The organism is Pelagibius sp. 7325 (genome assembly GCF_037652055.1).
Classification (GTDB): Bacteria; Pseudomonadota; Alphaproteobacteria; order Kiloniellales; family Kiloniellaceae; genus Pelagibius.
Window position 1 is genome coordinate 1 of record NZ_JBBKAH010000013.1, and the last position, 56,143, is coordinate 56,143.

56 protein-coding genes and 1 pseudogene (1 of these 57 cut by a window edge) are annotated in these 56,143 nt (G+C 65.9%); 39 read left to right on the forward strand and 18 right to left on the reverse strand.

Features of this window, described 5'->3' with window-relative positions; all coding sequences use genetic code 11:
- Positions 1–385: pseudogene (locus WDC82_RS22715) on the forward strand (hypothetical protein); the annotation flags it as partial.
- A gap of 3 nt (positions 386–388) precedes the next feature.
- Here WDC82_RS22715 and WDC82_RS22720 read toward each other — a convergent pair.
- A complete protein-coding gene (locus WDC82_RS22720; protein WP_340119706.1) occupies positions 389–919 on the reverse strand; it encodes a GNAT family N-acetyltransferase in 531 nt (176 codons plus the stop codon).
- A gap of 84 nt (positions 920–1,003) precedes the next feature.
- Here WDC82_RS22720 and WDC82_RS22725 point away from each other — a divergent pair, with 84 nt between their 5' ends.
- Positions 1,004–1,246 (forward strand): Lrp/AsnC ligand binding domain-containing protein, encoded by a 243-nt coding sequence (locus tag WDC82_RS22725; RefSeq protein WP_340119707.1) that lies wholly within the window; start codon positions 1,004–1,006, stop codon positions 1,244–1,246.
- On the opposite strand, the gene WDC82_RS22730 is transcribed toward WDC82_RS22725, so the two are convergent.
- On the reverse strand, positions 1,243–1,662 hold the full coding sequence (locus tag WDC82_RS22730; protein ID WP_340119708.1) for a hypothetical protein: 420 nt from the start codon (positions 1,660–1,662) through the stop codon (positions 1,243–1,245). The genes WDC82_RS22725 and WDC82_RS22730 overlap by 4 nt on opposite strands.
- Positions 1,663–1,785: 123 nt before the next feature.
- Between WDC82_RS22730 and WDC82_RS22735 the strand changes: the two genes are divergently transcribed.
- Entirely contained in the window at positions 1,786–2,958 is a 1,173-nt protein-coding gene (locus tag WDC82_RS22735) for a 3-phenylpropionate MFS transporter (protein WP_340119709.1), read from the forward strand.
- Positions 2,959–2,962: 4 nt separating this feature from the next.
- On the opposite strand, the gene upp is transcribed toward WDC82_RS22735, so the two are convergent.
- Positions 2,963–3,607 carry a uracil phosphoribosyltransferase gene (gene upp / locus WDC82_RS22740; protein ID WP_340119710.1) on the reverse strand — a complete coding sequence of 215 codons (645 nt, stop codon included), beginning with the start codon at positions 3,605–3,607 and terminating at the stop codon, positions 2,963–2,965.
- 279 nt (positions 3,608–3,886) lie between these two features.
- Here upp and secF point away from each other — a divergent pair, with 279 nt between their 5' ends.
- Both secF and WDC82_RS22750 read left to right on the forward strand, forming a co-directional pair.
- Positions 3,887–4,855: a protein translocase subunit SecF gene (gene secF / locus WDC82_RS22745; RefSeq protein WP_340119711.1), complete on the forward strand. Its 969-nt coding sequence runs from the start codon at positions 3,887–3,889 to the stop codon at positions 4,853–4,855.
- Entirely contained in the window at positions 4,852–5,832 is a 981-nt protein-coding gene (locus WDC82_RS22750) for a calcium/sodium antiporter (protein ID WP_340119712.1), read from the forward strand. The genes secF and WDC82_RS22750 overlap by 4 nt, the downstream gene beginning before the upstream one ends.
- Before the next feature lie 57 nt (positions 5,833–5,889).
- On the opposite strand, the gene WDC82_RS22755 is transcribed toward WDC82_RS22750, so the two are convergent.
- Positions 5,890–6,276: a cytochrome c family protein gene (locus WDC82_RS22755; protein ID WP_340119713.1), complete on the reverse strand. Its 387-nt coding sequence runs from the start codon at positions 6,274–6,276 to the stop codon at positions 5,890–5,892.
- Between the two features lie 354 nt (positions 6,277–6,630).
- Between WDC82_RS22755 and WDC82_RS22760 the strand changes: the two genes are divergently transcribed.
- From WDC82_RS22760 to WDC82_RS22855, 20 genes are all read left to right on the forward strand, one after another.
- Complete coding sequence (locus WDC82_RS22760) at positions 6,631–7,116, forward strand: SUF system Fe-S cluster assembly regulator (protein WP_340119714.1); 486 nt, start codon at positions 6,631–6,633, stop codon at positions 7,114–7,116.
- Between the two features lie 52 nt (positions 7,117–7,168).
- Positions 7,169–8,620 (forward strand): Fe-S cluster assembly protein SufB, encoded by a 1,452-nt coding sequence (gene sufB / locus WDC82_RS22765; protein WP_340119715.1) that lies wholly within the window; start codon positions 7,169–7,171, stop codon positions 8,618–8,620.
- A 41-nt stretch (positions 8,621–8,661) separates the two neighbouring features.
- Positions 8,662–9,414 (forward strand): Fe-S cluster assembly ATPase SufC, encoded by a 753-nt coding sequence (gene sufC, locus WDC82_RS22770; protein ID WP_340119716.1) that lies wholly within the window; start codon positions 8,662–8,664, stop codon positions 9,412–9,414.
- Positions 9,415–9,425: 11 nt separating this feature from the next.
- Positions 9,426–10,757 carry a Fe-S cluster assembly protein SufD gene (gene sufD, locus WDC82_RS22775; protein WP_340119717.1) on the forward strand — a complete coding sequence of 444 codons (1,332 nt, stop codon included), beginning with the start codon at positions 9,426–9,428 and terminating at the stop codon, positions 10,755–10,757.
- Position 10,758: 1 nt separating this feature from the next.
- Entirely contained in the window at positions 10,759–12,027 is a 1,269-nt protein-coding gene (locus WDC82_RS22780) for a cysteine desulfurase (protein ID WP_340119718.1), read from the forward strand.
- Between the two features lie 3 nt (positions 12,028–12,030).
- Positions 12,031–12,501 carry a Fe-S cluster assembly sulfur transfer protein SufU gene (gene sufU, locus WDC82_RS22785; RefSeq protein WP_340119719.1) on the forward strand — a complete coding sequence of 157 codons (471 nt, stop codon included), beginning with the start codon at positions 12,031–12,033 and terminating at the stop codon, positions 12,499–12,501.
- A 13-nt stretch (positions 12,502–12,514) separates the two neighbouring features.
- On the forward strand, positions 12,515–12,931 hold the full coding sequence (locus WDC82_RS22790; RefSeq protein WP_370661575.1) for a DUF59 domain-containing protein: 417 nt from the start codon (positions 12,515–12,517) through the stop codon (positions 12,929–12,931).
- 78 nt (positions 12,932–13,009) lie between these two features.
- A complete protein-coding gene (locus WDC82_RS22795; protein ID WP_340119720.1) occupies positions 13,010–13,348 on the forward strand; it encodes an iron-sulfur cluster assembly accessory protein in 339 nt (112 codons plus the stop codon).
- Between the two features lie 148 nt (positions 13,349–13,496).
- On the forward strand, positions 13,497–14,582 hold the full coding sequence (locus WDC82_RS22800; protein ID WP_340119721.1) for a phosphatase PAP2 family protein: 1,086 nt from the start codon (positions 13,497–13,499) through the stop codon (positions 14,580–14,582).
- Between the two features lie 105 nt (positions 14,583–14,687).
- Positions 14,688–16,508, forward strand: coding sequence for an STT3 domain-containing protein (locus WDC82_RS22805; RefSeq protein ID WP_340119722.1), 1,821 nt, complete (start codon positions 14,688–14,690; stop codon positions 16,506–16,508).
- Positions 16,509–16,601: 93 nt separating this feature from the next.
- A complete protein-coding gene (locus WDC82_RS22810) occupies positions 16,602–17,651 on the forward strand; it encodes a glycosyltransferase family 2 protein (protein ID WP_340119723.1) in 1,050 nt (349 codons plus the stop codon).
- A gap of 219 nt (positions 17,652–17,870) precedes the next feature.
- Positions 17,871–18,065 carry a Flp family type IVb pilin gene (locus WDC82_RS22815; RefSeq protein ID WP_340119724.1) on the forward strand — a complete coding sequence of 65 codons (195 nt, stop codon included), beginning with the start codon at positions 17,871–17,873 and terminating at the stop codon, positions 18,063–18,065.
- Positions 18,066–18,221: 156 nt separating this feature from the next.
- Entirely contained in the window at positions 18,222–18,731 is a 510-nt protein-coding gene (locus tag WDC82_RS22820; protein WP_340119725.1) for a prepilin peptidase, read from the forward strand.
- 111 nt (positions 18,732–18,842) lie between these two features.
- On the forward strand, positions 18,843–19,748 hold the full coding sequence (cpaB, locus tag WDC82_RS22825) for a Flp pilus assembly protein CpaB (protein WP_340119726.1): 906 nt from the start codon (positions 18,843–18,845) through the stop codon (positions 19,746–19,748).
- Positions 19,749–21,119: a type II and III secretion system protein family protein gene (locus WDC82_RS22830; protein ID WP_340119727.1), complete on the forward strand. Its 1,371-nt coding sequence runs from the start codon at positions 19,749–19,751 to the stop codon at positions 21,117–21,119. It abuts the gene before it with no gap.
- 12 nt (positions 21,120–21,131) lie between these two features.
- Positions 21,132–21,860, forward strand: coding sequence for a CpaD family pilus assembly lipoprotein (locus tag WDC82_RS22835; protein ID WP_340119728.1), 729 nt, complete (start codon positions 21,132–21,134; stop codon positions 21,858–21,860).
- Positions 21,857–23,134, forward strand: coding sequence for an AAA family ATPase (locus WDC82_RS22840; RefSeq protein ID WP_340119729.1), 1,278 nt, complete (start codon positions 21,857–21,859; stop codon positions 23,132–23,134). Before WDC82_RS22835 ends, WDC82_RS22840 begins: the two co-directional genes overlap by 4 nt.
- Positions 23,135–23,139: 5 nt before the next feature.
- Positions 23,140–24,783: a CpaF family protein gene (locus tag WDC82_RS22845; protein ID WP_340119730.1), complete on the forward strand. Its 1,644-nt coding sequence runs from the start codon at positions 23,140–23,142 to the stop codon at positions 24,781–24,783.
- Entirely contained in the window at positions 24,780–25,790 is a 1,011-nt protein-coding gene (locus WDC82_RS22850) for a type II secretion system F family protein (protein ID WP_340119731.1), read from the forward strand. Before WDC82_RS22845 ends, WDC82_RS22850 begins: the two co-directional genes overlap by 4 nt.
- Positions 25,787–26,761: a type II secretion system F family protein gene (locus WDC82_RS22855; RefSeq protein ID WP_340119732.1), complete on the forward strand. Its 975-nt coding sequence runs from the start codon at positions 25,787–25,789 to the stop codon at positions 26,759–26,761. Before WDC82_RS22850 ends, WDC82_RS22855 begins: the two co-directional genes overlap by 4 nt.
- A 4-nt stretch (positions 26,762–26,765) precedes the next feature.
- Here WDC82_RS22855 and cls read toward each other — a convergent pair whose 3' ends face one another.
- Together cls and WDC82_RS22865 are read right to left on the reverse strand one after the other, a co-directional pair.
- Positions 26,766–28,205: a cardiolipin synthase gene (cls, locus tag WDC82_RS22860; protein ID WP_340119733.1), complete on the reverse strand. Its 1,440-nt coding sequence runs from the start codon at positions 28,203–28,205 to the stop codon at positions 26,766–26,768.
- 30 nt (positions 28,206–28,235) lie between these two features.
- Positions 28,236–31,388 carry a PAS-domain containing protein gene (locus tag WDC82_RS22865; RefSeq protein WP_340119734.1) on the reverse strand — a complete coding sequence of 1,051 codons (3,153 nt, stop codon included), beginning with the start codon at positions 31,386–31,388 and terminating at the stop codon, positions 28,236–28,238.
- Between the two features lie 230 nt (positions 31,389–31,618).
- On the opposite strand from WDC82_RS22865, the gene WDC82_RS22870 reads away from it, so the two are divergent.
- On the forward strand, positions 31,619–31,849 hold the full coding sequence (locus WDC82_RS22870; RefSeq protein WP_340119735.1) for a hypothetical protein: 231 nt from the start codon (positions 31,619–31,621) through the stop codon (positions 31,847–31,849).
- Between the two features lie 34 nt (positions 31,850–31,883).
- On the opposite strand, the gene WDC82_RS22875 is transcribed toward WDC82_RS22870, so the two are convergent.
- The 6 genes from WDC82_RS22875 to WDC82_RS22900 all read right to left on the reverse strand — a co-directional run bounded on the left by WDC82_RS22875 (position 31,884) and on the right by WDC82_RS22900 (position 40,471).
- A complete protein-coding gene (locus WDC82_RS22875) occupies positions 31,884–32,810 on the reverse strand; it encodes an SPOR domain-containing protein (protein WP_340119736.1) in 927 nt (308 codons plus the stop codon).
- A gap of 140 nt (positions 32,811–32,950) precedes the next feature.
- On the reverse strand, positions 32,951–35,062 hold the full coding sequence (locus WDC82_RS22880; RefSeq protein ID WP_340119737.1) for an ABC transporter ATP-binding protein: 2,112 nt from the start codon (positions 35,060–35,062) through the stop codon (positions 32,951–32,953).
- Between the two features lie 9 nt (positions 35,063–35,071).
- Positions 35,072–35,962, reverse strand: coding sequence for an ABC transporter permease (locus WDC82_RS22885; protein WP_340119738.1), 891 nt, complete (start codon positions 35,960–35,962; stop codon positions 35,072–35,074).
- Between the two features lie 11 nt (positions 35,963–35,973).
- The gene (locus WDC82_RS22890) at positions 35,974–36,873 is read right to left on the reverse strand and encodes an ABC transporter permease (protein ID WP_340119739.1); all 900 of its coding nucleotides are present in this window, start codon (positions 36,871–36,873) and stop codon (positions 35,974–35,976) included.
- A 183-nt stretch (positions 36,874–37,056) separates the two neighbouring features.
- Positions 37,057–38,772: an ABC transporter substrate-binding protein gene (locus tag WDC82_RS22895; RefSeq protein WP_340119740.1), complete on the reverse strand. Its 1,716-nt coding sequence runs from the start codon at positions 38,770–38,772 to the stop codon at positions 37,057–37,059.
- Positions 38,773–39,250: 478 nt separating this feature from the next.
- A complete protein-coding gene (locus WDC82_RS22900; RefSeq protein WP_340119741.1) occupies positions 39,251–40,471 on the reverse strand; it encodes an alpha/beta fold hydrolase in 1,221 nt (406 codons plus the stop codon).
- Between the two features lie 177 nt (positions 40,472–40,648).
- Between WDC82_RS22900 and WDC82_RS22905 the strand changes: the two genes are divergently transcribed.
- The 5 genes from WDC82_RS22905 (at position 40,649) to WDC82_RS22925 (ending at position 45,155) form a co-directional block, all read left to right on the forward strand.
- Positions 40,649–41,278: an NUDIX domain-containing protein gene (locus WDC82_RS22905; RefSeq protein WP_340119742.1), complete on the forward strand. Its 630-nt coding sequence runs from the start codon at positions 40,649–40,651 to the stop codon at positions 41,276–41,278.
- A 128-nt stretch (positions 41,279–41,406) separates the two neighbouring features.
- Entirely contained in the window at positions 41,407–42,417 is a 1,011-nt protein-coding gene (locus tag WDC82_RS22910) for a cysteine synthase A (RefSeq protein WP_340119743.1), read from the forward strand.
- A 33-nt stretch (positions 42,418–42,450) separates the two neighbouring features.
- Positions 42,451–43,158 carry an alanyl-tRNA editing protein gene (locus WDC82_RS22915; protein WP_340119744.1) on the forward strand — a complete coding sequence of 236 codons (708 nt, stop codon included), beginning with the start codon at positions 42,451–42,453 and terminating at the stop codon, positions 43,156–43,158.
- A gap of 73 nt (positions 43,159–43,231) precedes the next feature.
- Entirely contained in the window at positions 43,232–44,137 is a 906-nt protein-coding gene (gene sseA, locus WDC82_RS22920; RefSeq protein WP_340119745.1) for a 3-mercaptopyruvate sulfurtransferase, read from the forward strand.
- A gap of 4 nt (positions 44,138–44,141) precedes the next feature.
- Positions 44,142–45,155 carry a GNAT family acetyltransferase gene (locus tag WDC82_RS22925; RefSeq protein ID WP_340119746.1) on the forward strand — a complete coding sequence of 338 codons (1,014 nt, stop codon included), beginning with the start codon at positions 44,142–44,144 and terminating at the stop codon, positions 45,153–45,155.
- 221 nt (positions 45,156–45,376) lie between these two features.
- On the opposite strand, the gene WDC82_RS22930 is transcribed toward WDC82_RS22925, so the two are convergent.
- The 4 genes from WDC82_RS22930 to WDC82_RS22945 form a co-directional block, all read right to left on the reverse strand.
- On the reverse strand, positions 45,377–46,147 hold the full coding sequence (locus WDC82_RS22930; RefSeq protein ID WP_340119747.1) for an amino acid ABC transporter ATP-binding protein: 771 nt from the start codon (positions 46,145–46,147) through the stop codon (positions 45,377–45,379).
- A gap of 35 nt (positions 46,148–46,182) precedes the next feature.
- Positions 46,183–47,298 carry an amino acid ABC transporter permease gene (locus tag WDC82_RS22935; protein ID WP_340119748.1) on the reverse strand — a complete coding sequence of 372 codons (1,116 nt, stop codon included), beginning with the start codon at positions 47,296–47,298 and terminating at the stop codon, positions 46,183–46,185.
- 15 nt (positions 47,299–47,313) lie between these two features.
- The gene (locus WDC82_RS22940; RefSeq protein ID WP_340119749.1) at positions 47,314–48,459 is read right to left on the reverse strand and encodes an amino acid ABC transporter permease; all 1,146 of its coding nucleotides are present in this window, start codon (positions 48,457–48,459) and stop codon (positions 47,314–47,316) included.
- A gap of 167 nt (positions 48,460–48,626) precedes the next feature.
- Positions 48,627–49,646: an amino acid ABC transporter substrate-binding protein gene (locus WDC82_RS22945; protein WP_340119750.1), complete on the reverse strand. Its 1,020-nt coding sequence runs from the start codon at positions 49,644–49,646 to the stop codon at positions 48,627–48,629.
- A gap of 407 nt (positions 49,647–50,053) precedes the next feature.
- Between WDC82_RS22945 and metC the strand changes: the two genes are divergently transcribed.
- The 8 genes from metC to WDC82_RS22985 all read left to right on the forward strand — a co-directional run bounded on the left by metC (position 50,054) and on the right by WDC82_RS22985 (position 55,516).
- Positions 50,054–51,268: a cystathionine beta-lyase gene (metC, locus tag WDC82_RS22950; RefSeq protein ID WP_340119751.1), complete on the forward strand. Its 1,215-nt coding sequence runs from the start codon at positions 50,054–50,056 to the stop codon at positions 51,266–51,268.
- A 40-nt stretch (positions 51,269–51,308) separates the two neighbouring features.
- Complete coding sequence (gene hisI, locus WDC82_RS22955) at positions 51,309–51,719, forward strand: phosphoribosyl-AMP cyclohydrolase (RefSeq protein WP_340119752.1); 411 nt, start codon at positions 51,309–51,311, stop codon at positions 51,717–51,719.
- Positions 51,720–51,723: 4 nt separating this feature from the next.
- Positions 51,724–52,536 (forward strand): molybdate ABC transporter substrate-binding protein, encoded by an 813-nt coding sequence (modA, locus tag WDC82_RS22960; protein WP_340119753.1) that lies wholly within the window; start codon positions 51,724–51,726, stop codon positions 52,534–52,536.
- Positions 52,537–52,558: 22 nt separating this feature from the next.
- Complete coding sequence (gene modB, locus WDC82_RS22965) at positions 52,559–53,251, forward strand: molybdate ABC transporter permease subunit (RefSeq protein WP_340119754.1); 693 nt, start codon at positions 52,559–52,561, stop codon at positions 53,249–53,251.
- Positions 53,252–53,269: 18 nt separating this feature from the next.
- A complete protein-coding gene (gene modC, locus WDC82_RS22970; RefSeq protein ID WP_340119880.1) occupies positions 53,270–54,406 on the forward strand; it encodes a molybdenum ABC transporter ATP-binding protein in 1,137 nt (378 codons plus the stop codon).
- A 99-nt stretch (positions 54,407–54,505) separates the two neighbouring features.
- Entirely contained in the window at positions 54,506–54,754 is a 249-nt protein-coding gene (locus WDC82_RS22975) for a hypothetical protein (protein ID WP_340119755.1), read from the forward strand.
- A gap of 148 nt (positions 54,755–54,902) precedes the next feature.
- The gene (locus tag WDC82_RS22980; protein ID WP_340119756.1) at positions 54,903–55,175 is read left to right on the forward strand and encodes a hypothetical protein; all 273 of its coding nucleotides are present in this window, start codon (positions 54,903–54,905) and stop codon (positions 55,173–55,175) included.
- Positions 55,176–55,375: 200 nt separating this feature from the next.
- Positions 55,376–55,516 carry a hypothetical protein gene (locus WDC82_RS22985; protein ID WP_340119757.1) on the forward strand — a complete coding sequence of 47 codons (141 nt, stop codon included), beginning with the start codon at positions 55,376–55,378 and terminating at the stop codon, positions 55,514–55,516.
- Positions 55,517–55,562: 46 nt separating this feature from the next.
- Here WDC82_RS22985 and WDC82_RS22990 read toward each other — a convergent pair whose 3' ends face one another.
- A complete protein-coding gene (locus WDC82_RS22990; protein ID WP_340119758.1) occupies positions 55,563–55,856 on the reverse strand; it encodes a ferritin in 294 nt (97 codons plus the stop codon).
- A 213-nt stretch (positions 55,857–56,069) separates the two neighbouring features.
- On the reverse strand, positions 56,070–56,143 hold the 3' portion of the coding sequence (locus WDC82_RS22995; protein ID WP_340119759.1) for a PLDc N-terminal domain-containing protein. It continues 121 nt past the right edge of the window; only the last 74 of its 195 coding nucleotides appear in the window; its start codon lies off the right edge, out of view; the stop codon is at positions 56,070–56,072.

Consider the following 56,143-nt stretch of genomic DNA (forward strand, 5'->3'; position numbering starts at 1 on the left):
CCGTGAGGGCGCGCGCGACGGGGGCCGCGAGCGTGGCCGCGGCGGAAGCCGCGATGGCGAGAGCCGGCGGCGGGGCCGCGGCGGCGAACGCCGCAGCGCCAAGCCCGCCGAGGTGGCAGCGCCGATCGAGGCCGAAGCCGAGGCTGAAGCCGACGAGGAGTCGGTGGACGAGGTGATCGAGGCCCAGGAAGTCGTTCCCTTCGAGCGCCAGGCCGAGGAAGAGAAAAAGCCGGCGGCGGCCCGCGGCGACAGGCAGGAGCGGCGTCCCGCACGCCGCTCGCGATCACGCGGCAAGGACGATGACGATGATGAGCCGGGGCCCGGCGAGACCGCCTTCGGCGATCACGTTCCCGCCTTCATGCTGCGGTCCGCACAGGTCGCCTAAGCTCTAACGCCCGATCTTTCTGGCCATGCAGACGCGCGGGCCGTGGCTGTCGACGCCGCGCGCCCGCTCCCTTTCCCGCACGGATCGCAGCTGCGGACCTGCCTCCGCTTCATCCAACACGACGAACCCCAGGCGCTCGTAGTAGGGCCGGTTCCACGGGACGTCAGTGAAGGTGGTCAGGCGCAGGCTGGCGCAGCCTTGCGCCGCCGCCCAGGCCGCGACCGCGTCGATCATGTGCGTGGCCAGACGACGGCCGCCGTGTTCCGGTCGCACCGAGATCTCGGCCAGGAAGCCTTCGCCATCCAGAATGTCCGCGATGGCGAGCCCGGCGATCGCACCGCCCGCCTCTTCCACCACCCAAAGCCGCCCTCCGCCGATCGCCTCAAGGTATTCGGGCTCGCTGGTCGGCCGCCCCTGGGCGATGCGCTCCAGGCCGATGGCGGCAAAGCGCGCGGCGGCCGCGCGCTCGATCGCGCCCAGCGCCGGGGCCTCTTCCGGGCGGGCCAGGCGCACGCGGTAACCGCCCTCGCTCATGGTTGGGCCCTCGCCCCCGAGCGGCTATGATGGCTGGGACGGAATCGGCCTCCCCCGGCGGCGGGCGAAAGGGTACAGGGTGCCATGCAAACCATCTTCATCATGATCAAGTGCGACCTCGGCAAGGCCTACAAGGTGGCCGACGAACTGGTGCAGGACGTCGAGCAGGTTTCCGAGGTGCATTCCACCTCCGGCCAGTACGACCTGCTGGTGAAGTGCTACCTGGAGGATGGTGCCGACATCGGCCACTTCGTCAACGAGAAGATCCAAACCCTGGCCGGGATCAAGGACACCTTCACCCTCATCGCCTTCAAGGCTTTTGCTTAGATTCCGAGGATGGTGACGGGCTGCTTGCGCTCCTTCACCTCGCGCATCCACTGGGCGAGCTGGCGCAGCATGGTGCTGAAGGATTCGCGCCCGGCCTGCCAGTCCCGGATCGAGTTGAACTGCGTGTAGCCGAAGCTGCTTGTGTAGGGCCAGATGTCTTTCGGGCTCTCGGTCGCAGCGATGCGCTCGGCGGCTTCTTCCAGTTCGCGGATGAAGCGGTCGAGACGGGCGCCTGAAAGCGTGACCGGTCCAAAGAGATGGAAGCGGTCGACGATGTAGTGCAGCGCCTCGAAAGCGTCGCCGTCCATGTAGACGGACTTCTCCGACCAGTGACGGGCGTCGTAGTGCGGGCCGGGAAAGAACTCCGCCAGGTAGCCGTGGATCCCCGGCTTGTAAGGGATGAGGTCGAGCTGCATGGCCCATCTTGGCGCAGCCTCCACGCACCCCGCAACGCCGACGGTTTCGGCTTGCGCAAAACCGGGGCGGGCGATAGCTGCTGAGGTGCCCATAGACCGGTACCCATTTTCATGACTCCGCCAATGTCTCCTGGGGCGATCAGCCTCCGCTACGCCCTCTTCTATGCCACGCTCTTCCTGGCGATCGGGGCCCACCTGCCGTTCTGGCCGCTGTGGCTGGAGGGGCGCGGCCTCAGCGCCGCCGAGATCGGCCTGCTGCTGGCGCTCGGCTCCTGGATCAAGCTGGTCGCCAACCCGGGCCTCGCCCATCTCTCCGACCGCGCCGGCTGGAACAAGGGCAGCGTGGTGCTGCTGACGGCGGTCAGTGTCGCCGTCTTCATCGCCTTCATTCCCGCCCGGGGCTTCGCCTGGATCCTGGCGCTGCACCTGCTGGCGGCGGCCAGCTTCCCGCTGCTGGTGCCGCTGGCCGAGAGCCAGACCCTGGCCGCCGTCTACCGCCATTCCCTCGACTACGGACGTATCCGCCTGTGGGGCAGCCTTGCCTTCATCGCCGGCAGCCTCGCCACCGGCGGGCTGATCGCGGCCTACGATGCCGAGTGGGTGCTGTGGCTGGTGCTGGGGCCGCTGGCGCTGACCTTCTTCGTCGCCGTCGCCCTGCCCGGCCGTGCCGTCACCGGCACGCCGGGCGATGCGGCGGAGGATGTCTCCCTGCGCCGGGTACTCCGGCTCTTCACTGAGCGCGGCACCGTGACCCTGCTGTGCGCCTCGGCGCTGATCCAGGCCAGCCACGCCGCCTACTACGGCTTCTCCAGCCTCGCCTGGCGTGCCGCCGGCATCGGCGAGACCACCATCGCGGTGCTGTGGACCGAGGGCGTGGTGGCCGAGATCCTGTTCTTTGCCTTCAGCCGCCGCCTGGCCGACCGCCTGGCGCCGGGCACCTTGATGATGGCGGCCGGCCTGCTGGGATGCCTGCGCTGGACGGTGACCGGCCTCTCCAGCGATATCGCCGCCCTGGCGGCGGTGCAGATCCTGCATGCCGCGACCTTCGCGGCGACCCACCTGGCGGCGATGCACTACATCACCCGCACGACGCCGCCGCGCCTCGCCGCTTCGATGCAGAGTCTCTATTCGGCGCTTTCGGGCGGCCTGGTCATGGGCGGCACCATGCTGCTGGCCGGCAGCCTTTACGAGAGCGGCCCCGGCCTGCCCTTCCTCGCGATGGCGGGGCTCAGCCTCGCCGCCGCCGTGCTGGCCTGCGTCGCCGGCCTGCTGCCCCGGCCGCGGCCGGCGCTCTAGAAGTCTACTTGGTGCCGAAGATGCGGTCGCCGGCGTCGCCCAGGCCGGGCACGATGTAGCCCTTGTCGTTCAGCTTCTCGTCGACCGCCGCGGTGAAAATCGGCACGTCGGGATGCGCGGCGCGCAGTTCCCTGATGCCCTCCGGCGCGGCCACCAGGCAGACGAAGCTGATGTCCTTGGCGCCGTCCTTCTTCAGCAGGTTCAGGGCCGCGACGGCGGTGTGGCCGGTCGCCAGCATGGGATCGACCACGATGGTAAGACGCCGGCCCATGTCCTTGGGAACCTTGTAGTAGTACTCGACGGCTTCCAGCGTCTTGGGATCGCGGTAGAGGCCGACGTGGCCGACCGAGGCCGAGGGGATCAGGTCCAGCATGCCGTCCAGCAGGCCGTTGCCGGCGCGCAGAATGGTGATCAGGCAGGGTTCCGGGCGGGCCAGCAGCGGCGCCGAGGTGGTCGCCACCGGGGTTTCCACCTCGACCTGCTTCAGCGCCAGGTTCCGCGTCACCTCATAGCCGAGCAGCAGGCTGATTTCCCTCAGCAGGCGCCGGAACTCCGGCAGCGCGGTGTCCTTGTCGCGCATGATCGTCAGCTTGTGCTGCACCAGGGGGTGGTCGACGACGGTTACCTCTGGGATCGCGTCTGGCTGCATGTCCCTGCCTTTTCCTTGGAGTCTGCTTCTTGGTTCGTGAGGCGCGCGTGGGCGCGTCCGGAGTGTTAAAAGACCCGGGAGAGTCTGTCGAGCCTCTTGCGGGACGCGCGTCCTGCCCGGTCCCATAAAGGTTTCGATGCGAGGGCCTTCACAAAGCCGGGATGTCTTCCTACCTACCAGCGGATCTTGTTCAGGCCCCGTGGCCTGGTGCGGCGGCGGATTTCGCGCGCCGCCTCGCCGCCGCGGCTTTCAAGGCTGTCTCTTCAAGGTATTAAGGGCATGCGCCTACTGCGGCTTGTCCCCGACGATACCCGCCTCGGCTTCATGCAATGGCGCCGGGCGGCATTCACCTTCACGCTTCTCCTTACCCTGGTTTCGCTGGCCGCGCTCTGGGCCTTCGGGCTCAATCTCGGGGTCGACTATGCCGGCGGCCTGCTGGTCGAGGCCCGCGCCCAGGCGCCCTTCGATCTGGCCACCCTGCGCGGCCAGCTGGACGCCCTCGACCTCGGCGACGTCACTCTGCAGGCCTTCGGCGGCGGCCAGGACCTGCTGATCCGCCTTCAGGAACAGCCCGGCGGCGCGGTGGGCCAGGAACACGCCATCGCCTCGGTAAAAGCGCTGCTGACGCCCGGCTTCGAGATCCGCCGCACCGAGGCCATCGGCCCGCAGGTCAGCCGCGAGCTGCTGCAGGACGGTCTGCTCGCCGCCCTGCTGGCGGTGCTGCTGATCGGCGTCTACGTGTGGTTCCGCTTCGAGTGGCAATTCGGCCTCGCCGCGGTGCTGACCACCTTCCACGACGTCATCGCCACCTTCGGACTCTTCGCCGTGTTCCAGCTGGAGTTCAATCTCACCATCCTGGCGGCGCTGCTGACCATCGCCGGCTATTCGATCAACGACACCGTCGTGGTGTTCGACCGCATCCGCGAGAACCTGCGCGGCTACAAGACCATGCCGATGGAGCGGCTGATCGATCTCAGCGTGAACCAGACCCTGCGGCGTACGTTGCTGACCAGCGGCACCACGCTGCTGGCCGTGCTGGCGCTGCTGGTCTTCGGCGGTCCCGTGCTGCGCAACTTTTCGCTGGCGCTGCTCTGGGGCCTCGTCGTCGGCACCTACTCCAGCATCTTCGTCGCCTCGGCGCTGTTGCTGCACCTGCCCTCGCTGCGCCGCGAGGAACGCCAGCAGGCCCAGGCACCGGCGCAGACCGAATCACCGCTGACAAGCGGCCAGGACATCCAGATTCCATGACCTACCTGCAACTCGTCGCCGGGCTAGCCTTGCTGCTGGTCTGTGGCGACCTCTTCGTGCGCGGCGCCGTCGGCGTTGCCGAGCGCCTCAAGATCTCGCCGCTGGTGATCGGCCTCACGCTGGTCGGTTTCGGCACCTCCCTGCCCGAGCTCGTCGCCAGCCTGGAAGCCGCGCGCCTGGGCTCGCCGGGCATCGCGGTCGGCAACGTCGTCGGCTCCAACATCGCCAACATCCTGCTGATTCTCGGCATTGCGGCGCTGATCACGCCCATCGCCGTCGCCCCCGGCACGTTCCGTCTCAACGGGCCGGTCCTGGTCGGCGCCAGCCTGCTGTCGGTCCTGCTGTTTTCGTTGGGCGAGATCGGACGCTGGGCCGGCTTCGTGTTCGTCGTGCTGCTGCTGGGCTATACCCTGACGGCCTACTGGAGCGAGCGGCGCGGCCTCAAGGACGAGGCGATCAGCCGTCTCGCGGAAGAGGTCGAGGCGCTGCCGCCGCGCCATGGGTCCTGGGCGCTCTACCTGGGCCTCACCGTCGGTGGTCTGCTGGGCATCGTCGTCGGCGCCAACCTGCTGATCGACGGTGCCGTGAGCCTGGCGCGCAGCCTCGGCATTTCGGAAACCATCATCGGCCTGACCATCGTCGCGGTCGGCACTTCGCTGCCCGAGCTCGCGACCTCGGTCATCGCGGCCTTCAAGCGTCACGGCGACGTCGCCCTGGGCAACGTCGTCGGCAGCAACATCTTCAACCTGCTGGGCATCCTCGGCGTCACCGCGCTGTACCGCCCGATCGCGGTGCCGGATGAGATCCTCGACTTCGACTGCTGGGTGATGCTGGCCGCGACCGCCCTGGTGATCGTCTTCGCGCTGACGCGGGCGAAGATCGAACGCTGGGAGGGTGCCGCCCTGCTGGGCGGCTACGGGGCCTATCTGGCCGTCCTGTTGCTGGCGCCGCTGCGCGGCTTCCTGGGGCTGCCGTAAGACAAAAAAGAAGCCGGGCAAAACCCGGCTTCTCTTCTTTCGCACTCTGAAAGCGCGTTATTCGCTGAACTGCTTCAGGTAAGCGATCACATCGTCGCGGTCGTCTTCCTTGTTGAGGCCGACGAAGGCCATCTTGGTGCCCGGCACCAGGTCCTTCGGCTTCTCCAGGTAGGTATGCAGGGTCTCGTCGTTCCAGGTGTGGTTGGCGCCGAATTCTTCCATCGCCTTGGAATACCTGAAGCCTTCCACGGAGCCGGGCTTGCGCCCGAGGATGTTGTGCAGATTGGGGCCGACCTTGTTCTTGCCCGCTTCCACCGTGTGGCAGGCTTTGCACTTGTTGAACACCTTCTCGCCCTTGGCGGCGTCGCCGTCGGCGAGCGCCGGCCCGGCCAGCGCCACGGCAGCGGTGAAGGTGATGATCGAAAGGGCGCTCTTGACCCGCATATCTACTCTCCGGTTCTGTTGATCTGCTTCTGGGGCGGTCTTGGTTCTAGGGCGGTCCTGGGGCTGCGACTCTCGTCGGCGCCGGTCCCTCCAGTCACGATATGCCAGACGGCCGGTCGCTTAGAAATTAGGGGAGCCAAAGCCGCAAAGGCAAGCCCTCCAGCCTCGGCAATTGGTACTGGCGACGTTAGGCCGCGGATAGTCTGGATTGTCTTATCTTTGGAGGAATAAACCATCGCGCGCAATCCGCCGATTTTGCCCCTATCCCCGCGTCGGTTCAGGAAACCACTTGATTCTCCGCCGATATCCTATATTTAAATCCATACTAGATTAGTAAGGATTGAGGCAATTCGCATGTTCCGCTTGAACCGGCTGACCGACTACGCCGTGGTCGTGATGTCCCAGATGGCGATGCGCGGCGGGGAGACCCGCTCGGCCCAGCAGATCTCCGAGGACACCGGAGTCCCCCTGCCCACCGTGGCCAAGCTGTTGAACCTGCTGGGGCGTGCCAAGCTGGTCACTTCGCAGCGCGGGGCCACCGGCGGCTATACGCTGAGCGCCGAGCCGGAGGCGATCACGGTGGCCCAGATCATCCAGGCCATGGAAGGGCCGATCGCGCTGACCGCCTGCGTCGACGGTGCGGTGGATTCCTGCGATGCCGAAGCCTTCTGCCCGATGCGCGGCAACTGGAACAAGGTCAATGGCGCGATCCGCGCGGCGCTGACGTCGGTCAGCCTGGCCGAGATGATGGCGTTTCCCCCGGCCTTCGAAGTCGCGCCGGGCGTAACGGACGCCGTGAGAGATAAGGCCGGGCCTCGCAGCCCGGCACCCAAACAGTAATAAGTCGATAGAACACCGTTTAAGCATCCGACGCTTGCAGGAGAGTGAGTGAATGGCAGCCACAGTCGAGACTGTCGAACAGGTCCGGGCCCTTGATAAGTACAAGTATGGCTTCATCACCGACATCGAGTCGGAGACCGCGCCCAAGGGCCTGAGCGAAGACACTGTTCGGTTTATTTCTGCCAAGAAGGGCGAGCCGGAATGGCTGCTGGAATGGCGCCTGAAGGCCTTCCGCCACTGGCTGACTATGCCGGAGCCAAAGTGGGCCAAGGTGCAGTTCCCGCCGATCGACTATCAGGATTCCTACTACTACTCGGCACCGAAGTCGCCCGACGACGGCCCCAAGAGCCTGGACGAGGTCGACCCCAAGCTGCTGGAGACCTACGCCAAGCTGGGCATTCCCCTGAATGAGCAGAAGATGCTGGCCGGTGTCGCGGTCGACGCCGTGTTCGACAGCGTCTCGGTGGCGACCACCTTCAAGAAGAACCTGGAAGACGTCGGCGTCATCTTCTGCCCGATCTCCGAGGCGGTGAAGAACCATCCGGAGCTGGTGAAGAAGTATCTCGGCTCGGTGGTGCCTTACGGTGACAACAAGCACGCCTGCCTGAACTCGGCGGTCTTCACCGACGGTTCCTTCGTCTACATCCCCAAGGGGGTGCGCTGCCCCATGGAGCTGAGCACCTATTTCCGCATCAATGCGCAGAACACCGGCCAGTTCGAGCGCACCCTGATCATCGCGGATGAAGGCTCCTACGTGTCCTATCTGGAGGGCTGCACCGCGCCGATGCGCGACGAAAACCAGCTCCACGCCGCGGTGGTCGAACTGATCACCCTGGACGACGCCGAAATCAAATATTCCACCGTGCAGAACTGGTATCCCGGCGACGAGAACGGCAAGGGCGGCATCTACAACTTCGTCACCAAGCGCGGCGCCTGCCGCGGCCGCAATTCCAAGATATCCTGGACGCAGGTCGAGACCGGCTCGGCGATCACCTGGAAGTACCCGAGCTGCATCCTGCAGGGCGACAACTCGGTGGGCGAGTTCTACTCCATCGCGATCACCAACAACTTCCAGCAGGCGGACACCGGCACCAAGATGATCCACCTGGGCAAGAACACCCGCTCGCGCATCATCGCCAAGGGCATCTCGGCCGGGAAGTCGGACTCGACCTACCGCGGCCTGGTGCGTATCGGCGCCAAGGCGGAGGGCGCGCGCAACTTCACGCAGTGCGATTCCCTGCTGATCGGCGACAAGTGCGGCGCCCACACGGTGCCTTACATCGAGAACAAGAACCGCAAGGCGATCGTCGAGCACGAGGCCACCACCTCGCGCATCAGCGAGGACCAGCTGTTCTACTGCCGCCAGCGCGGCATGTCGCAGGAGGACGCCGTCGCCCTGGTGGTGAACGGCTTCTGCCGCGAGGTCATGCAGCAGCTGCCCATGGAGTTCGCCGTCGAGGCCCAGAAGCTGGTCGGCATCTCCCTGGAAGGCAGCGTCGGCTAAACAAGAAACGAAAAGCGTATTTGAGGGATCACGGCCACACCATGCTTGAGATCAAGAACCTGCACGCCACCGTCGACGGCAAGGAGATCCTGAAGGGGATCAACCTGTCGGTGAAGGCGGGCGAAGTCCACGCCATCATGGGGCCGAACGGCTCGGGCAAGTCCACCCTCTCCTACGTGCTGAGCGGGCGCGAAGGCTACGAGGTCACCGAGGGCGATGTCCTGTTCAAGGGCAAGAACCTGCTGGAGATGGAGCCCGACGAGCGCGCCGGCGAAGGCGTCTTCCTGGCCTTCCAGTATCCGGTCGAAATTCCCGGCGTGCCCAACACCACCTTCCTGAAGGAGGCGCTGAATTCGGTGCGCCGCTACCGCGGCGAAGGCGAGCTGGACGCCATGCAGTTCGTGAAGCTGGTGCGCAGCAAGACCAAGATGCTGCACATGAGCGACGACATGCTGAAGCGGGCGGTGAACGTCGGCTTTTCCGGCGGCGAGAAGAAGCGCAACGAGGCGCTGCAGATGGCGGTGCTGGAACCGAGCCTCGCCATCCTCGACGAGACGGACTCCGGCCTCGACATCGACGCGCTGAAGACGGTCGCCGACTCGGTGAACCTGCTGCGCAGTCCCGACAACGCTCTGCTGGTGATCACCCACTACCAGCGCCTGCTGGACTACATCGTACCGGACCATGTGCACGTGCTGGCCGGCGGACGCATTCAAAAGAGCGGCGGCAAGGAGCTGGCGCTGGAGCTGGAGAAGTCCGGCTATGCCGAGTTCGCTCCCGGTGCGGCGGCGTGACGAGAGCCGAGATGAGCGAGCCCCCCTTTACCGAACACTACAGTGCCCTGCGCGATGCCCTGCCCGGCCAGAACCTGGCCTGGCTGAGCCGCCGGCGCGAGTCCGCCCTGGCCGATTTCTCCAGGCAGGGCTTGCCGACGCCGCGCCAGGAGTCCTGGAAGTACACCAGCCTGAGACCGCTGGAGAAAGTCGGCTTCGGCGTCGACGGCGCCCCGCGCGCCTGCGTCTCCATCGACCGCGCGCCGAGCCTGCTGCCGGCCGCCTCCGAGCACCATCGCCTCGTCTTCGTCGACGGCCACTACCGCGCCGACCTGTCGAGCGCCGGCACGTTGCCGGACGGCGCCCAGTTCACGACGCTGCGTGAAGTGATGGCGAAGGATCCGGACTGGCTGGAGCGGCACCTCGGCACGCTGTCAGGCGAGCCCGCAAGCAGGGAGAGCCAGCCGCTGCTGGCGCTCAACACCGCGATGATGATGAACGGCTTCGTGCTGCGGCTCGGCGAAGGCGTGGTGCTGCACGACCCCATCGAGGTGGTTCACCTGGGCGGTGCCGGCGACCGGCCGCTGGCCTACCACCCGCGCAACCTTATCGTCATGGCGCCGCGCAGCCAGGCGACGCTGATCGAGCACTACACGCACATGGGTGAACAGCCCTACTACACCAACAGCGGCACCGAGGTCAGCCTCGCCGAGGGCGCGGTGCTGCATCACTATAAGCTGCAGGCCGACGCGCTGAACGCCTTCCACACCGCGACGGTGCACGCGGAAGTGGCCGCCGACGCGCTCTACGACGCCTTCGGCATGACCACCGGCGCGCAGCTGTCGCGCAACGAGATCGCGGTGCGCCTGGCCGGCGAAGGCGCCAACTGCCACCTGAACGGAGCCTACCTGGTGCGCGGCAAGCAGCACTGCGACAACACCACCCGGATCGACCACCTGGTGCCCAACACCGCCTGCAGCGAGGTCTTCAAGGGCGTCATCGACGACGAGGCCCGCGCCGTCTTCCAGGGCAAGATCACCGTCCACCGCGACGCCCAGCACACCAACGGCCACCAGCTTTCAAAGGTGCTGCTGCTGTCCGACCGGGCCGAGATCGACGCCAAGCCGGAGCTGGAGATCTACGCCGACGACGTCGTCTGCAGCCACGGCGCCACGGCCGGCGACCTGGACCACGACGCGCTGTTCTACCTGCGCAGCCGCGGCATCCCGGAGATGGCCGCCCGCTCCATGCTGATCGAGGCCTTCCTGGCCGAGAGCGTCCACAACATCGCGGCCCAGGGCATCTGCCCGGCCCTCATGTCGTCGATCGGTCACTGGCTGGCCGGCCGCCGGGAAGGGCTCTGAGATGGCGACCGCCGAAAGCCTCCGCACCGCCTTGGTGGGCGACAACTCGGTCCGTGCCTTCGACGTCGAGCGCGTACGTGCCGACTTCCCCGTGCTGCGCCAGAGCGTACATGGCAAGCCCCTGGTGTACCTCGACAGCGGCGCCTCGGCTCAGAAGCCTACGGCGGTGCTGGAGGCCATGGACGAGGTCTACCGGTCCTGCTACGCAAACGTGCATCGCGGCGCGTACTATTTCAGCCAGCATCTGACCGACCGCTACGAAGGCGTACGCGCCAAGGTCGCGCGCTTTCTGAATGCCGCCTCCGACCAGGAGATCGTATTCACCCGCAATGTCACCGAGGCGATCAACCTGGTGGCGCACAGTTTCGGCGACAAGCTGGCCGCCGGCGACGAGGTGATCATCTCCGAGATGGAGCACCACGCCAACATCGTGCCCTGGCAGCTGCTGCGCGACCGCCGGGGAATCACCCTGAAAGTGGTGCCGGTCGCCGAAGACGGCAGCTTCCGCCTCGATGCATACGAAAGCATGCTGGGGCCGAAGACCAGGCTGGTCGCCCTCACCCACGTTTCCAACGTGCTGGGGACGGTCACGCCGATGAAGGAGATCATCCGCCTCGCCCACAAGGCGGGCGTGCCGGTGCTGGTGGACGGCGCCCAGGCGGTGGTCCACGGCAAGGTCGACGTGCGCGACCTCGACGCCGACTTCTACGCCTTCACCGGCCACAAGCTCTATGGCCCGACCGCCATCGGCGTGCTGTACGGCAAGGCGGAGCTCCTGAAGGCGATGCCGCCTTTCCTGGGGGGCGGCGACATGATCCGCACGGTGAGCTTCGCCGAGACCACCTATGCCGACCCGCCGCACCGCTTCGAGGCCGGCACACCGCCCATTGTCGAGGCGATCGGCCTGGGCGCCGCCATCGACTACGTGAACGCCATCGGCCAGGACGCCATCGCCGCCCACGAGGCCGGGCTGCTGGCCCATGCGACCGAGCGCCTGAGCCAGGTCAAAGGCCTCACCATCATCGGGACGGCGAAGGAGAAGGCCGCGATCATCTCCTTCGTGCTGGACGGCATCCACCCGCACGATATCGGCACCATCGTCGACCGCGAGGGCGTCGCCATCCGTGTTGGCCACCACTGCGCCCAGCCGCTGATGGAGCGCTTCGGGGTGCCGGCGACGGCGCGCGCCTCCATGGGACTCTACAACACCCCCGGGGAGATCGACGTGCTGGCCAAGGCACTGGAAAAGGTGAAGGACATTTTTGGCTGAGCCATGGATGACCTGCTGCGCGACCTCTACCAGGAAGTGATCCTGGACCACGGCAAGCACCCGCGGAACCACCGCCACCCGCCGGGCGCCAACCACCAGGCGCGCGGCTACAACCCGCTGTGCGGCGACCAGGTGACCATCTACCTGGAGACCGATGCCGGGGGCCGCATCGCCGATGTCGCCTTCGAGGGCAAGGGCTGCGCCATCTCCATCGCCTCGGCTTCGATGATGACCGAGGTGCTGCGCGGCAAGACCGAAGCCGAGGCGCGCCGCTTGTTCGAGGTCTTCCACCGCCTCTGCACCGAGGACGGCTTCGACCTGGAGCAGGTGGAGATCGCCGACCGGGAGGCGCTGGAGCGCCTGCAGGTGCTGTCCGGCGTGCGCGCGTTTCCGGTGCGCGTAAAGTGCGCCACCCTCGCCTGGCACGCCATGACGGCGGCGCTGGACGGCGAAGCGGCGACAACGACCGAGTAGGGACACGAGGGACATGAACGACCAACCGCCCCGCCAGCACCCCCTGGGCATGGACACTTTCGGCTTCGGCGCCGCGCCGGAGGGCCTGACCGCGCGCGCCGGGGCGCCGCTGCAGCCCGGCATGCCGGCGGCCGGGCGCGAGGCGATCGAAGACGCCATCCGTCAGGTGCACGATCCGGAGATCCCGGTGAACATCTATGACCTCGGCCTCATCTACGGCCTCGACATCCACCCCGATGGCTCGGTCGCCATCGAGATGACCCTGACCGCCCCCGCCTGCCCGGTGGCCGGCGAGATGCCGCAGCAGGTCGCCGAGGCGGTCGCGGGGGCCGAGGGCGTCGGCGAGGTCCAGGTGACGCTGACCTGGGATCCGCCCTGGACGCCGGAGCGGATGTCCGAGGACGCCAAGCTCGCACTTGGAATGTTCTAGGAATATCAACAACCTAGGAGGCCCCTTTCGCCACCGGAAGGGAATCCTTATATTTGTTGGGTAGGAAGTAGGATCACCATGGCTATTGCGAACCTGATCACTCTCACCGACGCGGCGGCAAACCGCGTGAAGGAGCTCATCTCCAGGAGCGAGGAGCCCGTGCTCGGCCTGCGCGTCGGCGTCAGCACCAAGGGCTGCTCGGGCATGAGCTACGTGGTCGAGTACGCCAAGGAACAGCGCAAGCTGGAAGACGTCGTCGAGGACAAGGGCGTGAAGATCTTCATCGATCCCACCGCCGTCATGTTCCTGCTCGGCAGCGAGATGGACTACGTCGACGACAAGTTCCAGAGCGGCTTCGTGTTCACCAATCCCAACGAAAAGGGCCGCTGCGGCTGCGGCGAGTCTTTCCACGTCTGAGCGGCCCCGTCCGGCTGATCCCGTCCGGCCGGCCCTCGATTGCTGCCATTTTCGCTTTATTTGCGACGACTGCCCGACCGCGCCTGTTAATAACCGGCTAAAACCTTCCGCGTAAGTATGCCGCTCCAGGCAGTGCGGGAGATCGGGAATGAGCAGTACGCTGGGCACGGACAGCCTGAGGCCCCTTGCGCGCGCTAGGTCGTCCAACCTGCCCTCGCCCCAGCGGGCCCTGCAGTGGCTGCTGGCGCTTCCAGAAGGAATCGGCGCCGCCATTCTCGTGGTGACCGCCTTCTCCCTCACCGTGCTCTCCATCGCCTTCGTCTACGAGGCGCCGCTGACGATACCGCGTGAGCGCGTCAGCGTGGCGCTCGGCTACAGCGCGGTATTTCCGGTCATCGGCGCGATGGCCATCTACATCCTGTTCCGCGCGGCCAGGGTCGTGCTGCGCCGGACCCGCCCCGGCGATCCGCCGCTGGCGCAGATGATCGCCGTCGACATCACCTTCATGTGCCTTTTTCTGGCGGCCACCTATTTTCATTTCAGCCTGAAAACCTGGGTCCAGATCATCAATCCGGCCCTCTACGACGATCACTACATACGGCTGGATCGCAGCCTGCAGCCGGTGATCGATCTCTTCTATTGGATACGCGCGACCTATTTCACCGCGGTGGTGAATACCGACGACTGGTACCAGGCGGCGTTCCTTCTGATGTTCATCAGCGGTTTCTGCACCTTCGCGGTCACGCGCAATGCGGTCTATCCGCGGTTCTGCCTCGGGGTGCTGCTGACGATGAGCCTGGGTGCCCTGTCTTACATGGTCGCGCCGGCCCTCGGGCCTTTCCTCTTCGAGGAGGGCCTGAACGAAAAGGCCACCAATGCGCAGGCCGGCATGCTGTGGGCCCATCAACAGGTGAAGCAGCGGGGCATGGAATGGATCGCCGAAGCCGGCCACAGCTACTTCACCGGTGCCCTGGCGGCTATGCCATCGCTGCACATCGCCCACGCCGTCGTGATGACCTGGTTCGTCGTCCAGGCGCGCTCGATGCTGCTGTCGCTGTTCCTGCCGATCGGCTTCTGGGTCATCATCGAATCCGTCGCGTCGCGCTGGCACTACCTCATCGACCTGCCGATCGGCGCCCTGCTCGCGGTGTTCATCATCTGGCTGACCCATCGCCTGGTGCCGTTGCCGCGCCACCGGAAAGTCGGATCGAAACGCCACCAAGCTTGGATTTAATCGAAACTTAGCGCTTTCGTCGGAGGCTAGCGCCCGGCTTTCCCCTCCTCGAAACGCGGCGGCACCATGTCATCCTTTCGCCGAAGAGCAACCTGGCCGGTTCGCTTGCTGCCCCTGCTGGTCCTCATCGCCTGCTGGGCTCTGCTGCACACCGCGCTGGTCGTGCTCGGCGATCAGCCGGGCGCGGAGTTCGGGCTGACCGGCCCGGACAGCTTCATGCGCATGGTGCGCGTGACGGAGCTGTGGAATCAGGGACAGTGGTTCGACACGACCATCGAGCGTGCCAATGCGCCCTACGGCGACAGCCTGCACTGGACCCGTCCCTTCGACATTCTCCTGATTCTGCTGTCCCTGCCGTTGAGCCTCGTCATGGGCGGCGCAAATGGGCTCCACCTTGCCGGCGTGCTGGTTTCCCCGCTGCTCCAGCTCGCCACGGCACTTCTGATGATTTGGACGCTCAGGCCGCTGGTCCGCCCGAACACCTGGTTCGTTCCCGCGCTGGCCGCCCTGATTCAGCCCTCCGTGCTTGCCTATTCCATGGTGGGCAAGGCGGACCACCATACCTTGATGATTCTGGGCTTCGTCGCGACGGCCGGCTTCATGCTGCGGGCCCTGCGCAATCCGCTCGACTCGCGCCCTGCCCTTTTGGCCGGCCTGGTCGTCGGTCTCGGGATCTGGGTATCGGTGGAGTTCTTCCTTGTCGCCGGCGTCTGCCTGGCCGCGCTGGGTCTGGCCTGGCTGTTCGGCGAACGCGACAGGGCGGCCCAGAATAAATGGTTCGCGCTGGCCATGAGCGGCGTGCTGCTGGTGGCGCTGGTTGTCGAGCGGCCCTTCGCTCAGATCCTCGAAGCCAGCTATGACAAGGTGTCTTCCGTTCACTACCTGCTGGCTGTGTGCATCCTGCTGTTCTGGCGGTGTGTCGAAAGTGCCGAGCTTCGCCGAGGGACCACGATGCGCTTCGTCGGCCGCGCGGCAGCGGCCGTGGTGGGTTGCGGCTCGCTTGTCGTGCTGGTCGCCGTGGTCCATCCGCTGTTCTTTGCCGGTCCGATGGCCGAGGTCGATCCGCGCATTCTGCCGATCTGGCTGGACGGCGTCCTTGAGATGCGCCCTCTCTTCCCGAACGGTCCGGAAGGAACCGCCCGCTTCATCCTCTACCTGGGTGGCGTCGTTCTCGTCGTCCCGTTCATCGGCCTCAAGCTCCTTTCCGAAGGGTTCCGCTCCGACCGCTTCTTCGCGCATCTCTTCATCCTGCTCTGCTGCGTCGTGATGACGGCTGCCGCGCTGCCGCATATGCGCTTTGCCGGCTATCCCGAGATCGCCTTCCTCATCGCCTTCTCGGTGGTTCTGGACGACTTCCTGCACTGGACCGCCCGTATCGGCAACGACCTGCCCCGCGGCTTCCTGCGGGGCGGCTTTATTGCCGTTCTGCTGCTGGGCCCGGTCCTGGTCGGCATCACGTTGCTTGCCAAGCAGACGACCGTTACAGCGACAGCCGCAACCGGCACCGTCGCCCCGCAGCGCTGCGACGTGCCGGCGATCGCCCGCTATCTGGAAAGCGATCCGCGCTGGACGCAGGCACCGCTGACCATCCTGGCCTTCATGGACATCGGGCCGGAGCTCCTGTACCGCACGCGCCACCGGGTCATCGGTACGCCGTACCATCGCAATGGTGGCGGCATCTTCGACGGCTACCAGGCCCTGGCCACCAGCGACGAAGCCACAGCGCACGCCCTCATCGGGCGGCGGCAGGTCGATCTGGTTCTGTTGTGCGGGGTGGCGGCCGAGGAAGCGTTCTATACGTCACCGGATGGTAAAGAGAACCTTTACCAACGCCTGGCGCGCGGCGACGCGCCGAACTGGCTTGCCGCCGTAGAGGTCCCCCCGGCGCTCGCCCCGCAGGTCCGCTTCTATCGAGTCATCCGCTGAACGTCCACCGAGCGGCCAGGCCAGGGCATTAGGGAAATATTGAGCGTATTCGCTCAGACTTCCCGCCGACTTTCATTCAGCAGGTAAGCGACGGTGCAGCGAAATCCGGTCCACGCACAGCAAGCGGCCCTGTCCGCCGCCTGGGAGCCAGGGTCTCCCCGCATCGCCGTGCTGCTGCCTTGCTACAACGAAGAAGCGGCGATCCCCCGCGTGGTAGCCGACTTTCGAGCAGCCCTGCCGCAGGCGCGCATCTACGTCTACGACAATGCCTCCACGGACCGCACCGCCGACGTTGCCGCCGCGGCCGGCGCCCTGGTCATGCGCGAACCACTGCGCGGCAAAGGCAACGTGGTGCGCCGCATGTTCGCCGACATCGAAGCCGATATCTACGTTCTGGCTGACGGCGACGATACCTATGATGCCGCAGCCGCGCCCGATCTGGTGGAAACGCTGTGCCGCGAGCAGCTGGACATGGTCAACGCAGCCCGCGTCAATACCAGACACGAGGCCTACCGCCGCGGCCACAAGCTGGGCAATCGCTTGTTCACGCAGATTGTCAGTGGCCTCTTCGGCAAGCGATTCAACGACATCCTCTCGGGCTATCGTGTGTTCTCGCGCCGTTTCGTGAAATCCTTTCCCGCCCTGTCCCAGGGCTTCGAGATCGAGACCGAGCTTACGGTCCATGCCCTGGAGCTGCGCATGCCGGTCGGCGAAGTCATGACGGACTACAAAGAGCGGCCGGAGGGGACGCAGAGCAAGCTCAACACCTTCCGCGACGGGCTGCGGATTCTCATGACTATTCTGCGCCTGACGAAAGAGGAGCGGCCCCTGGCCTTCTTCTCGGCCGGCGGCACGTTGCTGGCCTTGGCGTCGCTGGTGCTGGCCTTTCCGCTCTTCGTTACCTACTTCGAGACTGGGCTGGTGCCCCGGCTGCCGACGGCCGTGCTGGTCTGCGCCCTCAATATTCTGGCCTTCCTCAGCTTCGCCTGCGGTCTGATTCTTGATTCGGTTTCCCGCGGAAGGCGGGAAATGAAACGCCTGCACTACCTGGCGCTGCCCGCCCCAGTGCCGCAGCCACGGCCAGAAGTGATGCAAGAGGCAGAGGACCGCTCTCAGGTCTCCGCAAACGCGCTGGCCATTTAGAGTCCTGGCTCGACTATCTCTTTGTAAGTGCGTTATTTTCCATTCAATAAATTTTTAATCAATAGTATTTGCAATTTAACGAAGTATTAGATCAATAAAACCATGATGCGATTGAACTATTTTTCTGCACGCACGACTGAAAGCCTGTTCGTTTTACCTTTTTTTAATAGGGGTCGAGCATTATTCGTCTCGGATATGCGTGCATAGGAGGTCGCAATCATGATCAACACGATTAAGAATTTTCTGAACGATGAATCCGGCGCCACGGCCATTGAGTACGGTCTGATCGCCGCCCTTGTTTCGGTCGCCGCCATCGCTGCCCTGCAGTCCCTCGGTGGGTCCCTGCAGAGCATCTTCGGCGTCGTGTCCACTGAGCTGGGCAACGCGGCTGCCAACGCCAACGCCGGCAGCTAACCCTCGGATCCAGCGGATCCTTCGGGATCCGCTGCTTCAATCGAAGAAGATAGGGCCCGGGGCTGAGTCCTCGCGGCCCTATCTTTCTTTCGGGCGACCCCGTGTGAACCTGTGGTCTCACACGCGAGATTAGACGTTTAGTCGAAGGGCGATGCGATGGACTTCGGTGCAGCGACGGAGATGTTCGCGATTCTCGGCTTTGCCGCTCTGCTGATTGCGGCGGCGGCGAGTGACTGGCGCAAGCTCCTTATTCCCAACCGCTACACGGTAGCGATAGTGGCTCTGTTTCCCGCTTACGTCATCGCGTCAGGCGGCGATGTCGCCTGGCAGGCTCACCTCATCTGCGGAGCCACTGCGTTTGCCGCCGGCTTCCTGCTGTTCACGATGGGTTTCTTCGGCGGCGGTGACGTGAAGCTGTTCGCGGCGGTGACGCTGTGGGCCGGGCCGGCGCTTTTCATGCCGATGCTCGCCTACACCGTAGTGGCGGGCGCTCTGCTGGGCTGTGCGCTTTGGGTTCAGTACCGCTTTCGCCGCGATAGCGTGCCTGCGGCGCTGAACTACGCGCTGTCGAACAACGTCGCCTTTTCCAAGTTACCGATGCCCTACGCGATTGCCATCGCAGCCGGCGGCCTGCATGTGGCGCTGCGGCTCTTCGCAGGGATTTAAGGCATGTGCAGTACGCTGCTCTCTATCGTCGCCCACGCCTCAACTGCCGCCGGAGATTCCGGCATCGGCGCCTTCGCCGCTCATTGCGCCTGCGCCTCGGAGAACTGATCGATGTCTGCCAGAAACATCATTCTCATCATCGCCGCGCTGCTGATTACCGCCGGAACCACCGTCGTTGCGCGCAACTGGATTTCCGCCCAGCGCGCCCAGCCGGTGGCAGCCGTCCAGGCGCCGCCGCCGCCTCAGGGCATCAAGGTGCTGGTCTCGAAGGTGCCTCTGCCCACAGGCTCCTTCATTCAGCCCGATCAGCTGCGCTGGCAGATCTGGCCGGACGACAACATTCCGGAGAACTATCTGACCGAAGAGGAAGCGACCCTCGAGAAGTACCAGGGCGCGGTGGTCCGCCGCGGCTTCACAGCCGGCGAACCGATCACCCCGACGCGCGTCATCGTGCCAGGGGAACGCGGCTTCCTTGCGGCCGTCATGCGTCCGGGTTTCCGAGCCATTGCGGTGCGCGTGAACGCCACCTCCGGCGTCAGCGGCCTCGTCTTCCCGGGCGACCGGATTGACATCATTTTGACACATCAGATCACCGACCGGACCGGCCCGGACCCGATCGAGCGCCGGGCCAGCGAGACGGTTCTGGAGAACGTGCGCGTGCTGGCCATCGACCAGCTGGTCGACGAGAACGCCGAGAAGCCCAGCTATGCCGACAACTTCACCCTGGAAGTGACGCCCAAGCAGGCGGAGATGCTGAACGTCGTGCGGGAACTGGGGGGCCTCTCCATCAGCCTGCGCAGCCTGGCAAAGGACGATGAGGAACTGGAGCGCCTGACGGCGACCGCGCCTGACGGCGAGGAGCCGGAGCTGGAGAACACCGATCCGGAGCGCGGCGACACCTACACCTGGGATACGGAGGTGAGCCGCCTGGTGGGCCTGCGCTCGGGCCATAAGGGCGGCAATAAGAAGGTTGTTAACATTACCCGTGGTAATCAAGTCGAACAGCAGCGCTTCTAGATGGGTACGGTTATGCGCGTGTTTTCAAGGATTTGGGTTGCCGCATTCATTGCGCTTGCGGTTTCCCTGACGGCCGGCGCGGCCCATGCCGCGCTGCAGGGCCGTGCTGTGCCCACCAATGGCGATCCCATCGGCATCGAACTCAACGAAGGCCAGCTGCTGCGGCTGGACCGCGGCATGGCGTCGGTCTTCATCGCCAACCCCGAAATCGCCGACGTGACGGCGAAGTCCGATCGCCTGCTGTATCTGTTCGGCCGCAAGGTCGGCACGACCACCCTCTTCGCGCTCGACGCCAACGACAACCTCATCGCCAACGTCACGGTGACGGTGAGCCACAGTCTGGCCCGCCTGCAGGGCGCCTTGGACGACCTGCTGCCGGATGGCCAGATCATCGCCTCCTCGGTGGACGGCGCCATCATTCTGACCGGAGCGGTCGCCAGCGCGACCGAGGCCGAGAACGCCCGCCGGCTGGCCACCCGCTTCATGGGGGACGGCGGCGAGGTCATCAACCGGCTCATGGTCACCGCGCCAAACCAGGTGAACCTGCGTGTCCGCTTCGCCGAGGTGTCCCGCGAGATCACCAACCAGTTCGGCTTCAACTGGTCTGCCTTCGTCGACGGCGGTATCCAGTTCGGCGCGGCGTCCCTGCTGCCCACAGCCGGCATCAACCAGATCGCCGCCGCCGGTGTCTTCGGCGACGGATCCTTCGAGGTGCTGATCGACGCCCTGGCCGAGGACGACCTGATCACCATCCTCGCCGAGCCGAACCTGACCGCGCTGTCCGGCGAAACGGCAAGCTTCCTGGCCGGTGGCGAGTTTCCCATCCCGGTGGCCGAGGACGAAGACACCATTACCGTCGAATTCAAGGAGTTCGGTGTCAGCCTCGCCTTCACGCCGGTCATCATCGGCCGCAATCGCATTTCGATGCGCGTCCGCCCGGAAGTCAGCCAGCTCTCCGCCGCCGTTCAGATCCTCGCCGGCGGCCTGTCGGTCCCTTCCCTGACCACAAGACGCGCCGAAACCACGGTGGAGCTGGCCTCCGGCCAGAGCTTCGCGATCGCCGGTCTCATCCAGGACAGCACCCGTCAGGAACACCGCAAGGTTCCCGGCCTCGGCGACCTGCCCATCTTGGGCGCCCTGTTCCAGAGCGACCGTTTCGAGCGCAACGAAACCGAACTGGTGATCATCGTCACGCCCTACGTCGTGCAGCCGGTCGACGCCGATCAGCTGCGCACGCCGCTGGAGCCCTATCGCGCGCCGCCGCTGGCCTCGAACGCCGACGAAGGAACGTCTCAGACCGTGCCGGTGAACCCCGCCCAGGCGACCAATCTCGGCGGCGCCCAAACCAACACCGGATTCATTCTGGACTAGGAAACGACTGCGATGCTGCGTCAAATGCGAACGAAGCTGGCCGCTGCCTTGTGTGTCTCCCTGGCCGCCGCCGCCTGCGCCGGCGATCCCGACCGCAGCCCGGAAACCCAGGCCGCCGCGGACGTCATCAACGTCGTCTTCCATCACGGCAAATGGCGTCAGGTCCCGGCTACGCCGGAGAATCACGCCGAAGCCATCGTCTTCGAGCAGCGCGTGGCCTTTGCCGCCGATACCGCCTTGCTGGACCGCAGCGCACGCCAGGCGATCGACCGCCTGCTGACCGAAGCCGATCCTGCCCCCGGCAGCCTGATCCGCCTCAGCGTCGCCGGCAGCCAGGACGACACCGCCACCTTTGACCGGATGACGCTGCAGCGTCTGGAAAGCATCCGCTCCGCCCTGGTCAACAGGGGCTATGAGAGCGCCCTGGCGGACAGCAGCGTCGCCCGCGTCGCCGCCCTCCAGCCGCACGAGATCGGCCTCACCGTCGCCAAGATGGTCGCCGTGCTGCCGGACTGCGACCAGGAGCAGCCGCTGGAGCCCGATCCGCCCGTCTATGAGCGCAGCTTCGGCTGCAGCACGGCCTATAACCTGGGCGTCATGATCGCCGACCCGGCCGATCTCGCGCGCGGCCGCACCCTCGACCCCGCCGATGCCGAACGCTCGGGCGTTTCGGTGCAACGCTACCGCGTCGACGATCCCATTCTCGAAGATATCCTTCAAGAGGACACCAAGTCCCAATGAGCGTAGCGGATCGTATCCTGGCGCAGAACCCGGCAACATCCGTCGCGGCTGAATGCGTCGCCTTCGTCGGCGACAACCAGACCCACTCGGTCGTCGCCTCCGTTCTGAAGGAGTATTTCGCCGAACCGCTGGTGCGCGACGGCGGAACCAATCAGGCGATCGAGTATCTCGGCAGCACTCCGGCGCCGTCCGTGCTCATCGTCGACGTGTCGGAGGCGGCTTCGCCGCAGACCGCCATGCTTTCGCTGAGCGCCGCGGTCCCTGAGAAGACGAAGGTTATCGGCATCGGCTCGATCAACGACATCTCGGTCTACCGTGAGATCGTTGATTCGGGCGCCTGCGACTATCTGGTCAAGCCGGTCACCGAGAAGGCGCTGGCCTCGGCGCTGAATCGCACCGAAGAATCGACCCAGCCGCATGTCGTCGAAAGCACTCCGGAACAGAAGACCCGCATTGCGGTGATCGGCTCGCGCGGCGGCGTCGGTGCCAGCACCCTGGCCGTCAACCTTGCCTGGATTCTGGCCGAAGAGCGCAAGTACAAGACAGCGCTCATCGACCTCGATCTGGAGTTCGGCACCATCGCGCTGTCTCTCGACCTGGAGCCGACGCGCGGCCTGCGCGAGGCCCTGGAGAACCCGGCACGCGTCGACGGCCTGTTCATCGCCAGCGCCACCGCCAAGCTGACCGACAACCTGTCGATCATGGCCACCGAGGAGAATCTGACGGCGGAAGCTCAGTTCAATCCGAATGCCGTAGACGCGCTCTTCGAGGCGCTGGGCCGGATCAACGACGCCATCGTTATCGACGTCCCGCGCTCGTCATACGCCGTGCGCCGACGGGTTTTCGAGGCCGCCAGCGAAATCATCCTGGTCACCGAATTGAACCTCTCCGGCCTGCGCGACTCGCTCCGGCTGCTGCAGGGCGTCAGGGAAGTTGCGCCCGATACGCCGGTACGGATCGTCGCCAACCGCGCAGCCGGCCCGAAGCAGGCCATGCAGCTGCGCGACTTCCAGAAGGCCCTTGAGCACAAGGTCGACCTGCAACTGCCCGACGAGCCGAAGGTCTTCAACGCAGCCGCCAACACCGGCAAGCCGCTGGCCCAGTCCCATGCCCGCGCCAAGGTCTGCAAGGCCCTGCGCAAGCTGGCCGGCGAAATCCAGATGCCGGAAAAGAAGACGGCCACACAGCTGCAGACCAAGGGCAAGGCCGCGGCCAAGGGCAAGAGCAATCAGAAGAAGCCGTCGGGCCTGAGCGGCCTCTTTAAGCGGAGCTGACGGTCGTGGCGGGGGTTGTCATCGACGGTCCGTCCAACGGTCCCAGCGAGCAGGCCATCTCGGACGAGAGTCTGGAGGCCTACCGCCGTCAGCTGCAGCCCAAGGTTCTCGCCCTCTTCGGCGACGACGATCTCTCGAGCATCCCGCGGCCCGAACTCGCTCTGCGGATCGGCAATCTGCTGAGCTACGAAGTCGAACGTAGCGGCACCAAGCTAGGACTGCTGCAGCGGCGCAAGCTCGTCGCCGGCCTGATCGACTGGTTGCTGCAATGCAGCGCCATGCAGCCGGACGAACGCAACGAGCTCTTTGCCGTCGCCGAAATGCCGGAAGCCCGGCCCGGCGCGGTGACGCCGCCCGAAGGACATCCCAAGGGTAAGGCAACATCCCATTCACCGGTCGTCTCGGCCGCCAAGAACAAAGTCCATCCGCTGGTGATGGAACGCCTGGACGTCTCTGCGGCATCGCAGCTGCCGCGCGACGACCTGACGCGTCAGATCGGCGAAATCGTCCGCGAAATCGTTCTCGACGAGAAGCTCAACCTCAACGCCCCCGAACAGCAGGCGATCGTCGACATCATGCTCGACGACATGCTGGGCCTGGGTCCGCTGGAGCCGTTGCTGGCCGACGAGGCGATCACCGACATCATGGTCAACGGGCCGAAGCAGGTCTATGTCGAGCGCCGCGGCAAGCTGGAGCTGACCGACGTCACTTTCCAGAATGACGAACACGTGCTGAACATCGCCCGGCGCATCGTCTCCCAGATCGGCCGCCGTGTCGACGAGACAACGCCGCTGGTCGACGCACGCCTGATGGACGGCAGCCGCGTCAATATCATCATTCCGCCTCTCGCCATCGACGGCCCCTCCATCTCGATCCGCAAGTTCTCAAAGAAGGGCATCACGCTGGACGTGATGATGCGGCAGAACAACATTTCCCAGGCGATGGCGACAGTGATGAAGATCGCCGCGCGCAGCCGGCTCAACATCCTCATTTCCGGCGGCACAGGCTCGGGCAAAACGACCCTGCTGAACGCGATGTCGCAACTGATCGATCCGGGCGAGCGCATCGTGACCATCGAGGACGCCGCCGAGCTGCAGCTGCAGCAGCCGCATGTGGTGCGCCTCGAGACCCGGCCGCCGAACCTGGAAGGCAGCGGCGAGATCACCATGCGCGACCTGGTGAAGAACTCACTGCGTATGCGCCCTGATCGAATCATCCTGGGCGAGGTCCGCGGGTCCGAGGCGGTCGACATGCTGCAGGCCATGAATACGGGCCACGACGGCTCCCTCGGTACGCTCCACGCCAACCGGCCGCGCGAGGCGCTGACCCGCCTCGAGAACATGATCGGCCTGGCTGGCATCAATCTGCCGGCAAAGGCGGTGCGCACCCAGATCGCATCGGCTGTCGACATGATCGTCCAGATCTCCCGCATGCGTGACGGTATGCGCCGCGTTACCCATATCGAGGAGATTGTCGGTATGGAAGGCGAGATCATCACCACTCAGAGCCTCTTCACCTACGAGTTCCAGGGCGAAGGCAAGGACGGCATGCTGCTCGGCAACTTTAAGTCGTCCGGCCTGCGCCCGCACTTCGCACCCAAGGCGGCCTATTTCAGCCTGGACAAGCCGTTGCTGGAGGCCATGGGATGAGTGGCGGCTTTCCGTTGACGCTCGGCGCAACCCAGATCGAGTGGCTGCTGATCGCGCTGCCCACCCTCGGCATGCTGGTGCTCTTCATGCTGCTCTTCGGCGGCAGCCCGGTAGAAAAGCAGACGCGCCGGCGCATCGACCGCATAAGGCGAACCAATGCGCCAGCGCTGACGCCGCAGCAGGCCGTGTCGATCCGCCGGGCCGACAATGAAAGCGGCATCGCAGTGCTCGACAGCCTGGTCCGGCACCTGGTGCCCCGCCCCGAGCTGCTGCGCCTGCGCCTGTCCAGTGCCGGGCTCAAGACGACGCTTGCGAAGTACGTGCTGATTTCGTTTCTGCTGGGCTTGACCACTTTCGGGCTTCTGATGTTCCTGAAGCTGGTCGTTCCGCTCGTTGCCGTGCTGACGGCGCTGGGTACCGCCATCATGCTTCCGCACCTGATCGTCGGCTTCATGGTGGCCCGGCGCCGCAACAAGTTCGTCGCCCACTTTCCCGAGGCGATAGACCTGATGGTGCGCGGACTGCGCTCCGGTTTGCCGATCACCGAGTCGATCCGTACCGCGGGCGCGGAGATCGTCGACCCCGTGGGCATCGAACTGCGCCACGTCACCGATTCCGTGCGTCTCGGCGCCAAGCTGGATGAGGCGCTTTGGGACTGCTCCCGGCGCATCAACATTCAGGAGTTCAACTTCTTCACCGTCGCGCTCTCGATCCAATCCGAGACGGGCGGCAACCTCGCCGAGACCCTCTCCAACCTGTCCGACGTGCTGCGCCGCCGGCGCCAGCTCAAGCTCAAGATCAAGGCGCTTTCTTCCGAAGCCAAGGCCAGCGCCTACATCATCGGCTCGCTGCCCTTCGTGATGGCCATCCTGATCTATCTCGTCAACGCGGACTATATTGACGATCTGTGGTACGACCCGCGCGGGCCTTTCCTGGTGGGGCTCGGCTTCCTCAGTTTCGCCATGGGCATCGGCGTCATGTACAAGATGGTGAAGTTCGAGATATGACCTTCGCCGACCTTCTACCCGACGGCATGACCGTCGAAGAGCTCCTGATCGCCATGTCGTCGATCTCGGTGCTCGTCAGCGTCCTGGCCGTCTGGTATACTTTCCTGCATCGTGACGCGACGGCGCAGCGCGCGCGCATGATCGCGTCACAGCGCCGCGACATGCGCAGCACCGTGATGGGGCCGCGCCGCCGCGAGGCACACCAGCCCAGCATGACCATCATGCGCAGCGTCGTCGAGATGCTGAAGGTGCTGCGCAGCGCACAGGCCAACAAGGTCAGCCTCAAGCTGATGCGGGCGGGCTGGCGCAGCAAGGACGCGCTGGTGCGCTTCTTCTTCGCCAAGTTTGCCCTCCCCTTCATTTTCGGCGGCATCGCCGTCCTCATGCTCTACGTCCTCGACGCTTATGCCATGACGGAAACGTCGAAGGCCATTTGGGCGCTGGGTGCCACGCTCGGTGGTGCCTACCTTCCCGACATCCTGGTCTACAACGCCGCGACCAAGCGGCGCGAAGCGATCCGGAAGTGCCTGCCGGACGCGCTGGACCTGATGGTGATCTGCGCGGAGGCGGGCCTCAGCCTCGATGCCACGCTGCTGCGGGTCGCCGACGAAATGCAGAAAACGGCGCCGGAACTGTCGGACGAGTTCAGCCTGACCGGCCTTGAGCTCGGGTTCCTGCCGGACCGCCGCACTGCGATGCAGAATCTTGCCAAACGCACGGACCTGACGGTGTTGCGGGGCATGGTCGGCACCTTGCTGCAGGCCGAGCGCTACGGCACGCCGCTGGCGCAGTCTCTGCGTGTTCTGTCCGCCGAGTCCCGCGAGGAACGCGCTATGAAGGCGGAAGAAAAAGCAGCCCGGCTGCCGGCGCTGCTGACCGTGCCGATGATCGTCTTCATCCTGCCGCCGCTCTTTATCGTGCTGATCGGCCCTGCGATCCTGCGCACGATCGACGCACTCAGCAAGATGTAACGGGCTAAAGTACCGGTCCCAGCAGCCGCGACAGGCTGACCCCGAAACGGAACCAGAAGGACTGTTCGTCGAGCTCGCCGGGCGCCACCTTCCGGCTCAGGGCGAAGTCGGCACAAAGCATCGCCTCGACCTCGCCGGCAAAGTCCTCGTCCCAAACCACCAGCGACAGTTCGAAATTCAGCCGGAACGAACGGTTGTCGAGATTGGCGGTACCCAAGGCCGCGAGGTCGTCGTCGACCAGCAAAACCTTCTGGTGCAGGAAGCCCGGCTGATAGCGAAAGATCTCAATGCCGGTACGCTCGGCCATGGGATAATAGCCGAAGCTCGCCATCTGGACCAACATCCGGTCCGCGCGCTGCGGCAGCAGGATACGGATTTCAACGCCGCGCAGGCGCGCCAATTCCAGGGCGGAGACCACCTGCTCATCCGGCACGAAGTACGGGCTGGCAATCCAGACCCGCCGGCGCGCGCTGCGCAATGCCTCCAGGATGAACAGCTCGCAGCTGTCCCGCATGTCCGCCGGGCCGGTCGGCAGGGCGAGGACCCGGTATCGTCCACCGGGCGCCGTTTGCGGCATCCAGTTCAACTCCGGGACCGCGCGGGCGGCCCAGAACCAATCCTCCACAAAGGCCAGCTGAATCGCCTGGACCACCGGCCCTTCGGCCCGCAGGTGAGTGTCACGCCATGCACCCATGGCCGCGTCGCGGCCGAGGTATTCGTCACCGAAGTTCAGCCCGCCGACGAAGGCGACATGGCCGTCGGCGATGAGGATCTTGCGGTGATTACGGAAGTTCAGCTGGAAGCGGTTGACAGGACCCTGCGTCGTGCCGAAGGGGCGGACCTCGACGCCGGCGGCCCGCAGGTCGCGCACGAAAGCGCGTGGCAGATCGTGGCTGCCGATCTCATCGTACAGCAGATGGACCCTCAAGCCCTCTCCGGCGCGGCGCATCAGGCGGGTCTTCAGGTCGCGCCCCAGGTCGTCGTCGCGCAGGATATAGACCTGAATCAGCAGGTAGCTCCGGGCGCTGTCGATCGCGGCAAACATGGCGCCGAAGGCGGCCTCGCCATTCTTCAGCACCTCGAGCGCGTTGCCATGGGAGAACGGCATGCCGGCAAGCCGCTCGAAGACCCGCTGCGCCACCGCGGACGCCGGCAGGGGCGCGCGATGCCCGTGTTCCACACGCTGCTGCAGGGCCGCGGCGATGTCGTGGATATGAAGATCGCCGGAGCGGCGCGCCGCGACATAGCCATGGAACTTGCCCCGGCCGAAGACCCAGTAAAGCGGCAGCGCCAGGTACGGAAAAGTCACCAGCGAAATCGACCACGCGACCGCGCCCTGGGCCGTGCGGGTCCGCACCGCCGCATGAAGGGCGGAGACGACCCCCGAAAGGTGGATGAACCCGGCGACCATGAGCACCAGGTTGTCGGCGAGCCAGGCGCTCATCGGTGGCCCCCGCCCTGCCGCCGGCCGAAATCAGTCGCGGGAATCATCGGCAGCGGGAACGGCGAAGTCCTCCAACAGACTGGCGATGGCGACCCTGAGACCTTCGGGATTGACCGGCTTCTGCAAGGTCGGGAAGCCCTGGTCGGCGATCTCCTGCATCTCTTCCTGGCCCCGGTCCGCCGTCACGATCAGCACCGGCACTAGGCGCCCCCAAAGCGCGCGCAGTCGGCTGGCGACGCTGACCCCGGTGCAGCCCGCGGGCAGACGGTAATCGGCAATGATCAGGTCAATCGACTGCATGCCGGCGCCGACGACCTCGGCCGCTTCGTCGTAATCCCGCGCGCTGATCACGCGACACCCCCAGGACTGCAAGGCACGCAGCATCCCTTTGCGAACCTGGGGATCGTCATCGATCACGAGCACGGTGATGTCGCCGCTCATCGGGGCCTGACAGGACCGCGCGCTCCCCTGCCCCTGCAGCTCGACGGATTTGCCGGTCAGGTCCAGCTCTACGGCGAAGACGCTGCCCTGCCCGCGCACCGACCGCAGGAAGATTTCGTGGCCGAGGATGTTGGCGAGGCGGCGAACGATGGAAAGGCCGAGGCCGACCCCCCGGTGGCGTTCGCGCGCCGCATTGTCCAGCTGGTGAAACTCCTCGAAAATCTTCTGCCGTTCGCCTTCCGGGATTCCCTGGCCGGTATCCCATACCTCGATCCGCAGCTTGCGCCGTCGCCGCCGGCAACCGATCAGGATCCGTCCGGCCGGTGTGTAGCGCACCGCGTTGGACAGCAGATTGCCGAGGATGCGCTCCAGCATGTTGGGATCGCTGTGGATCACATGGCTGGAGGGGACAACCTTCAGTGCAAGGCCACGCTCGCGTGCCTGTGGACCATAGACCCGGACCAGGCGATCGAGCAGCTGCTGCACCGGAAAGTCCATGAACTGGCCTTCCAGCTTGCCGCTCTCCAGCTCGGAAACGTCGAGCAGCGCGTTGAGCAGCCGGCCGGCCGCATTGGAGGCTTCCCTGAGGTCAGCGATGATGCAGTGCGCGTCCTCGTCGTCGACGGTGGCTTCCAGGGCGGCGACGAAGAGTTCCATCGCGTGCAGCGGCTGGCGCAGGTCGTGGCTGGCGGCCGCGAGGAAGCGGGTCTTCGCCCGGTTTGCCTGCTCGGCCATTTCCCGCGCCTGCTTCAGCTCCGTAATATCGGTGGACACGCTGGCGATGCCGCCGTCGTGCGTGCGGCGCTCGGTCATCAGGAAGGAGCGGCCGTCGTACCAGCTCACTTCGACGGAACCCTCGGCGGCGCGGTGGGCTTGCAGGCGCCGTTGCATCCAGGCCTCCCGCTTCTCGTCCGTGTCCAGGCCGTAGATGCAGCCATTGTAGGCGTTGGCTCGGGCGATCTCCTGAAAGGTGGCACCGGTGAAGACGTGCAGACCCTCGCCAAAGGCACGCTCACGATAGGTCTGGTTGCACAGCACCAGGCGGTCGTCGGCGTCGAACAGGGCAAAGCCCCCCGAAATGCTTTCGATGGCGTCGATCAGCCGCTCCTCGGCGTCCTCGGCGCGCTGGCGTGCCTCCACTTCCGACGACACGTCCTCAGCCACGCCCCGATAGCCGCGGAAGCGGCCGGTGCGGTCGTAGTACGGCTTGCCGTTGATCCGCCAGTAGAAGCGCTCGCCCTCCGGACTGACGTAGACGGCGCGCAGGTCCTTGATCGGGCGCCGCGCCTCGAGATCCCGACGCAACGCCCGCCAGTACTGGTCGCCCTCGACGTCGCCGGCGAAGATATCCCATAGGGTTCGCCCGGTCGCCTCTCCGGCGGTCGGCCGTGAGCGGCCGCTGGCCTTCTGCACGTCCAGAAAAGATGAGAAGCGCAGTGACTCTTCCATCTCCCAGAAGCCGCCCGGGCCGGACTGGGCGAAGTCCTTGAAGCGCTGCTCGCTCTCCTTCAGCGCCTCTTCGGCCGCCACCTGCTCGGTGACATCGAAACGGATACCGATGAAGCCGCCGGCATCGAGCGGATGGTTGTGCGCCTCGATCCAGCGGCCCTCGCTGGTCTTGGTGCGGAAGGTCGGATGGCCCGGAAAGGGATTGCCGGCCGCCCGCTCGCGGATGGCGCGTTCATCCCCCGCAAGAACGGTGAACTGGTCGCGGTCGAAGGCCAGCTTCATCAGCTCGGAGTAGGACGCGCCGACCTGCAGGTCGTTGGCCAGCTTCGGGTAGAGTTCGCGGTACTTGCTGTTGCAGAGCACGAGCCGGCCTTCGTTGTCGAACCATACAAAGCCGTCGGTCATGCTCTCGATGGCCTCGGACAGCAGCGCCTTGGACCGTGCGGCCTCCAACTGGCTGTGCATCAGCGCCCGTTCGGCCGACTTGCGCTCGGTCACGTCGGTACAGATCGTTCCGATCCCCTGGACCAGGCCGGCGCCGTCCAGCAGCGGAAACTTCACCGTCAGGCCCTCGACGATACCCTGCGGCAAGGCGATTTGTTCCTCGAAGACGCATGGTTGCCGGGTCCGCAGAACCTCCAGGTCCATCTGCCGGACCCGCGCGGCCCAGGCATCGTCGATGCCCATGTCGGCCGGCAGCTTGCCTCTAATCTGCTCGTTGGTGACCTGGTAGATCTCTTCGAAGCGCCGGCTGACCTGAAGGAAGCGGCCCTCGGTGTCCTTCAGGCAAATGTCGACGGGCGCATACTCGAAGATCGCCGCCAGGCGGCTTTCGCTGGCGTGCAGCGCGCTGCGCAGGTCGCGCTCCGGCGCACTCGGCGTGAGGACGACGCTCCACGCGCGGCCGCTCCCCGGCACCGCCGTTATCGGCGTCCACTGGCAGGCCGCTTCACGGCGCGTGCCGTCGCAGTCCTGCAGCACCAGGGTTTCGCTGACCGGGCTGCCGGCTCGAAAATGGTCGCGCAAGCGGGCCTCTTCGGCAGCGGGTCGGGCAATCGCCCGGAGGTCGGCCAGACTGCAGGCGTCTTCCTCCGACAGCCGCCGTCCGGTCAGACGCTGGAAGGCCTGATTGCCGTGGATCAGAACCGGCTCCGCGGCGCCTTCGCGGCACGCCGCCAGCGCTGCGGCGACCGGCAGGGCATCGAAGGCTTCGACGGCAAGCGCCGTCAGCCCGCTGCCTTGCCGCCCCTCTGCCGTAGGCTTGACCTGCCCCAGCGTTTCAATTCCATCCATCGAGCTGCCCCCGACGTCGCACGTCGCGCCAAGTATAGCTCTATTCTGCGTTGCAGCAGCGGGGAATTGAAGGCGGCCGGCCGCTGTCGCCGGCGTGCGGCCGCGGTTTCGCAAACTTTCGTTAACCATACTCTACCTAAGGGCGATCTTTTTACCCTTAACGAAAGTGCAAGAGGTCCTGCTCTAGCCTAAGGACGGTCAAACGCAATCACCTACCGGAGCATCCAGCCGTGCCGAAGTACGACGTAAAGCTTCAGCTGGACGACGAAGAACACCAGATTCACCTGGAGATCTATCAGCAGGTGATCTCTGCGCACGAGCAGTCGGAGGAAGAGGTCGTCCACCGGGCCAAGCAGCAGTTCCGCCATTGGGCAGAGAGCCGCGGGCCGGAGTGGAAGCTGGTGGCCCTGCGCATTCCCTTCACCGCCGTCACCGACAGCGAGATCCGAGTTTCCCACTGATTCGTCTGGCTCCTGGCCTGGCTGACCTGGCGGGCTAGCCCGACGACGGAGGAGCGCCCTTGTCCGTCCGCACCACGACAAAGCAGGCCTGACCGCTGCTGATCAGCGCGTCACACGCCTGTGCCGCGCCGGCACGGCTGTCGAAGCCACCCGCCTGAACGCGGTAGAACACGCCCCGCTCGCCCAGCCGGGCCTCCTCCACCACCAGACGCAATGGCTTCAGGATCTGCGGATAGCGGTCCTGCAGCCGCTGCCATTCGGCCATCACCTTGCGCTGGTCGGGAACCGCCGAGACCTGGACCAGGATGGTGCCCTTCGGCGCCTCCCATGCTTCCGTCACGAATGCCGCCGTCTGCGCCGCTTCGCCAGGCGCATCGCCGGCCGGCGCGCTGTCCGCCGCGGCGGCCTCGATCGGCTCGGGGCCCTGCTCTGGAACAGCTTTGGAGGTTGGCGCGGGTGCCCCGGCCGCTTCCTGCTGCCTGGGCGGCAGCGGCGGGAACTTGGGTGGCGGTGGCAGGCGCGATTCGCGGCGCGGCGCCGGCGACTCCCCCTGCCCCTCCTGGGGCGCCCCGATCGGCGGCAGAGGTTCGGCATTGACCTGTTCGACCGGCGGCGGCGCGACCGCCGGAGGCGGCGGCAAGCCGGCCGCGGCAGCCCGTTCCTGGGCCCGCTGGCGCGCCTGCTCCGCGGGGGTCAGCCTGCGCTCCTCCTGGAAGGCCGACAGGTAAGTCAGGCGCTGTTCGCTATAGACGACGCCGCTATCGGATGCCGCCAGACCCTCGGCGAGCTGCCCGCGTACGATCTTGGTCGGACCGGCATCGAAATCGAGGTCGCGCGACCAGGCCTGCGGCTCGGTCGGCTGCGCCGGCGCAGGCTGCGCCTTGGCGGATCCCGGGACCAGCGGCGGATCGGATTCCGGCGGCGGCCCGACCTCCCCCGTGCAGGCGGCCAGCGCCAGCAACGCCAGGACAGCCGCCAGGCTGCGGGCGCCGGGGCAGCGGAGTCGCGACCGGGCCCTTGATATGGTTAACGATTCTCGCCTCTCCATGGCACCGAAGGTACGACTGCCGGACGTCGGCGGCAAGCGTGGCTTCCCGTCGCCTATTCTGCCGCAGGCGTCTGGGGCGCGCGAGCCAGGCTGATCACCGGCTTCATGCTCTGAAGTTCCGCCAGAGGCAGGTGGCAGGCGATCCTGTGGCCGTCGCCCAAGGTCACCACCGGGGGCTCTTCGGTCTTGCAGATATCGCCGATGAAGCGCGGGCAGCGCGTGTGGAAGACGCAGCCGCTGGGCGGATTGGTGACCGAGGGCAGATTGCCTTCCAGGATGATGCGGGTCTTTTCGACAGAGGTATCCGCAATCGGCACCGCCGACAGCAGCGCCTCGGTATAGGGATGATAGGGCGGCGCGAAGACCTCGTCGGTGGTGCCCTGCTCGACAATGTGACCGAGATACATCACCACCACGCGGTCGGCCAGGTAGCGCACCAGGCTGAGGTCGTGGCTGATGAAGATCAGCGTCGTGCGGTAGGACTTTTGGATATCCATCAGCAGGCCGGTCACCGCCGCCTGCACCGAGACGTCGAGAGCCGAGACCGGCTCGTCGGCCACCACGGTGCTGGGGTTGCCGGCGAAGGCGCGGGCGATGCCGACGCGCTGCTTCTGGCCGCCGGAAAGCTGGCGCGGCCGGCGGCGTGCGAAATCGCGCGGGAGCTTGACCAGGTCAAGCAGTTCCATGACGCGCTGCTCGATCCTGTCCTTGTCGGTCTCGACACCGAACTTGCGGATGACACGGGCCAGCTGCGATCCCACGCTGTGGCTCGGGTTCAGCGTGTCGAAGGGATTCTGGAAGACCATCTGCATGGAGCCGACCTGCTCCGGGCTGCGCTTTTGCACTTCCTGCTGAGCGATGTCCTTGCCGTTGAAGAACACCTCGCCGTCGGTCGCCGTCTCCAGGCCCATCAGCACCTTGGCGAAGGTCGACTTGCCGCAGCCGGACTCACCGACGATGGCGACCGTCTCGCTGGCGCGGGCATCGAGGGAGATGCTCTCGTTCGCCTTCACGTGGCGCACCCGCTTGCCCGAGATCATGGCGGCGATCGAGTTGTCGGTGATCTCGTAGTACTTCTTCATGTTGTTCAGCGACAGCACCACCTCGCCGGCCTGCGTCGCGCCGGCGCCGACGCCCTCGGGTTTGTAGGTCGACCAGTCGATTTCCTGCCAGCGGCGGCAGCGCACGTCGTGACCCGGTTCGTCAGGCACCGGCGTCATCTTCAGTCCCTCGCGGTCGCACAGACCTTCCTTGAAGAAGTCGCAGCGCGGGCCGAAGTAGCAGCCCGGCGGGCGCTGGTGCGGCAGCGGAAGCTGGCCGCGGATCGGCACCAGGGGACGCGCCGCCTTGTCGGCGCCCGGCAAGGGAATGCAGCCGAAGAGGCCCTTGGTGTAGGGGTGGCGCATGTGGTCGAAGACCTCGCCCACTGCCCCGCCTTCCACCACCACGCCGGAGTACATCACGTTCACCCGGTCGCAGGTCTCCAGGATCAGGCCCAGGTTGTGCGAGATGTAGACCATCGAGGTGTTGTACTTGCTCGCGATCTGACCGATCAGCTCGATGATGCCGGCCTCCACCGTCACGTCCAGCGCGGTGGTCGGCTCATCGAGCAGCAGCAGCGAGGGGTTGGACAGCAGCGCCATCGCGATGACCACGCGCTGCTGCTGGCCGCCGGAGACCTGGTGCGGATAGACCGACATGATCCGCTCGGGGTCCGGCAGGTTCACGTCGGAGAGTATCTGCAGCGCCCGGTCGTAGGCTTCTTTCTCGCCGATGTTCTCGTGACACAGCGGGACTTCCATGAGCTGGCGGCCGAGGGTCATCGAGGGATTCAGCGAAGCCATCGGCTCCTGGTAGACCATGGCGATCTCGTTGCCGCGCAGCTGGCGCAGTTCCTCCTCGCTCAAGGTCGCCATGTCGCGGCCCTTGTAGAGCACCTGGCCTCCGACGATGGCGCCGTTATTGCCGAGGTAGCGCATGATCGCCATGGCCACGGTCGATTTGCCGCAGCCCGACTCTCCGACCAGCCCGATGCTATGGCCCTGCTCCAGCGTCATGTTGAAGTCGATCACCGCCGGGATCTCGCCGGCGCGGGTGAAGTAGGAGATGCAGAGATCCCTGCATTCCAGGATCGGCCCGGTGTAGCTGTGATCTTTGCTCGCCATGCTCGCTCCCTAATCGCGCAGTGAGACTTCGCGCAGGCCGTCGGCCAGCAGGTTGAACCCGAGCACCAGCGAGGAGATCGCGATGCAGGGGAAGATCGCGATATACGGCAGGAACATCGCAACCTGGCGATTCTCCGACACCATGCCACCCCAGTCCGGATCGGGCGGCGGCAGGCCAAGTCCCAGAAAGCCGAGAGTGCCGATGGTGATCACGACGTAGCCGAGCCGCAGGCAGGCATCGACGATCAGCGGACCGCGGGCGTTCGGCAGGATTTCTACCAGCATGATGCGCCAGGGCGACTCACCGCGGGTCTCCGCGGCGAAGACGTACTCACGGTTCCGCAAGTCGAGGACCAGACCGCGCACGATACGCATGATGCCCGGCGCCGAGGCAAAGGTCACCGCGATGACGATGTTGGTGCCGGAGGCCCCGATGGTGGCGATGATGATGATGTAGAGCACCAGCACGGGGAACGACAGGATGACGTTGGCGACGAAGGACAACACGTCGTCCGTCAGCCCCCGCCGGTAGCCGGCGGCGAGCCCCATGGGGATACCCACAAGATAGGCGCAAAGCGTCGCCAGCGGCGCGTAGAGCAGCACCTGGCGCGAGCCGAAGATGATGCGCGAGAGGATGTCGCGGCCCAGCTGGTCGGTGCCTAGCCAATGGACCGCGCTGCCGTCGAGCGACGGCCCGCCCGGCAGGGTTAGCGGCGCCCCGGTCGCGTTGGGCGGAAAGGGTGCCAGCAAGGGGGCGAAGATCGCAACGAAGACCCAGAACAGCACGAGGACCAGCCCTACCATGCCGACCCAGCTTTCGCGAATCAGCGCCAGGCCCTTGGCGAAGCGCAGCACGGAGGACTCGCGGCGCGGTACGGCGGCAACGGCTTGCTCGGTCATATCGCGTCCTCCTAGCTGAAACGGATCCGGGGGTTGAGGTAGGTGTAGCCGATATCGGCCAGGGTCTGGGTCATCACAGCAACGAAGACCGCCACCATGGCACAGGCCTCGATCAGGTAGATGTCCTGATTGAGCGAGGCTTCATAGAGCAGACTGCCGAAACCTTTGTAGGCATAGGCGACCTCGACCACGATGACGCCCGACAGCAGCCAGTTGATCTGCAGCATGATCACAGTAAACGGGGCGATGAGCGCATTGCGCATCGCATGGCGGCGGATCACCTGGCCGTAGGGCAGTCCCTTCAGAACCGCCGTGCGGATGTAGTGCGTCGTCATGACCTCGGCCATGGAGGCGCGGGTCATGCGGGCGATGTAGCCGAAGTCGTAGATCACCAGCACCAGGACCGGAAGGACGAGCTGCACCGGATCGAAGCCGTCTGCCATGCCGCTGGTGCCGGGCAGCAGCTGGAACTGGAAAACCAGGACCGCCATCAGGAAGGTGGCGCTGGCGAACTCCGGGACCGACGTGGTCAGGATCGACACGACCGAGACGCCGCGATCGCGGGCCCCGCCCTCGCGCATGCCGGCGATGACGCCGAGCGTCAGCCCGATCAGCGAGGCGAAGAACAGGGCGATGCCGCCGAGAATGCCGGTATTGGCGAGGCGCGGCCACAGCACCTCCGATACCGGCACCTTGAAGCGCACGGACTCGCCGAAATCGCCGACGACGAAGTTCCCCAGCCAGCGCAGGTAACGCAGAATCGCCGGATCGTAGTAGCCGTTCGCCTGCAGCCAGAGGTGGCGCTGCTCCTGGGAGGAGTAGGGTCCGAGCACCTTGGTCGCGACACCGTCGATGTTGACTTCCAGCAGCAGGAAGACCAGGACCGACACCACGAACATGGTCAGGATCATGGTGCCGAATCGCCGAACCGCAAAAACAAGCATCGCGCCCTAACCTTCCTGCTCCTGCCTTGTGCCGGCCATCGGCCTGGCATTCTTATTGTTTGGGGCGTGCGGGCAACGCACCGCCCAAAGGTGAGCCGAAATGAATGAGGGCCGCAGCACCCCCGGCACTGCGGCCCTCTTTACGCTCCGCTAGGCCAACCAGACCCCATTGAACTGGTGATAGCGCGTCGGGTGGGCGGTATAGCCCATCACCTTGTCGGTGGTCGCCGTGAAGACCGAGCGGAAGAACGGCTGCACCATGATCGCATCGTCCTGCAGGATCTTCTCGACGACGGCCATGGCCTTGCGGCGCTCTTCCACATCGAGCAGGGCCTCGGCCTTGTCGAGCGCCTTGTCGAACTCCGGATTGTTGTAGCCGGTCTCGTTCCACGGCACGCCGGCCCGGTAGGCAACGCTCAGCACCATGGTGCCCAGCGGGCGGTGCGTCCATGAGGTCAGGCTGAAGGGGGCCGTGGTCCACACTTCCCAGTACTGCGTCGAGGGCATCACGTTGATGGTGATGTCGATGCCGGCCTCGGCCGCCTGCTGCTTCAGCACCTGAACCGAATCCTGCTCCCAGGTTCCGTCGGTGTTGCCGACGTTGCAGGTCACCTGGATCCCGTTCGGGAAACCGGCCTCGGCGAGCAGTGCTTTGGCCTTGGCCGGATCGCGCTTCAGCGGCGGCAGCTTCGCGTACTCCGGATGAATCTCGGCGACGTGGTGGTTCTCGCCGACCGAGCCCATGCCGCGGTGCGCCAGCTTCAGGTTCTCGGCGTTGTCGCTGGCCAGCACCATGGCCTGGCGGACCTTGAGGTTGTCGAAGGGCGCCTGGTTCACGTTCATTCGGATGACGCCGGTCTGCGCCGTCACCGCCTGGGCAACCACCACGCTCGGAATCCGCTCGGCGAGCTCGAGGGTCGGGATGCCGAGACGGTAGATCGCATCGACCTGACCGGAAGCCAGCGCCGCGATGGCGGCCGCGTCGTCCTCGCCAGTGTCGATGTAGCGAATCTCGTCGAGATAGACTTCACCGCCCCAATAGGGGTCGCTGCGCCGGCGCAGGGTGCAGCGCTCGCCCACGGCGAACTCCGCCAGTTCGAAGGGGCCGGTGCCGATCGGGTTCTTGGAGAAATCGCCGCCGTCCTTTTCGAAGTCACGGTGCACGATCGCCATCGGGTAGTTGTAGAGGTTCTCCGGCATCGACAGCACCGGCGAGTTGAGATGCAGCCGGACCGTATGGTCGTCGACTTTCTCGACCGCGCCTTCACTCATGCGCTTGCCCATGCGGGCGTTGCCGTTCTCGTCCTTCTCGCCGGTGTCGTACTGCTCCGTCATCGCGTCCAGCAGACCGATGTTGGAGGACCCCGTCTTGGGATCGAGCCAGCGGGTGAAATTGAACACCACGTCGTCGGCGTTGAAATCGTCGCCGTTGCTCCACTTGACGCCCTGGCGCAGCTTGAAGGTCCAGGTCTTGAGATCGTCGGAAGCTTCCCAGCTTTCAGCCAGGTAGGGCCGCGTGATGTTGTCGGGGCCGGTGATGGTCATATATTCGATGATGTGGCGGGTCTGGTTCGACTTCTGCGTCCAGTCGAAAGTCGAGGGGTCCTTCATCTCCTGCACCTGCATGGCGAGGCGCAGCGTGCCGCCCTGCTTCGGTGACTGGGCAGCGGCCTCCTGCATGAAGGCACCACCAGTCGGATCGCCGGCGAAGGCATAGGCCGAGGCGGCGGACACGCCGAGGAACGCCGTGAGACGCACGAACTCGCGGCGATCCATCTTGCCGCCCTCGTACTGCGCGCAGAGTTCCTTCACACCCGGATGCAACGGCTTGCCGTTGATCGTTTCCAGTTTTTTGTCTTTCGTCATTTTCGATGGTCTCCCTGTGAGCTGACCTCTGGCTGGATCCCGGCGTTCTGCCGTGGCACACACAGCCGCTTGATTATCACCGCCGCGCCTTCATCCATCCTCGCCCATCCCACGGGACGGCGAGCATGAAAACCGAGGGCGCACGCTGCGTATCTCTTGAACTCTGGGATTCTGAAGGGAGCGGTTGCTCGCCGCTCCGCCGGTTTCGCACGGCAAATCCGTGCCGCCACGGCCACGCCTCAAGCCTGCCGACGGTCGCCCGCCCTCTTCTGGCATCCCCTGTTCTTCAACGCCTCTCCGCCTTTTCCGCCCGCGAGAGGATCCGGCGGGCGGCGGGTTATTTGTTTCTTTTCAAAGACAACCCTAGCAAACTTTAGCCCTGCCTCAAACCCGTCAGTTGCAGCGGTGCGACGGCCAGTGTGCCAGAAACGACTTGGCTTTGCCCCCTGCTGATCCCCTCTGGGGGCCCGATCCGGGATCATTCGACCGCTTGCGTCTCGATCAGGATCTCGCTGTGCAGGGTCCTGTGCACCGGGCAGCGGTCGGCGATCTCCAGCAATCGCTGGCGCTCGGCTCCGCTCAGCTGCCCCGTCAGTTCGATACGCCGTTCGATGCGGTCGAGCTTGCCTTCCTTGGTCTCGCAGTGCGCGCAGTCCTCGGCGTGGATCTTGCTGTGCGACAGCGTCACCCGCGTTTTTTCGAGCGCCAGCCCCTTATGATCGGCATAGATCCGCAGGGTCATCGAGGTGCAGGCGCCCAGGCTGGCCAGCAGCAGGTCATAGGGCGACGGCCCGCTGTCTTGGCCGCCCACACTCTCCGGCTCGTCGGCCCGCAGGACATGACGGCCTGAGGCGATGCGCTGGGTGAAGCGGCCCTCGCCGGTTTCCTCAACCACCACATGGCCTTCCGGCGGCTTTTCGTCCCGCTCCTGCGTCATGCCCAGGTAGCGCCCGGCCCAGGCGGCGAGAACTTCGGCGACATAGATCGCGTCTGACTTGCGGCTCAGCAGGTGGTCGGCGTCGTCCAGGGAAACGAAGCTCTTGGGGTGCTTCGCCGCCAGGAAGATGCGGCTGGCGTTGTCGATGCCGACCACAGCGTCACGGGGCGCGTGGAACACGATCAGCGCCTTTCTGAGGCCGCCGATCGCGGTCTCCAGCCGATGGCCCTCGATGTCCTCGAGAAACTGCTTCTTGATGCGGAAGGGCCGGCCGACCAGCAGGACCTCCGCCTCCCCTGCCGACTCGATCTCAGCCCGTTGCTCGGTGAAGTGTTCGGCGACATGGGCCGGGTCGGCCGGGGCGGCGATGGTGGCCACGGCCTTGGCCTCCGGCACCTGCGCGGCGGCCGCCAGCACCGCAGCGCCGCCCAGGCTATGGCCGATCAGCAGCTTGGGCGCCTCGTAGTGCGCGCGCAGGAACTCGGCGGCCTTCACCAGGTCTTGGATGTTCGAGGAGAAGTTCGTATTGGCGAAGTCGCCCTCGCTGGCGCCGAGGCCGGTGAAGTCGAAGCGCAGCACCGCGATGCCGCGCTCGGCCAAGCCATCGGCGATGCGTGCCGCCGCGAAGATGTCCTTACTGCAGGTGAAGCAGTGTGCGAACAGCGCGTAGGCCCGCGGACGTCCTGCCGGCAGGTCGAGGCGCGCCGCCAGCATGGCGCCGTCCGCCCCGGCAAAGCTTACTTTTTCGCTCTTTGCGGCCATCCAACGCTCCTGCGATCTAACCTCACCGACCCCGATGGCACCACGCGGAAGCCGGTTCGGCAAGACCCGACCGGCCGGGCCCGCAAAACGCTTCAGCCAATGCCCTTGGGCCGCGCGCGGCGGCTCGGCTATGGTGGCGCCGCTTTTGCAATGTTGCCGCAAGGAGATGACAGCACCGTGTCACCGCGTAACCCCCAGCCCGCACCCGAACAGGATCCGCGCATTGAGGTCGTCGAGAAGACGACGCCCTTCAAGGGCTACTTCCAGATCGACCTCTACCGGCTGCGCCACCGCAAGTTCGACGGCGGCTGGACCGAAGAGATGACGCGCGAGATCTTCGAGCGCGGCCACGCCGCCGCGGTGCTGCTGTACGACCCGGCGCGCGACACCGTGGTGCTGATCGAGCAGTTCCGCCCCGGCGCCTATGCCGCCGGCATGGAGCCCTGGCTGATCGAGATCGTCGCCGGCATCATCGAGCCCGGCGAGAGTCCCGAGGATGTGGTGCGCCGCGAGGCCGTGGAAGAGGCCGGCTGCACGGTCGGCGCGCTGCATCCGATCGGCCGCTACCTGGCCACCCCCGGCGGTTCTTCCGAAACCCTGACCGTGTTCTGTGGGCGCACCGACAGCCGCAATGCCGGCGGCATCCACGGCCTCGATCACGAGCACGAAGATATCCGCGTCCTGCCGCTCAGCCGCGCCGAAGCGTTGGAGCGCCTCGCCCGCGGCGAGATCACCAACCTCACCGCCGTGGCGGCCCTGCAATGGTTGGCCTTGAACCACACAGAGCTTATGCGTATTTGGAAGTAATCTACGGTGCAGTCTTGGGAATTCTCACTGGCCGGACCTTGAACCCCCTTGGCCGGGGCGGCTACTCTCGCCGGCCAGGCGCCCCGCCTCCTTCCGGCGGCGGCGTCTCAGCTAGGAAGAAGAAGAAAATGGACGTCTGCGACGGTTTTGTCGGCGCGATCGGCAACACCCCCCTGATCCGCCTGCGCAAGCTTTCCGAGGAGACCGGCTGTGAGATCCTCGGCAAGGCGGAGTTCCAGAATCCCGGCGGCTCGGTGAAGGACCGCGCGGCCTGGGCGATCATCAAGGACGCCGAGGACCGTGGCACCTTGAGGCCCGGCGGCATCATCGTCGAGGGCACCGCCGGCAACACCGGCATCGGCCTTGCCCTGGTCGCCCGAGCGCGCGGCTACCGCTGTGTCATCGTCATCCCAGAGACCCAGAGCCAGGAGAAGAAAGATATCCTGCGCATCTCCGGCGCCGAGCTGCGCGAGGTCCCGGCGGCGCCTTACAAGGACCCCAACAACTACGTCCATGTCTCCGAGCGTCTGGCCAAGGAACTCAACGAGAGCCACCCCGAGGGCGCCATCTGGGCGCGTCAGTTTGACAACGTCGCCAACCGGCGCGGGCACTACGAGACCACGGGCCCGGAGATCTGGCGGCAGACCGACGGCAAGATCGACGGTTTCGTCTGCGCCGTGGGCACCGGCGGCACTCTGGCCGGCGTCGCGATGGCGCTGAAGGAGCGCAGGAAGGACGTTGTCATCGGTCTCGCCGATCCGATGGGTGCGGCGCTCTACAGCTTTTACACCAACGGCGAGCTGAAGGCCGAGGGCAGCTCGATCAGCGAGGGCATCGGCCAGGGCCGCATCACCGCCAACCTGGAAGGCCTGACGGTCGACGCCCCCTTTCAGATCCGCGACGAAGAAGCCATCCCGGTGGTCTTCGACCTGCTGGAGCACGAGGGGCTGTGCCTGGGCGCGTCCAGCGGCGTGAACGTCGCCGGCGCCGTGCGGCTGGCAAGACAGCTGGGCCCGGGGCATACCATCGCAACCATTCTCTGCGACGGCGGCATGCGCTACCAGAGCAAGCTTTTCAATCCCGCTTTCCTGCGCGAAAAGGGGCTGCCGGTGCCAGCGTGGCTGGAAGGGCGCGGCTGAGCGGGAAACCCGAGCCCAACAGGACGAGAGGCAATGGAACTGCTGTTCAGGGAGGACCCCTACCTCAAAAGCTGCGAGGCGACCGTGACCGCCAGCGGACCCGAAGGCCTGCGCCTCGATCGCACCGTCTTCTATCCCACCGGCGGCGGCCAGCCGGGCGACTGCGGCACCTTGACCCTGGAAGACGGCACGGTCCTTTCCGTCGTCGACGCGGTGAAGGGCGACGGCCACGAAGATGTGGTCCACGTGCTGGCCGAGGGCACCCCCGCCCCCGCCCCCGGCAGCAAGGTGACGGCGGCGATCGACTGGGAGCGCCGCTATCGCCACATGCGCATGCACAGCTGTCTGCACCTGCTCTGCGCGGTGGTGACCGGCGACGTCACCGGCGGCCAGATCGGCGCCGACAAGGGCCGGCTGGATTTCAACCTGCCGGACACCCAGCTCGACAAGGACGCCCTCAGCGCCGCCCTGAACCGCCTCATCGAGGAAGATCATCCGGTGCAGCCGCGCTGGATCAGCGACGAAGAGTTGGCGGCGCAGCCCGACCTGGTGCGCACCATGTCGGTGAAGCCGCCCTCGGGCAGCGGGCGCGTGCGCCTGCTCGACATCGCCGGCGTCGATCTGCAACCCTGCGGCGGCACCCACGTGAGCCGAACCGGCGAGATCGGTCGCGTGAAGGTCGGCAAGATCGAGAACAAGGGCCGCCAGAACCGGCGCATCAACATCCTGTTCGACGAATAGCATTTATCGCTCCCGGCAACGCTCCGGAAGGGCAGCGGCCTGGAAGTGCCGCGGGAGGAAGCAAGGAACCGTCATGGTCGATTTCAAGAACGAAGCGCTGGTCTCCACCGCATGGCTTGCCGACAACCTCGGCGCCCCGGACCTGCGCGTGGTCGATGCCAGCTACTACCTGCCCGGCGAGGGCCTGGATCCGCGCCAGGAGTTCGAGGCGCAGCACATCCCCGGTGCGGTTTTCTTCGATATCGACGCCATCAAGGACCCGGCGAACGACCTGCCCCACATGGTCCCGCCGCCGCACATCTTCTCGTCCAAGGTGCGCAAGCTGGGGCTCGGCGACGGCTTGCGCCTGGTGATCTACGACCAGCGCGGCCTGTTCAGCGCGCCGCGCGTCTGGTGGACCTTCCGTTACTTCGGTCACGAGGACGTCGCGGTGCTGGACGGCGGCCTGCCGAAATGGCTGAACGAAGGCCGCCCGGTGGAAGACGGCCCGGCGCGTCCGGAAGAGCGCCACTTCACCCCGCGGGTGAACAGCATGCTGCTGCGCGACCGCGGCCAGATGCTGGAGAACCTCACGCGCCAGAACGAGCAGGTGGTGGACGCCCGCGGCGCCGGCCGCTTCGAAGGCCGCGACCCGGAACCGCGCCAGGGCCTGCGCGCCGGTCACATCCCCGGCAGCCGCAACCTGCCCTTCACCGAGATGTTCGATCCCGCGACCCAGACCCTTCGCGACGCGGCGGCACTGAAGACGCGCTTCGCCGCCGCGGGCGTCGACCTCGACAAGCCGGTGGTCACCACCTGCGGCTCCGGCGTCACCGCGGCCGTGCTGGCGCTCGGCCTGCACCGCCTCGGCCACCGCGACGTGGCGGTCTACGACGGCTCCTGGTCGGAATGGGGCCTCGAGGGCGACACCCCCGTCGCGACCGGTCCGGCACCCGGCGGCACGGCCGCGAGCGGTCAGCCCAAAACCGACCGGGCGTGACCCGGTGACGACGATCCGTCCCTACGGCGGCAAGGACTTCGCCGCCTGTGCGGCGCTGTGGGAGCGCTGCGGCCTCACCGTCTGGTACAACGATCCCGCCCGCGACATCGCGCTGTGGCAGCAGAGCCCCAACAGCGAGATCTTCGTGGCCGAGAGTGCCGGGACGCTCAGCGGCACCATCTGCTGCGGTCACGACGGCCACCGCGGCTGGCTCTACTACGTCGCAGTCGATCCGTCCGACCGGCATCACGGCCTCGGCCGCCGGCTGGTCCGCCATGCCGAGGCATGGCTGCACAAGCAGGGCATCCGCAAGGTCGAATTGATGGTGCGCGAGAGCAATCGCCAGGTCATCGGCTTCTACAACGCGCTCGGCTATGCGGTCACGCCGCGTGCGGTGATGGCGCGCTGGCTCGAGCTGCCGGCCGAACCGCCCGCGGACACCCCGCTGCCATTGGACCTTGCTCTCGCGGCGGGCCGCGACTCCAAAGTGCGTTTCACCATCACCTACCTGGAGATGACCGCGCGGCCGGCCATCGCGCCGGTGCACCCGCCGATCAAGACCAAGTTCGCGCTGATGCTGGCCGAACGGCCGACGGTCGCCTTCTACCGCTATCTCTACAACACGGTGGGCGGCGACTGGCGCTGGTGGCTGCGGCGCCAGATGTCCGACGAGGAACTCGCCGGCATCCTCGCCGACGATCGCGTCGAGGTCTTCGTGCTCTACGTCGACGGCGCGCCGGCCGGCTACTTCGAACTGGATCGCCGCGAGGAGCCGACCATCGACCTCGCCTACTTCGGGCTCATGCCGCACGTGGTCGGCCGCGGCCTCGGCCGCTTCCTGCTGTACTCGGCCATCGAGCAGGCCTGGAGCTACGATCCCGAGCGGCTGACGGTGAACACCAACACCATGGACCATCCCCGGGCCCTGCCGCTGTACCAGAAGATGGGCTTCGTGCCCTACCGCCAGGAAGAGGAGGAAATCTTCGATCCCGCCATCACCGGGGTGATCCCGGCGTAAAAGGCTGTGCTTGCTGAATGACGCTTAGAAGCCGCACTCAAGGTGTCGTCCCGGCACTTGATGCCGGGACCCATTGCCGTCGCCGTTCGCAGGTGACGCCAATATAGAGACCCGGTGTTTGAACCTGGTGAGGATGCAAATGCGGTGGGGCCGTCGCCCTTACGCGAACGCCAATGGGTCCCGGGGTCAAGCCCCGGGACGACAGCGGTGTGGGGCAACTGCTAGTGGTGCAGGATCTGGCTGAGGAACAGCTTGGTGCGCGCCGACTGCGGGTTGTTGAAGAACTCTTCCGGCTCGTTCTCCTCGATGATTTCGCCGCCGTCCATGAAGATCACCCGGTTGGCGACCTTACGGGCAAAGCCCATCTCGTGAGTCACGCAGAGCATGGTCATGCCGCTCTCGGCGAGGCTGACCATGACGTCCAGAACCTCGGAGATCATTTCCGGATCGAGCGCCGAGGTCGGCTCGTCGAACAGCATGATCTTCGGGCTCATGCACAGCGACCGGGCGATGGCCACGCGCTGCTGCTGGCCGCCGGAGAGCTGGCCCGGGTACTTCTTCGCCTGCTCGGGGATCTTCACCCGCTCCAGGTAATGCATGGCGACGTCTTCGGCCTCTTTCTTCGGCATCTTGCGCACCCAGATCGGCGCCAGGGTGCAGTTCTCCAGCACGGTCAGGTGCGGAAAGAGGTTGAAGTGCTGGAACACCATGCCGACCTCGCGGCGGATTTCCGCGATGTTCTTGACGTCGTGGGTGAGTTCGATGTTGTCGACGAGGATCTTGCCCTTCTGGTGCTCTTCCAGCCGGTTGATGCAGCGGATCATGGTCGACTTGCCGGAGCCGGAAGGGCCGCAGATGACGATGCGCTCGCCCCGATTGACCGTCAGGTTGATATCCTTCAGGACATGGAACTCGCCATACCACTTGTGCATGCCGATGATCTGGATCGCCACCTCATCGGAGATCTGCAATCGCGGAGCAGCTTCAGACATCCCAGTTAGCCTCCTTCATGCCGGCCGCGCTCTCTTCAGCGCTTGTGGCCGGTGTGCAGTTTCTTTTCCAGATAGATCGAGTAACGCGCCATGCTGAAGCAGCAGATGAAGAACAGGATGGCAATGAAAACGTAGACCTCCCACGCCAGGCCGTTCCACTTGGCGTCCGACAGCGCCGCGCGGCCGACGCCCAGCACGTCGGTCAGACCGATGATCACCACCAGGGTCGTATCCTTGAACAGGCCGACGAAGGTGTTGACGATGCCGGGAATGGAAATCTTCAGCGCCTGCGGCAGCACGACGAGGCGCATGGACTGCCAGTACCGCAGCCCCATGGCATCCGCCGCCTCGATCTGCCCCTTGGGTATCGCCTGCAGCCCGCCGCGCACGACCTCCGCGATGTAGGCTGCGGAGAAGATGGTGACCATGATCAGCACCCGCAGCACGAGGTCGAAAGTCGTCCCCGGCGGCAGGAAGTAATTGAGCATCGTCGAGGCGATGAAAAGCAGGGTAATCAGCGGCACGCCGCGGATGAACTCGATGAACATCACACACAGCATGCGCACGATCGGCATGTGCGAGCGCCGTCCGAGTGCCAGCAGGATGCCCAGCGGCAGCGAGGCGACGATGCCGGTGACACCGATCACGACGTTCAGCGTGAAGCCGCCGAGCTTGGTGGTCTCGACCGGCTCCAGCCCAAGCTTGCCGACCAGCAGGACGAAGGCGATGACCGGGAAAAGCCCCGAGTAGATGAACCAGTACTGCCGGTAGGGCGTCTTGTCCCACAGCACTGGCAGCAGCGCGAGGACGAACAGCACCGCCGTCAGGTCGATCCGCCAGCGCAGGTGTTCCGGGTAGAAGCCGTAGATGAACTGCCCGAAGCGCACGTTGGCCAGCGCCCAGCAGGCGCCGCTGCCGATCTCCCGGCACTCTTCGCGCGATCCCGCTACGAAGACCGCATCGAAGAACGCCCAGTTGAGGATGGCGGGAACCATCAGATACAGAAGATAGAGTGACACCAGGGTCAGAACGATGTTCAGCGGCGAGTTGAGCAGGTTCTGCCGCACCCAGAATATCGGCCCCCTGGTCAGCATCGGGGGCGGCAGGCTGGGGTGGGTGCCGGGCTCGTAGGTGCGAGTCGTATCCGTCATGACGGCTCTCCCCCCTCAGCGTTCCACCAGCGCAATGCGCCGGTTGTACCAGTTCATGAAGGCGGAGATGATCAGCGAGATGCTCAGGTAGATCAGCAGCACCAGCAGCATGCACTCCATCTCCTTGCCGGTCTGGTTCAGCGTGATGCCGCCCAGCGTCGCCACGATGTCCATGTAGCCGATGGCGATGGCCAGCGAGGAGTTCTTGGTGAGATTCAGGTACTGGCTGGTAAGCGGCGGGACGATGACCCGCAGAGCCTGCGGAATGATGATGAGCCGCATGGTCCAGTTCGGCTTGATGCCGAGAGCGAAGGCCGCCTCGGTCTGGCCGTGGCTCACCGACTGGATGCCGGCGCGCACGATCTCGGCGATGAAGGCCGAGGTATAGACCGACAGCGCGAACCACAGCGCGGTGAACTCCGGCCTCAACACCATGCCGCCGCGGATGTTGAAGGTGCCGAACTCCGGTGTATCCAGGGAGATCGGCATGCCGGCAACAAAAAAGGCGATCAAGGGAAGTCCGATGATCGCCGCGGCGCCGATGGAGAAGACCGGATAGATCCGGCCGGTGGCCTCCTGCTGCTTCTTGGCCCAGCGCTTGAAGACGATGGCGCCGGCGACGGCGGCCATGAATGCCGCGGCCACCAGCCAGATGCCGCTCTCGAAGATCGGTGCCGGCACGTTGAAGCCGCGATTGGAAAGGAAGACGCCTTCCATCGGCGACAGCGCCTCGCGCGGCGCCGGCAGCGTCGTGACGATGACACCGTGCCACAACAGGATCTGCACCAGCACCGGCACGTTCCGGGTGAACTCGACGTAGCAGTAGACGATCTTGTTGATCAGCCAGTTGCTGGACAGCCGCAGCACCCCGAAGATGAAGCCGAGGATGGTGGCGAATATGCAGCCGGCCACCGCCACGAGGCCCGTATTGATCAGCCCGACGACGGCCGCGCGGAAGTGCGTGTCGCGCGAATTATACGGGATGAGCGTCTGGTTGATGTCGTAACTGGCCGGCGCCCACAGGAAATCGAAGCCGAAGGTCTTGCCCAGGGCTTCCAGGTTCGCCACCGCATTGGCGGCGAGGAATGCGACGATGGCGAAGACGCCGGCGACAACCAGAATCTGCATCAGGACGGCGCGATAGCGCTTGTCCGACCACATCTGGCCTAACGAAAAACTCTCAGAATCCTGTTCGATTGCGGCCATAAGCACACCCCGCTGCGACGACCCAGGAAGGCAAGTGAACCGACGTGGAAACGACTCAGGGTACGCCGGTGCACTACACCGGCGTACCCGAGGTCATTTCATCGTCCGGTCAACTTCCGGCTTTAGCGCACCGGCGGAGTATAGAGGATGCCGCCGTCCTTGTACTGCGCGTTGATGCCGCGCTCCAGGCCGATCGGGGTGTTGGCGCCGATGTACTTCTCGAACACCTCGCCATAGTTGCCGACCTGCTTGACGATGTTGTAGCCCCACTTGCTGTCGAGACCCAGCATCGCGCCGACATCGCCTTCATTGCCGAGCAGGCGGTTCACTTCCGGATTGTCGGTGCCCTTGGCCATCTCGTCGACGTTGCCCGAGTTCACACCGAACTCTTCGGCGGCGATCATGGCGTTCAGCGACCAGCGCACGATGTCGCCCCACTGGTCGTCGCCTTCACGCACGAGCGGGCCCAGCGGCTCCTTGGAAATGATCTCCGGCAGGATGATGTGATCGGCCGGGTTGTCGAAGGTAGCGCGGCTGGCGGCGAGGCCCGAGGCGTCGGTCGTGTAGACGTCGCAGCGGCCGGCCAGGTAGTTGGTGCGCGCTTCTTCGTTGGTCTCGATCGGCACCGGCTCATACTTCATGTTGCTGAGCCGGAAGTAGTCGGCGAGGTTCAGCTCCGTGGTGGTGCCGGTCTGGATGCAGACCGAGGCGCCGTCAAGCTGCGTGGCGCTGGTGACACCGAGCGCCTTCGGGACCATGAAGCCCTGACCGTCGTAGTAGTTCACGCCGACGAAGGTGAAGCCGAGATCGGCATCGCGCGACAACGTCCAGGTGGTGTTGCGGGCCAGCATGTCGATCTCGCCGGAGGCCAGCGCGGTGAAGCGGGTCTTGCCGGTGGTCGGCGTGTACTTCACCTTCGAGGCATCGCCGAACACGGCAGCCGCGACCGCCTGGCAGACCGCCGGATCGAAGCCCTGCCAGTTGCCCGAATCGTCGGTAAACGAGAAGCCCGGTACGCCGGTGGAGACACCGCATTGGACGAAGCCCTTGGCCTTCACGTCGTCCAGAGTCGCGGCGGTCGCTCCGGTAGCGCCAATCACGGTGACGGCGCCGGCCGCGAGCATAACCTTCAATTTAGACATGGATTAACCTTCCCTGCTGTTCACAGTTTATTTGTCTCAACCGTGGCCTGCGCCCCCTGCTCTAAGGCCCCGGGCGGGCAGTGCCCGGCGGGGTTGCGGCGGGGTATCTGCGCGCCACATCTGCGAACCATGTCTCACTCAACGGGGAAAGGCAACATCTTGGAAAGGCGGCGTGACAAAAAATAGGCAGATTGTCATGTCCACTGCGCCGAGACCTGTTGATCACAAACAAAGGGGGGCGCCGATACTTCAGCTTTAGAGCGTAGGCGATGGCTTGTGCAGCAGGGTTGCGTGAAACGGGCTTGGCTCCGCTATAAGGATCGGAGAGTCTGACCTCTCTCGATTCACGCATGAACGGCATGGCCGATGCCGGCGATGCCGTTCCCAGCAGTTGGAAGCTTCCCTCGATGAAAAAGTCCGCCGCGCGCCATGCCGATACCCTGCTCACGCACCTGGGCCGCGATCCGGCCAGCCACTACGGCACCGTGAACACCCCCGTCTTCCATGCCTCGACGATTCTGTTCGATAGTGTGGAAGCCTTTCAGGACGCCGGCCGCCGCAAGATGGAAAAAGGACAAAGTTCCTACGGTCGCGCCGGCACGCCGACCACCTTCGCGTTCGAGGAGACCGTCGCCGCGCTGGAGGGCGGCTATGGCGCGGTGGCGCTGTCTTCCGGCCTGCAGGCGATCACCGTCACCCTGATGGCTTTCGCCACGGCGGGCAGCCACGTGCTGATGCCCGACAGCGTTTACTTCCCCGCTCGGCGCATCTGCAACGACCTGCTGCAGCGCCTCGGCGTCGAGACCACCTACTACGACCCGACCATCGGTGGAGAGATTGCCGGGCTGATCCGCGACAACACGGCGCTGATCTACCTTGAGGCGCCCGGCTCGCTGACCTTCGAGATGCAGGACGTGCCGGCCATCGTCGCCGCGGCCAAGGCACGCGGCGTGCCCACGGCGATCGACAACACCTGGGCGACCCCGCTGTTCTTCCGCCCGCTGGAGCACGGCGTCGACGTGGTGGTGCACGCGGCAACGAAGTATATCGTCGGCCACTCCGATGCCATGCTGGGCGTGGTGGTGAGCGGCGAAGCCCTCTACGAACGCCTGCGCCAGACCAGCCAGTTCCTTGGCTGCGCGGCCGCGCCCGATGACGTCTACCTGGGCCTGCGCGGCCTGCGCACGCTTGCGGTCCGCCTGGAGCGCCACCAGGCCAATGCCCTGAAGCTGACCGAGTGGCTCGGCCAGCGACCGGAGGTCGACCGCATCCTCTATCCGGCGCTGCCGTCGGATCCCGGCCACGCCTTGTGGAAGCGCGACTTCGACGGCGCCTGCGGCCTGTTCGGATTGACCCTGAAACCCTGCAAGCGCGAAGCGGTGCTGGCGCTCATCGACGGTCTGCAGCTCTACGGCATCGGCGCCAGCTGGGGCGGCTATGAGAGCCTCATCCTGCTGACCGATCCCGACGCCATGCGGTCGGCCACCCGGTGGAATCCGGCGGGGCCGACTCTGCGCATTCATGCCGGCCTGGAGCACCCCGACGATCTCATCGCCGACCTCGAGGCCGGCTTCGCGCGTCTCAACGAAATCAACCGTGGACAATCCGTGCGCGCCGGGTAAGACCAAGGCGCACACGATTTCCCCGCACTGGATAGTCCCCATGACCGAGCCCGCCACGCCCCTGCCCGCCGCCCTGGAAGAGGCCGTCGCCTTCGACGGCCGCGGCCTCGTCTGCGCGGTCGCCCAGCAGCATGACAGCGGCGAGGTGCTGATGGTCGCCTGGATGAACCGGGCCGCCCTGGCGGAGACCCTGGCGACGGGCAAGGTCTGCTACTGGTCGCGCTCGCGTGGCAAACTGTGGCGCAAGGGCGAGACCTCGGGACAGACACAGGCGCTGGTGGAGTTGCGCGTCGACTGCGACGGCGACACCCTGCTGCTGCGGGTCGACCAGAAGGGTGTCGCCTGCCACACCGGCCGGCGCAGTTGTTTTTACCGCGCGCTTACCGCCGACGGCAGCCTGGTGGAGAAGCTGTCCGTTGTTACAGACCCCAAGGACCTCTACGGAGCCTGAGCTCATGACCCTTGCTTCGCGCCGCCTCGTCGCTGTCCTGATCCTGCTGGCCGCTACGCTGTGCGCCGGCGTGCTTACCGGCGCCGGCACGGCCCGGGCCGCGGAGAGCGACCCGCCGGTCACCCTTTTCGCCGCCGCCAGCACCACCGAGGCGGTGAACGAGATCGCCGAGGCTTATGCCGCCGCGACCGGCGGCTCAATCCGCCCGGTGGTCGCGTCGTCTTCGACCCTGGCGCGCCAGATCGCCCAGGGCGCCCCGGCCGACCTTTTCCTCTCGGCCAACGTAACCTGGATGGACCACCTGGACGGCCGGCAGGCCATCGTGCCGGAGACCCGGGTGGCGCTGCTGTCCAACCGGCTGGTGCTGGTCGCCCCGGCGGACTCGCCGCTGCGCCTGCGGCTCTCCCCGGACCTCGACCTCGGCGCCCTGCTGGGCGACGGGCGCCTCGCCGTGGGCGACCCGGCCCACGTGCCCGCCGGCATCTACGCCCGCCATGCCCTGGAAGCCCTGGGCCTGTGGGCACAGGTGGAGGACAAGCTGGCTCAATCCGCCAACGTGCGCGCCGCCCTCGCCCTGGTGGACCGCGGCGAGGCCGCCGCCGGCATCGTTTACGAGACCGACGCCGCCATCGCGCCCCGCGTGAAGATCGTCGACGTCTTTCCCAGCGAGGTGACGCCCGCGATCACCTATCCCCTCGCCATCGTCGCCGGCCACGACAGTCCGGCCGTGCGCCGGGTCTACGATTTCCTGACCGGCGACGCGGCCGCGGCGATCTTCCGCAAGTACGGCTTCACCCGTACCCCCGCCGGCAGCTAGGCGCCGGGCACCCAGCACAGCCATGTTCGAGCTGACTCCCCTGGAAGTGGAAGCCCTCGGCCTCAGCCTGAAGGTCGCGCTGTGGAGCATGGTGGCGAGCCTGCCCTTCGGGCTGGCGGTCGCCTGGCTGCTCGCGCGCTACGAGTTCTTCGGCAAGACGCTGGTCAACGGCATCGTCCACCTGCCTCTGGTCCTGCCCCCGGTTGTAGTCGGCTACCTGCTGCTGCTGCTGCTCGGGCGCAACGGCCCTCTGGGGGCCTGGCTGCTGGCGACCTTCGGGATCACCCTGCCGTTCACCTGGGAGGGTGCCGCCCTCGCCGCCGCGGTCATGGCCTTCCCCCTCATGGTACGGGCGATGCGGCTTTCCATCGAGGCGGTCGACCAGCGGCTGGAGACGGCGGCGCGCACGCTCGGGGCGTCGCGGCTGGGCGCCTTCGCCACCATCACCCTGCCGCTGATCCTGCCCGGCATCCTGGCCGGCGCGGTGCTGGCCTTCGCCCGCAGCCTGGGTGAGTTCGGCGCCACCATTACCTTCGTCTCGAACATTCCCGGCGAGACGCGCACCCTGCCGCTCGCCCTCTACAGCCTGATCCAGACGCCCGGCGGCGAGGCCGGCGCGCTGCGCCTTGCGGTGCTCTCGGTGCTGCTCTCCCTCGCCGCCCTGGCCGCCTCCGAAGCCATCGCCCGGCGCCTGCGCGCCCGTCTCAACGGCTAGCCGGGGGTGCGTGAAACCATGCTGGAGGTCGACGTCTCCCATCAGCTGGGCAGCTTCAGGCTGGAGGCCAGCTTCTCCTGCCGGGCCGCCGGCATCACCGCGCTGTTCGGGCGTTCCGGCGCCGGCAAGACCTCGCTGGTGAACATGCTCGCCGGCCTCATCCGACCGCAGCGCGGCCGCATCGCTCTGCGCGGCGAAACCCTGTTCGATTCCCAGCGCGGCATCGACCTGCCGCCGGAAAAGCGCCGCCTCGGCTACGTGTTCCAGGAAGGCCGCCTGTTTCCCCATCTTTCGGTGCGCCACAACCTGCTTTACGGCTACCGGCGGGCGCCGGCGGCCGAGCGTCCCATCGGCCTCGACCAAGTGGTCGGGCTGCTCGGCATCGAGGCCCTGCTGGAGCGCCGCCCGGCGGCGCTTTCCGGCGGCGAGAAACAGCGCGTCGCGCTGGGCCGGGCGCTGCTCGCCAACCCCCGCCTGCTGCTCATGGACGAGCCGCTGGCGGCGCTCGACCAGCCGCGCAAGGAGGAGATCCTGCCCTTCATCGAGCAGCTGAAGGAGGAACTCGACCTGCCGGTCATCTACGTCAGCCATGCGATGCAAGAGATCGTCCGCCTGGCCGACACCCTCGTCCTTATGTCGAACGGCCGCATCGAAGCGGTCGGCGCGGTCGAGGACCTGACCAGCCGCCTCGACCTGCGCCCCCTGACCGGGCGCTACGAGGCGGGCGCGGTCCTGGCGACCACTGTCGCCGGCCAGGACAAGATGTTCGGCCTGACCGAGCTGCGCTTTGCCGGCGGCCGCCTGCGGGTGCCCCATCTCAACCTGCCGCTGGGTCAGCCGCTGCGCGTGCGGATCCGCGCCCGCGACGTCTCCATCGCCCTCGCGCCGCCGGCAAATATCAGCATTCTCAACGTTATTCCCTGTATCATTAAGGAAATAGGCGAAGAAAAAAGCCCCCAGGTCGACCTCCAGCTCGACGCCTCTGGGGCGGCGATCTGGTCACGCATCACGGCCCGCTCGCGCGCCGCCCTGGCGCTCAAGCCCGGCCTTCAGGTCTACGCCCTGATCAAGAGTGTCGCCATCGACCGCCAGAGCCTGGGCGGCGGCCTGGGGCGTCCCGGCGGCGGCGAGCGTTTCCTGGCCGAAGAAGATTGATCGCGCGACAGGGCGCGAGTGATTCAGTATGATGCGCGCCGCGGTGGCTGGCTGACCGTGAAATGTCACAGTGCAGACTCCGAAGAGCAGGGTTAAATCATGAGCATGCACACGCTGAATGAACTCGCGATCTTCCGGGCCCGCCTCCTCCGCGACCCGCATCAGCTCGGCCGTGGCACCAGCGAAGCAATGCTCAGTCAGCTCGACGAGGCCATCATCTCGCGCCCGGCGACCACGCCGGACGAAGCCATCGCCAAGCTCGAACTCGCACGCGACCTGGCCGCCGCCAAGGGCAAGACCAAGATCGTGAAGCTGATCGAAGGGGCGCTGCTCGTTCTGCGCCACTGAGGTGCCGGTGGGGAACCACCGGAGGCGGCCCCACAGGCCCGACGCACGGGACCGCAAAAGAAAGTCTGCACGGCCGCCCGCTTTGGATTAAGATGCGCTCGCCGTATTTTCATTTCAGTCTGTTTGGCAGGAAGTCACCGTAGGCACCATGAAAAAGCACGATATTCTGATCGAACCCTGGCGCGGCAACCCCGGCCCGCGCAGCCAGCGCGGCACCGATGGTTTCCGCTGGACGGTTTCCTACGAGAAAGGTGGGCGCTTCTACGCCCAGGGATTTGCGGACTCCCACGCCGAAGCGCGGGCCGCCGCCGAGTCCTATCTGAAGGAACAGGGCGTCGACCTCAACTGGCAGTCCTCGCAGACGTCCTCCGTGAAGGTGCTGCGTCCGCGGTCGAAGCCGGTCGCCCGCAGCGCCCGCTGAGCGCGCCGCGCAGGTCCCAGGAAGCCGACTCCGACCTCTCCGGGTTATGTCCCTATACCGCGTTGAGAAAGCCGCGCCTGTGCCCCGGAGCCGGCAATCTTGCCCAGCGGGCTTGCAGCCGCCGCGGGGCACACCAGATCCAACTTAAAGACATCGGCATCCTGTCGGAGCCGGAGGCGCTGGAGGGAGCACAGCCTGCCATGACCCGTCCGTCCCGCTTGGCCGCTGTTGCGGCGATTGCCCTCCTGCTGGCGTCCTGCCATCCGCCGGGGTACTCGTCGGCCTATCCCGACGCCCGCAACTCCGGTCCTTTCTGGGAACGCGAAGAACAGCGCGACTGAGCCGGGAAGCGGCCGCCGGGTGGTATGGGCGGCCGCACGCTCCCGCTCAGTGGTCCGAGATTTCGCCGTCCGTGAAGAGAAATTCCTTCAGGTGCTTTTCGAAGTCCGGGCTGTTGCGGCGGATCCACTCCAGCACCATGGCGGCGTGCTCCATCTCTTCGCGCATATTGTGAAGGAGAATCTCCTTGAGCTGCGCATCGTCGCAGTCGTCCGCCCGCTGCCGGTACCAGTCGACGGCTTCCAATTCTTCCATCAGGGAAACGATGGCGTGATGTAGGTGGATGGTTTCCTTGCTCAACCGCTCGCGCGGGGCATGCAGACTGCTACTGGAAGCGGTCATTGACCTCTTTCCCCTTCTCTTTCGTTGAACGCTCCGATCCGCCGGACCCGCTTGCTGCGAGTCCCATCGTTTTTCGGCCTATCGCCCTAATGTGCCGGGAAGGACAGGCGGCCGCAATGGGCCGCGCCGCCAAAATGAAAACCTCCGGCGGCCCGGGAAGGGCCACGCCGGAGGTTTTACCGCCGGGGCCTGGCGCCCCGCAAAAAGCGTTCTTTATATCGCGGCCCGACTGCTGCGGGGTCCGGCAAACAGCCAGATGATCAAGCCGAGGACCGGAAGGATCAGCA

Bases quoted from the DNA above. Each gene is read 5' to 3' on its own strand.
- modB (WP_340119754.1), top strand. From the start codon at position 52,559: ATGTTCGAGCTGACTCCCCTGGAAGTGGAAGCCCTCGGCCTCAGCCTG.
- WDC82_RS22980 (WP_340119756.1), top strand. From the start codon at position 54,903: ATGAAAAAGCACGATATTCTGATCGAACCCTGGCGCGGCAACCCCGGC.
- WDC82_RS22840 (WP_340119729.1), top strand. From the start codon at position 21,857: ATGAGCGTAGCGGATCGTATCCTGGCGCAGAACCCGGCAACATCCGTC.
- WDC82_RS22865 (WP_340119734.1), bottom strand. From the start codon at position 31,388: ATGGATGGAATTGAAACGCTGGGGCAGGTCAAGCCTACGGCAGAGGGG.
- sufU (WP_340119719.1), top strand. From the start codon at position 12,031: ATGGATGACCTGCTGCGCGACCTCTACCAGGAAGTGATCCTGGACCAC.
- WDC82_RS22820 (WP_340119725.1), top strand. From the start codon at position 18,222: ATGGACTTCGGTGCAGCGACGGAGATGTTCGCGATTCTCGGCTTTGCC.
- upp (WP_340119710.1), bottom strand. From the start codon at position 3,607: ATGCAGCCAGACGCGATCCCAGAGGTAACCGTCGTCGACCACCCCCTG.
- WDC82_RS22735 (WP_340119709.1), top strand. From the start codon at position 1,786: ATGTCTCCTGGGGCGATCAGCCTCCGCTACGCCCTCTTCTATGCCACG.
- WDC82_RS22945 (WP_340119750.1), bottom strand. From the start codon at position 49,646: ATGTCTAAATTGAAGGTTATGCTCGCGGCCGGCGCCGTCACCGTGATT.
- cls (WP_340119733.1), bottom strand. From the start codon at position 28,205: ATGAGCGCCTGGCTCGCCGACAACCTGGTGCTCATGGTCGCCGGGTTC.
- WDC82_RS22915 (WP_340119744.1), top strand. From the start codon at position 42,451: ATGGAACTGCTGTTCAGGGAGGACCCCTACCTCAAAAGCTGCGAGGCG.
- modA (WP_340119753.1), top strand. From the start codon at position 51,724: ATGACCCTTGCTTCGCGCCGCCTCGTCGCTGTCCTGATCCTGCTGGCC.
- metC (WP_340119751.1), top strand. From the start codon at position 50,054: ATGAAAAAGTCCGCCGCGCGCCATGCCGATACCCTGCTCACGCACCTG.
- WDC82_RS22910 (WP_340119743.1), top strand. From the start codon at position 41,407: ATGGACGTCTGCGACGGTTTTGTCGGCGCGATCGGCAACACCCCCCTG.
- WDC82_RS22975 (WP_340119755.1), top strand. From the start codon at position 54,506: ATGAGCATGCACACGCTGAATGAACTCGCGATCTTCCGGGCCCGCCTC.
- modC (WP_340119880.1), top strand. From the start codon at position 53,270: ATGCTGGAGGTCGACGTCTCCCATCAGCTGGGCAGCTTCAGGCTGGAG.
- WDC82_RS22930 (WP_340119747.1), bottom strand. From the start codon at position 46,147: ATGTCTGAAGCTGCTCCGCGATTGCAGATCTCCGATGAGGTGGCGATC.
- WDC82_RS22850 (WP_340119731.1), top strand. From the start codon at position 24,780: ATGAGTGGCGGCTTTCCGTTGACGCTCGGCGCAACCCAGATCGAGTGG.
- WDC82_RS22755 (WP_340119713.1), bottom strand. From the start codon at position 6,276: ATGCGGGTCAAGAGCGCCCTTTCGATCATCACCTTCACCGCTGCCGTG.
- WDC82_RS22760 (WP_340119714.1), top strand. From the start codon at position 6,631: ATGTTCCGCTTGAACCGGCTGACCGACTACGCCGTGGTCGTGATGTCC.
- cpaB (WP_340119726.1), top strand. From the start codon at position 18,843: ATGTCTGCCAGAAACATCATTCTCATCATCGCCGCGCTGCTGATTACC.
- sufB (WP_340119715.1), top strand. From the start codon at position 7,169: ATGGCAGCCACAGTCGAGACTGTCGAACAGGTCCGGGCCCTTGATAAG.
- sufD (WP_340119717.1), top strand. From the start codon at position 9,426: ATGAGCGAGCCCCCCTTTACCGAACACTACAGTGCCCTGCGCGATGCC.
- WDC82_RS22880 (WP_340119737.1), bottom strand. From the start codon at position 35,062: ATGGCGAGCAAAGATCACAGCTACACCGGGCCGATCCTGGAATGCAGG.
- WDC82_RS22900 (WP_340119741.1), bottom strand. From the start codon at position 40,471: ATGGCCGCAAAGAGCGAAAAAGTAAGCTTTGCCGGGGCGGACGGCGCC.
- WDC82_RS22750 (WP_340119712.1), top strand. From the start codon at position 4,852: ATGACCTACCTGCAACTCGTCGCCGGGCTAGCCTTGCTGCTGGTCTGT.
- WDC82_RS22885 (WP_340119738.1), bottom strand. From the start codon at position 35,962: ATGACCGAGCAAGCCGTTGCCGCCGTACCGCGCCGCGAGTCCTCCGTG.
- WDC82_RS22800 (WP_340119721.1), top strand. From the start codon at position 13,497: ATGAGCAGTACGCTGGGCACGGACAGCCTGAGGCCCCTTGCGCGCGCT.
- WDC82_RS22985 (WP_340119757.1), top strand. From the start codon at position 55,376: ATGACCCGTCCGTCCCGCTTGGCCGCTGTTGCGGCGATTGCCCTCCTG.
- WDC82_RS22895 (WP_340119740.1), bottom strand. From the start codon at position 38,772: ATGACGAAAGACAAAAAACTGGAAACGATCAACGGCAAGCCGTTGCAT.
- WDC82_RS22835 (WP_340119728.1), top strand. From the start codon at position 21,132: ATGCTGCGTCAAATGCGAACGAAGCTGGCCGCTGCCTTGTGTGTCTCC.
- WDC82_RS22815 (WP_340119724.1), top strand. From the start codon at position 17,871: ATGATCAACACGATTAAGAATTTTCTGAACGATGAATCCGGCGCCACG.
- WDC82_RS22890 (WP_340119739.1), bottom strand. From the start codon at position 36,873: ATGATCCTGACCATGTTCGTGGTGTCGGTCCTGGTCTTCCTGCTGCTG.
- sseA (WP_340119745.1), top strand. From the start codon at position 43,232: ATGGTCGATTTCAAGAACGAAGCGCTGGTCTCCACCGCATGGCTTGCC.
- sufC (WP_340119716.1), top strand. From the start codon at position 8,662: ATGCTTGAGATCAAGAACCTGCACGCCACCGTCGACGGCAAGGAGATC.
- secF (WP_340119711.1), top strand. From the start codon at position 3,887: ATGCGCCTACTGCGGCTTGTCCCCGACGATACCCGCCTCGGCTTCATG.
- WDC82_RS22780 (WP_340119718.1), top strand. From the start codon at position 10,759: ATGGCGACCGCCGAAAGCCTCCGCACCGCCTTGGTGGGCGACAACTCG.
- WDC82_RS22940 (WP_340119749.1), bottom strand. From the start codon at position 48,459: ATGTGGTCGGACAAGCGCTATCGCGCCGTCCTGATGCAGATTCTGGTT.
- WDC82_RS22790 (WP_370661575.1), top strand. From the start codon at position 12,515: ATGAACGACCAACCGCCCCGCCAGCACCCCCTGGGCATGGACACTTTC.
- WDC82_RS22855 (WP_340119732.1), top strand. From the start codon at position 25,787: ATGACCTTCGCCGACCTTCTACCCGACGGCATGACCGTCGAAGAGCTC.
- WDC82_RS22990 (WP_340119758.1), bottom strand. From the start codon at position 55,856: ATGACCGCTTCCAGTAGCAGTCTGCATGCCCCGCGCGAGCGGTTGAGC.
- WDC82_RS22730 (WP_340119708.1), bottom strand. From the start codon at position 1,662: ATGCAGCTCGACCTCATCCCTTACAAGCCGGGGATCCACGGCTACCTG.
- WDC82_RS22795 (WP_340119720.1), top strand. From the start codon at position 13,010: ATGGCTATTGCGAACCTGATCACTCTCACCGACGCGGCGGCAAACCGC.
- hisI (WP_340119752.1), top strand. From the start codon at position 51,309: ATGACCGAGCCCGCCACGCCCCTGCCCGCCGCCCTGGAAGAGGCCGTC.
- WDC82_RS22725 (WP_340119707.1), top strand. From the start codon at position 1,004: ATGCAAACCATCTTCATCATGATCAAGTGCGACCTCGGCAAGGCCTAC.
- WDC82_RS22935 (WP_340119748.1), bottom strand. From the start codon at position 47,298: ATGACGGATACGACTCGCACCTACGAGCCCGGCACCCACCCCAGCCTG.
- WDC82_RS22830 (WP_340119727.1), top strand. From the start codon at position 19,749: ATGGGTACGGTTATGCGCGTGTTTTCAAGGATTTGGGTTGCCGCATTC.
- WDC82_RS22720 (WP_340119706.1), bottom strand. From the start codon at position 919: ATGAGCGAGGGCGGTTACCGCGTGCGCCTGGCCCGCCCGGAAGAGGCC.